We start from the raw sequence: 46,275 nt of genomic DNA, 5'->3' as shown, positions 1-46,275 counted from the left end.
CGCCGCGCGGCCCCGGGCGCCGCGGTCCCGCCCCCCGCGGCCGCGGTCCGCGCCCGCCGCGACGGCGCCGGCGCGGACGCGGCGTCCTCGTCGTCGTCCTGCTGCTGGTCGCGCTGCTCGTCGCCTACCCGGTCTCGCTCGGTCTCGTCGCGTGGCAGAACGTGCGCACCGTCGGTGAGGTGGGCACGGCCGCGGGCACGCCGGGCACCACGTGGCTGCTCGTCGGCAGCGACTCGCGGCTGGAGACCGAGGACGCGGACGGCACCACCGTCACCGACACCACGGGCAGCCGCACCGACACCATCCTGCTGCTGCACACCCCGCGCGGCGGCGGTCCCACCGTGCTGCTGAGCCTGCCCCGCGACTCCTACGTCGAGATCCCCGGCCGCGGCATGAACAAGCTCAACGCCTCCTACGCGTTCGGCGGCCCCGAGCTGCTCACGGAGACGGTCGAGGCCGCGACCGGGATCGGGGTCGACGGCTACGTCGAGACCGGCTTCGGCGGCTTCGCGAGCGTCGTCGACGCCCTGGGCGGGGTCACGGTGACCCTGCCGGAGCCGATCGAGGACTCCTTCGCCGACATCGACCTGCCGGCGGGCGAGCAGACCCTGCAGGGCCAGGACGCGCTCGGCCTCGTCAGGACCCGCAAGACCGACGCGCGCGGCGACCTCGCCCGCGTCGAGCGGCAGCGGCAGGTGCTCGCGGCCATCGTCGACGAGACCGCCTCGCCGGGGCTGCTGCTGGACCCGCCGCGCGCGTACGCGACGGCCAGGGCCGGCGGCCAGGCGCTCGCCGTCGACGACGGCACCGGCCCCGTCGACCTCACCCGGTTCCTGCTCGCGATGCGCTCCGCGGCCGGCGGCGACGGCGTCCAGCTGACGGTGCCGGTGTCGAACCCGTCCCTGTCGACCGACGTGGGCTCCGCCGTGGAGTGGGACGCCGAGCGCTCCGAGGAGCTGTTCGCCGCCCTGCGCGACAGCGACACCCGCGAGGTCGAGCGGCTCGTCGGGCAGTGGACGGAGGAGGCCGGCGGCTGAGGCCCTAGGCCTCGGTCGCGCCGCGGGCGAGGCGGTCCCGGAGCGCGGCGCCCTTGCGGACGGCGGTCTCTCGCAGGCCCGCGGCGTGCTCCTCGAGCCGGCGGCGGAGGTCCGCCGCGTGCTCGCCCTCGCCCGCGGCGAGGATGCGCGCGGCCAGCAGCCCGGCGTTCCGGGCGGCGCCGACGCCGACCGTCGCGACCGGCACCCCCGCCGGCATCTGCACGATCGACAGCAGCGAGTCCAGCCCGTCGAGGTGGCGCAGCGGCACCGGGACCCCCACCACGGGCAGCGGCGTGACGGAGGCGAGCATGCCCGGCAGGTGCGCGGCGCCGCCGGCGCCCGCGACCACGACCCGCAGGCCGCGCCCGGCCGCCTCCGCGCCCCACGCGACCATGTCGTGCGGCATGCGGTGGGCCGACACGACGTCGACCTCGTGCGGCACGTCGAGCTCGGTGAGCGCCTGCGACGCCGCCTCCATCACCGACCAGTCGGAGTCCGAGCCCATGACGACCCCGACGAGCGGGGGCCCGACCGGTCCCGGCCCGCTCACTCGGTCACCGTCCCCGTGATGTAGTCCGCCGCGTGCCGCGCGCGCTCGCGCAGCGCCTCCAGCCCGTCCGGGTCGTCCCCCGTCACCGTGACGTGCCCGATCTTGCGTCCGGGCCGCACCTCCTTGCCGTACAGGTGGACCTTGACCCCCGGGTCGCGCGCCATGACGTGCAGGTAGGAGCGGTACAGGTCGGGGTGCTCGCCACCGAGGACGTTCGCCATGACGGTCCAGCGGGCCCGCGTGCGCACGTCGCCCAGCGGGAGGTCGAGCACGGCGCGCAGGTGCTGCTCGAACTGGCTCGTCACGCTGCCGTCGATGGTCCAGTGCCCGCTGTTGTGGGGGCGCATCGCGAGCTCGTTGACGAGGAAGCGCGGCCCGCCCGGTCCCGGCACCTCGAAGCCCTCGACCGCGAGCACCCCGGTGACGCCGAGCGCGCCGGCGACCGCGAGCGCCGCCGAGGCCGCCTCGCCCGCGAGGTCGTCGTCCAGGCCGGGCGCGGGCGCGAGGACCTCCCGGCAGACGCCGTCGACCTGCACGGTCTCCACCACCGGCCACAGCGCCGCCTGCCCGGAGGGGCTGCGGGCGAGCAGGACCGCGAGCTCGCGCGAGAACGCGACGAGCTCCTCCGCGAGCAGCGGGGCGCCCGCGGCGCGCGAGAACCAGTCACCGGCCTGCTCCCACGCCGCCTCGTCCTCGGCGCGCACGACGAGCACGCCCTTGCCGTCGTAGCCGCCGCGGGGGGTCTTGAGCACCGCCGCACCGCCGTGGTCGGCGGCGAAGGCCCGCAGGTCGGCGACGTCGCCGACCTCGGCCCACGCCGGCACGGGGACACCGAGACCGGCCAGCGCCCGGCGCATGACGAGCTTGTCCTGCGCGTGCAGGAGCGCGTCCGGCCCGGGGTGGACGGGGACGCCGTCGGCCTGCAGCGCCGCCAGGACGTCCGGGGGCACGTGCTCGTGGTCGAAGGTGACGACGGCCGCGCCCCGGGCGGTACCGCGCACGGCCGCCGCGTCGTCGGCGCGGCCGAGCTCGTGCCCGGCCACCAGCGCCGCGCTGTCGTCGGGGCGCTCGGCGAGCACGCGCAGGTGCACCCCGAGCGCGACCGCCGGCGGCACCATCATGCGGGCGAGCTGACCGCCGCCGACGACGGCGACGGTCGGGAAGCCCGACGCGTCGGTCACCGGGTCGGTGCGGGGCTCGTACGTCCGGGTGGTGTCGGGGCTCGCCACGGCCCGAGCCTACGCAGCCGACCGCGTACCGTTGAGCGGTGCTCGCACCGCTGCAGCGTCTGTACGCCGTCGTCCACGGCGCGCTCCACCTCGTCGTGCGGGAGGGCATGAAGTTCGGCGTCGTCGGCGCGGTCGCCTACGTCGTCGACTTCGGCGTGTTCAACCTGCTCCTGCACGCGGGACCCGACCCCGTCCTCGACGGGCGCCCGCTGACGGCCAAGGTCGTGTCGGTGTGCCTCGCGACCCTCACCGCGTGGGTCGGCAACCGCTACTGGACGTTCCGGCGCCGGCGACGCTCGGCCGTGCGCCGCGAGCTCGTGCTCTTCGCCGTCGTCAACGTGGGAGGCCTGCTGCTCGCGCTCGTGCCGCTCGCGGTGAGCCGCTACGTGCTCGGCCTCACCTCGGCGGTGGCCGACAACATCGCCGCGAACGTCGTCGGCCTCGCGCTCGGCACGCTGTTCCGCTTCCTCATGTACCGCACGGTCGTGTTCAACGAGCTGCGCGACGGTGAGCCGGGGGCGCCGGGCGGTCCGACGGGCGGGGCGGCGGCCGGCACCGTCACCGAGGGCGCCGCGGTGGTGGAGCCCGGCGTGGCCCCTCAGCCCGCGTCCTCCCACGCCGGGTCGCGCTTCTCGACGAACGCCGCGATGCCCTCGACCCGGTCCGCCCCGCCCACGACCTGACGCCACGCGGCGTCCTCCACCTCGAGCGCCTCGGGCAGCGGCCGGTGCGCGCCGTCGCGCATGGCCTGCTTGGCGAGCCGGACCGCCCGCGGCGATCGGCTCGCCAGCAGGCGGGCGAGGTCGAGCGCCTCCTCGACCACCCGGCCGCGCTCGGCGAGGCGGTCCAGCAGCCCGAGCCGGTAGGCCTCCTCGCCGTCGCAGCGTCGGGCGGTGAGGACGAGGTCGGCGGCGCGCCCCCAGCCCAGACGGCGCACGGCCAGCTGCGTGCCGCCACCGCCCGGCAGCAGCCCGACACCGACCTCGGGCAGGCCGATGACGGTGCCCGCGTCCCCGACGAGCAGGTCGCACGACAGCGCGAGCTCGCAGCCCCCGCCGAGGGCGTAGCCGCGGACCGCGGCGACCACCGGCACGGGCAGGGCGAGCACCCCGCCGTACGCGGCGCGGTTGGTGTCGCGGGCGGCGAGCAGGTCCGCCGTGCTCGCGCGCGCCCGCTCCTTGAGGTCCGCGCCCACGCAGAACGCGTCCTCGCGGCTGGACCGCAGCACGACCGCCCGCAGCGCGGGCCGGGCCGCGAGGTCGCGGGCCGCCTCGGCCACCTGGCGGGCCATCTCCACGGAGATGGCGTTGCGCGCGGCCTCGCGCTGCAGCACCAGAGACACCACGTGCCCCTGCTCGTCCTCCTCGACCAGCCGGACCCACTGCTCCTGCGTCACGTCCTCGTCCTCCTGCTGCTCGTCCTGCTGCTCGTCCTGCTGCTCGTCCTGCTGCTCGTCCTGCTGCTCGTCCTGCTGCGGTCCTGGCGCCCGGGCGGCCCCGGTGCGGGCCTGGTACCGACCCTCAGCCGTGCTCGCCCGGGGCGTACCCGCGGCCCTGATCGCGTCGTGACGGGGGCTCCACCGAGACCAGCGGCACCCTGCCGACCCCGCGCACCTGCCGCTCGCCCAGCGGGCGCAGGCGCAGTCCCTGCGTGCCCGTCAGGCCGGCCGCGGTGGTGGAGTCGGTGAGGACCTCGCCGGCCCCGGCGAGGCGGCACACGCGTGAGGCGAGGTTGACGGTGCTGCCGAAGACGTCCCCGAGGCGGGCGACGACGGGGCCGTGGGCGAAGCCCACCCGCACCCCGGGCACGTGCGGCTCGTCGTCGAAGGCCTGCGCGAGGCCCAGCGAGGTCCGTGCGGCGTCGGCCACCCCGCGCGTGGTGAACATGACCTCGTCTCCGACGGTCTTGATGACGCGGCCGCCGTTGTCGGCGATGACGTCGCCCGCGACGTCGCCGAAGCGGCGGACCAGGCCGGCGAGCTCCGGCTCGTCGAGGCTCTGCACGACCTGCGTCCAGCCGACGACGTCGGCGAAGCCGACCGCACGCTCGAACGCCTCGCCGGCGGGCACGACGACCCGGTCGACCGCGTCCTCGAGCATGCGGTGCCACACGATGGCGAGCAGTGCCTCCAGCCGAGGCCCGAGCTGCTCCAGCAGCGCCGCCGTCGCCCGGGGGTCGCCGTCGACGCGCTCCGCGACGGACTCCACCTGCCACGTGGCGAGCCGGTCCAGCGAGCGCCCGACCGCCCGGCTGAGGTTGAGGACGGTCTGCTCGTCGAGCGTGCCGTCGCGGACCATGCCGGCCGCGAGCTCCAGCGCCCGCAGCTCGGTGGCGCCGAGGGCCGGCTCGTCGGTGACGTCGGCGTAGCCGAGCGCGCGGAACAGCTTGCGGGCGCTCAGCTGCGACACCCCGACCTCGCGCGCGGCCTCGCGCAACGTGTACGTGCGCGCGGGCCCGGTCACCGGACGTGCTCCACGTCGCCCGCGGACAGCCCGACGACCCGCCCGTCGTCCCCCCGCACCAGGAGCCGGCCCGCCGTGTCGACGTCGACAGCCGTGCCGCGCACCGCACCCCCCGGGGTCGTGACGCGCACCTCGCGGCCCAGCGTGGTGCACGCCTGACGGTAGGCCTCGCGCAGCCGCGCGTCGGGGCCGGCGACGTCGGCGGCGGCATCGGCATCGGCATCGGCGTGGGCGTCGGCGTCGGCGTCCCAGGCGGACAGCCGTGCCCCCACGCCGTCGAGCAGGGCGGCCAGCGCGGCGTCGAAGCCGGGGTCGCGCCCGGTGAGCAGCCGGACGGACGTCGCCGTCGGGACGGGCAGGTCGTCGGCGCCGAGGCCGACGTTGAGCCCGACGCCCGCGACCGCGCACGCGGTGCCGTCGGGGGTCACGGCGACCTCCACGAGCACGCCGGCGAGCTTGCGCAGGCCCGCCGTGGCCCCGGTCGCGGCGTCCCCGGGGACGACGCCCGCAGGCTGCGCGGCGACGTCCACCACCACGTCGTTCGGCCACTTGAGCCGGGCGGTGACGCCGAGGGCGGCGACCGCATCGACGACGCCGAGGCCGACCACGACGGGCAGCCACGGCCAGTCCGCCCGGGGCCGACGCGGCGCCCACAGCCACGACACCGCGACCGAGGCGCCGGCGGGGCTCGACCAGGCCCGGTCCAGCCGCCCGCGTCCGGCGTCCTGGCGACGGGCGGCGAGCACGCGCGGTCCGGTCTCGCCCCCGCGGGCGGCGTCGGCGAGGTCGGCGTTCGTGGAGCCGGTGGCCGTCACCACCTGCACCGGCCACCGCACCGCGGCACCGTACCGCCCGGGCCCCGGCCCGCCCGGTGGGCAGCGGCCCGGGACCGGCCCGTCCCGCCGGGGCTAGAGTCCGTCCTCGTGCAGCGCAGCGACACCGAGGACGCCCAGCCGGACATCCACACGACCGCCGGGAAGCTCGCGGACCTCAGGCAGCGCATCGACGAGGCCGTGCACGCCGGCTCCGCGCGCGCCGTGGAGAAGCAGCACGCGAAGGGCAAGAAGACCGCCCGCGAGCGCATCGAGGCGCTCCTGGACCCGGGCAGCTTCGTCGAGCTCGACGAGCTCGCGCGGCACCGCTCGACGAACTTCGGGATGGACGCCAACCGGCCCTACGGCGACGGCGTCGTCACCGGCTTCGGCACCGTCGACGGGCGCAACGTCTGCGTCTTCTCGCAGGACTTCACGGTGTTCGGGGGCAGCCTCGGCGAGGTCTTCGGCGAGAAGATCGTCAAGGTCATGGACCTGGCGGCGCGCATGGGCTGCCCGGTCGTCGGCATCAACGACTCCGGCGGCGCGCGCATCCAGGAGGGCGTCGTCGCGCTCGCGCTCTACGCGGAGATCTTCCGCCGCAACGTGCACTCCTCCGGCGTCGTGCCGCAGGTCAGCCTCATCATGGGCCCGTGCGCGGGCGGGGCCGTGTACTCCCCCGCCATCACCGACTTCACGGTCATGGTCGACCAGACCTCGCACATGTTCATCACCGGTCCCGACGTCATCCGGACGGTCACGGGCGAGGTCGTCACCATGGAGGACCTCGGGGGCGCGCGCAGCCACAACAGCCGCTCCGGCAACGCGCACTACATGGCCAGCGACGAGGACGACGCCATCGAGTACGTCCGCGACCTGCTGTCGTTCCTGCCGAGCAACAACCTCGAGCCGGCGCCCGTCAGCGAGCCGGCCGACGACCCCGCGTCGCTGCAGCCGCGCGAGGGCGACGCGGCGCTCGACACGCTCGTGCCGGACTCCGCGAACCAGCCCTACGACATGCACGCCGTCATCGAGGCGGTCGTCGACGACGGCCACTTCCTCGAGACGCAGCCGCTGTTCGCCCCGAACATCCTCTGCGGGTTCGCGCGGGTCGACGGGCACCCCGTCGGCATCGTGGCGAACCAGCCCATGCAGCTGGCCGGCACTCTCGACATCGACGCGAGCGAGAAGGCCGCGCGGTTCGTGCGCACGTGCGACGCCTTCAACGTGCCCGTGCTCACCTTCGTCGACGTGCCCGGCTTCCTGCCCGGCACCGACCAGGAGTGGAACGGCATCATCCGCCGCGGCGCGAAGCTGCTGTACGCCTACGCCGAGGCCACGGTGCCGATGGTCACCGTCATCACGCGCAAGGCGTACGGCGGTGCCTACTGCGTGATGGGCTCCAAGCACCTCGGCGCCGACCTCAACCTCGCGTGGCCCACCGCCCAGATCGCCGTCATGGGGGCGCAGGGCGCGGCCAACATCCTCTACCGCGGCGCGCTCGCCGCCGCCGGCGAGCAGGGCGAGGACGTCGAGGCCCTGCGCCAGCAGAAGATCACCGAGTACGAGGACACGTTCGCCAACCCGTACGTGGCGGCGGAGCGCGGCTACGTCGACGCCGTCATCGAGCCGAGCGAGACCCGCGTGGAGATCGTCAAGGCGATGCGGCTGCTGCGCACCAAGCGCGAGACGCTGCCCCCGAAGAAGCACGGCAACATCCCGCTCTGACCCCGCGCCCCGCCCCCACACCCGCCCCGGTCGTGGGACGCCGCGGCGGCCTCACGGCCTCCCGAGGGTGCGCGGGGTCCCACAACCGGAGGGCCCGCCCCGGTCGTGGGACGTCGCGGCGGCCCTCCGGCCTCCGGGGGGTGCGCGGGGTCCCACGACGCGGGGACGGTAGGGCTCGCGGGAACTGCGGCTGCCCCTACCGACGTCCTGAGGGTGTGCTGGCAGGATCGGAGCCGTGACGACGTCGCTCGCCGGTGTGCCCGCCGAACCGCCGTCCGCGCTGCGGGGCCAGGTGACCGACAGCGCCGGGGTGCTCGACACGGGGGCGGCGCAGGACGCCGTCGACCAGCTGTCGGACGCGACGGGCGTCGACCTGTACGTCGTCTTCGTCGACACCTTCGACGGGCTCGAGCCCGAGGAGTGGGTCCTGCAGACCGGCAGCGAGAGCGGCCTCGGCGCCGAGGACGCCATGCTCGCGGTCGCGGTCGACGCGCGGCAGTACCAGTTCGAGCCTCCTGCCGAGCTGAGCACCGCCGAGGTTGCCGACGTGCGCGCCGCGGTGGAGCCCGCACTGGCGGCGGACGACTGGGACGGCGCCGTCACCGCCGCGGCCACGACCCTCGAGGAGGTTGTCGTCGCCGAGGGCGGGGTGGGCGGCACCGTCGAGCAGCCGGCCCCCGAGGAGCCCGCCGGCGCCGGCGCCGGCGACGGCTTCGGCTTCGGGGCGCTCGGGCTCTTCCTCGTGATCGGCGCGGTCGGGGTCGGGATCGTCGTCATGAGCCTCGTCGCCGGGCGGCGCAAGCCGCGGCTGCCGGCGCACGAGGTCGCGCAGCGGCGCGGCGACACGGGCTGGACCACGGTGCCCACCCCGGAGCTCGAGCAGCGGGCCGGCTCCGCCCTGCTCGCGGCCGACGAGGCGCTGCGCGAGTCCGAGCAGGAGCTCATGTTCGCCCGCGCGCAGTTCGGCGACGAGGCGACCCACGACTTCGAGGCGGCCGTGGCCGGCGCCCGGGCCTCGCTGACGCAGGCGTTCCAGGCGCGCCGGCACCTCGACGAGCAGCAGACGCGCGGGGACGTGCCCGAGCAGGAACGTCGCCGGCTGCTCGTGGAGGTCCTCGAGCGGACCCGTGCCTCCGACGAGACGCTGCAGTCGCAGTCGGAGGCCATGTCGCGGCTGCGGGACTACGAGCGGTCCCTGCCGACCCTGCTCCCCCGCCTGCAGTCCCTGAGCGACGGGGTCGCCGAGCAGGTCGACCGGGCCGCCGCGACCCTCGAGCGGCTGCGGCGGACGTACTCGGCGGCGGCCGTGGAGCCCGTGCAGGACAACGTCGAGCTCGCTCGCGAGCTCGTCGACTTCTCCCGCGAGCGGCTCGCGTCGGCCCAGCAGCACGTGACGGGCGGCACGGCCGGTGAGGGTGCCGTCGCGGCGCACGAGGCGGAGGCGTCGCTCGCCCGCGCCGCCGAGCAGGCCGCGGCCGTGGAGGACCTCGACGGCCACCTGCGCGACGCCGTCGTCCAGCTCCCCGGCGCGACCGCCGACCTGCGGGCCGACCTCGCGCAGGCCGAGGCGGTCCTCGCCCAGGGCAGCCGCTCCGACCTGTCGGACCTCGCCGGGGCGGCCGGCCGCGCCCGCGCCGCGGTCGCGGAGGCCGAGCAGCAGCTCGTGGCCGCGGGCGCCGTGGGCGCTCTGGGGCAGGGCCCGTCCGGTGCGGGGGCGGCCGGGTCGGCTCAGGGACCCGGCACCGCCGTCGCGGCCCGGGGCGGTGACCCCCTCGGGGTCCTGCGCCGCGTCGAGGCGGCGGACGACGGGCTCGAGCGCGCGCTCGAGGCGACCTCGAGCGCCGGTCGGGAGCGGGCGCGGGCCGAGGCCGCGCTCGAGCACGCCCTCGTCGCGGCCCGCGCCGACGTCGAGGAGGTCGAGCGCTTCATCGCGACCCGCCGGGGGGCGGTCGGCGGCGGTCCCCGCACCCGCGCGTCGCACGCCCGCCACCTGCTCGACACCGCCTACCGGCAGGCGGGCGAGGACCCGGTCGCGGCGCTGCAGGACGCGCGCGCCGCCGAGGCCGAGGCCGACCTCGCGCTCGCCGAGGCGCGACGAGAGGTCGACCGCTTCCGCGACCCCGACGACGACTGGTCCGGCCCCTGGGGCGGCCACCGTCGGCAGCGCGGCATCGACCCCGGCACGATCGCCATGGGTGTCCTGCTCGGCAGCATCCTCGGCGGCGGCGGCGGCGGCGGTGGCGGCGGGGGCGGCGGCGGCTTCGGTGGCGGCGGCTTCGGCGGCGGCTTCGGCGGCGGCTTCGGTGGCGGCTTCGGTGGGGGCGGCGGCTTCGGCGGCGACTTCTGACGGGACCGGGCGCCGGTCAGGCCCCGGGAGCCCGACGGCACGGCAGGCGCGACCGGCACGAGACCAGCACACGAGACCAGCACACGAGACCAGCACACGAGACCAGCACACGACGAGACAGGAGCACCGATGTCCCAGCAGTCCATCTTCGGCCGCATCTCGCAGCTCGCGCGGGCCAACATCCACGCGATCATCGACGGGGCCGAGGACCCGGAGAAGATGCTCGACCAGATGATCCGCGACTACTCCGCGAACATCACCGAGGCCGAGCAGGCGGTGGCCCAGACGATCGGCAACCTCCGGCTCATGGAGGCGGACCGGGACGAGGACGCCACGGCCGCGCGGGACTGGGGCAGCAAGGCGCTCGCCGCCAGCGGCCGGGCCGACCAGCTGCGCTCGTCCGGCAACGCGGGCGAGGCGGACCGCCTCGACAACCTCGCCAAGGTGGCCCTCGAGCGGCAGATCAAGGCCGAGCAGGACGCCACCGCCCTCGACGCGCAGATCGCCGGGCAGCAGGAGGTCGTCACCAAGCTGCGCACGGGCCTGGACGGCATGAAGAACAAGCTGCAGGACCTCAAGCAGCGCCGCGACCAGCTCGTGTCGCGGCAGAAGGTCGCCCAGGCGCAGAACCAGATGCACGACGCCATCAAGAGCATCGACCTCGCGGACCCGACGAGCGAGCTCAGCCGCTTCGAGGAGAAGATCCGGCGCGAGGAGGCGCGGGCGCTGGGCTCCGCGGAGCTCGCCGCCTCCAGCCTCGACCGGCAGTTCGCCGAGCTCGAGGACGCGGGCACGGCCATCGAGGTCGAGTCCCGCCTCGCGGCGCTCAAGTCCTCGCAGAGCCCGCAGCAGTGAGCGGGCAGCCCGTCGGCGAGGAGCCCGGCGACGGCTCCGTCGCCGACGGGCGCGCCGCCGGCGGTGACGCGCAGGACGCTCCTGTCATGCGCGTCCTCGCCGGGCGGCCGACGCCTGCGGAGCTCGCCGCCCTCGTCGCGGTCCTCACCGCCCGTGCCGCCGCGGCCGCGCCCGGCCGGGCCCCGAGGGCCCGGCCGAGCCGGTGGGGCCACCCGACGACGCTGGTCCGGCAGGGCGCCGCCGTCCCGGGCTGGCGGGCGCTGCCCGGCTCCTGAGGGCGGCGGGACGGCGTGCGCGACGCGGGCCGTCTGCGGCGGGGCGGTGGCCGCCGGGTCAGGTGTTCTGCGCCTCCCAGACGAGGGACACCGCCGTCGTCTTGCCCTGTGCCGTGTTGTCGTCCTTGAGGCGGTAGCGCACGCGGTAGGTGGTCTGGGCGTCGCCGGTGGTCGTCCAGCCCGTGAGGCCGTTCGCGTAGCCCGTGTGCGTGGCGCTGAAGGTCGCGAGGGTCAGCGCCGGGTCGTAGGACGGCGCCGCGGGGCCGTACAGGGCCGAGGAGGGGGTGAAGCCCGTGCACGAGGCGTCGCCGCCGGTGCCGCGGTCGACCGTCAGCTCCAGGTACGGCGAGAGGTCCGTGGCCCCGGCGGCCTGCGCGTACAGCCTCACGTCGGCCGGGACACCGGTGTAGGTGACCGTGATGCAGCGCTGGCCGGTGCTGCCGGGCACGAGCCCGACCTCGTTGAACAGCGCCGTCGACGGGCTGCTCGTCGTCAGCTGCACCGACCCCGCGCTCCACGCGTTGTTCTCGTTGCGCGTGGTGGCCGTGAAGGCGGCGTAGGACGACTGCCACACGAGGGCGCCGCTCAGCACGATGCCGACGACGAGCGCGACCGCGAGACGCGTCGGGGTGACGGCCCGCTCGCGGGTGGAGGCGCGTCGGGGGCGCACGGCGGGCACGGGTGCAGCGGCGGCGGACGTCGTGGCGCTCGGCGCCGGGGGTGCGGGTGGGGCCAGGGGGGTCATGGGGGCTCCGGGGTCTCGGGAGCAGGGTCGGGGGTCGATGGGTGGCTCGGCAGGTCCGGTGCCACGCCTGAGGGCCGCGGCGGCTGCTCCCCCGAACGGAGCCGGGTCAGCAGGCTGCGACCGCGACGGACTGCACGGCGGAGCGCCACGTGCCGGCCGTGCTGCGGACGGAGAACACCGCGGAGGAGGCGGCGGGCAGGTCCTCGACCAGCAGCGACGTCGTCAGACGACCTGAGACCGTCGTGGTCGCGGACGACCCCGTCCGCGTCACCTCGTAGCCGGCTGCGTAGCCGTCCGGGGTCGGGGACCACGAGAGCGTGACGGCGGGCGCCACGACCGCCGATCGGAGCAGGACCGATAAGCCGCTCGCGTCCGCGCTCGCGGTGAGGGTGACCGACGACGTGCCCGTCGCCGAGAGCGTGCTGTGCTCGCGGTCGGAGACGACCAGCTGCGAGTACTGCGGCCCGGGCACGGTGAGTGCCGCCCTGACCGTGCCCGTGGGGGTCGAGACCGCACCGGTGTGGTCGTCGACGAGGAAGCCCGTCACCCACCGGGTGCGCGCGGTGGCCGGCTGCACCGACGGCGCGGTGACCGTGGCGGCGCGGACCGTCTGCACGTCTGTCGCCTCCCACGGCGTCGTCGGGCTCGCCCCCGTGTACGCGAGGACCGTCGCCGCCGTCGTGTCGGACGGGTCGAGGCCGGAGAACGCGTACGTCGCGGGCTCGGAGGCCGTCGCGACCCGACCGGCGAGCAGCGACTCGCCGGAGCCGGTGGGGTTGCGGTGCAGCACCGTCCACCCGGCCGGGGGCTGGGGCGGGCTGGTCGAGTCGTGGTGCTGGACGAAGGCGAGCAGGACGTCGCCCGCGGCCGTGCCGCTGGGCCGGGGCACGGACAGGGTGGACACCTGCCCGCCGACCGTCGAGGCCGAACGGAAGGTCGGCGACGGGGACAGGCACGGCCGGGAGGCGGTGAGCGCGGCAGGGGCGTCGAGCAGGTCGCTGGCGAGGCTGGCCGCGGGTGGCCGGGTCGTGGCGGTGAAGGCGGCCCCCGCGCTCGAGGACACGGTGAGCAGGCTGAGTGCGGCGACCGCGGCGAGCCAGAGCACCACCGACCGGCCGCCGGCGCGGCGCAGCCGCGCGCGCACCGTCGGCTCGAGGGGTCGACGACGTCCACGCCGGTGCCGGACGTCCTCGGCCATGCTCCTCCGCTCCTCGTCGCCTCCCCCGCCACAGGGATCGACCGACGGTCCCCCCGGTTGAGGCCGTGCCCCCGTACGGGCGTAAGGCACGCCCCGTCCCACCGCGAGGGTCAGGAGCGGGGCCCCTTGGGCCGATCGGTACGGGCGGGGTCCGGTTCGTCGGGGAGAGGTGGTCCAGGAGGTGGTGTGCGGGTGCGTGGACACCTGGGCGTCCGCCTGCGCCCGCGGCACCTGACCCGCGCCGTCCTCGCCGGGCCTGCCGCCCTCGTCCTCGTGGCGGGGCTCGTCGCCATCGCGTCGCAGGACCTGGCACCTGGTCCCCGGCCGCTCGCCACCGTGCCGCTCGCGTCGTCGACGGGCGGGCCGGCCCTGTTCCCCGGCGCCACGCTCGTCCCGGGACGTCGCGAGAGCGCGTGCCTGGTCGTGACCACGCCGCCCGGCGGCGACCACGGCGAGGTGGTCGTGCAGGCGGTCGACGTCGACGGGGCGCTGGCCGAGCACCTCCGGCTCGAGATCGGGGTGGGGGCCCCCGGGAGCTCCTGCGCGGACCCGCCGGCGGCGGTGGTGGCCGCCGACACGCTCAGCGGCCTCGCGACCACGACGACCTCCGCCGCGGCGGGCGGGGTGGGCACCGGCTGGGTGCCCCGGACGGGGGGCGACGCGCGCGCCTTCACCGTGAGGGCCGAGGTCGCCGACGTGCAGGAGGCCGCCGGCACCTCCGCGAGCGCGACCCTCGCGTGGTCCGTGACCGCCGTGCCCGGACCGTCGCCCCGGCCCACCCCCGGACCGACGGGTACCTCGCCCACGTCGAGCGGCCCGTCGAGCGCCCCTGCCCCCACCGCCGCCCTCGTCCCGGGGATCGACCCCCGCTCGGCCGGCGACGGCGCCGGAGCGGACGGCCCTCTCGACGGGCCCGCTGACCGGCAAGTTCCCGGGTCGGACGCCACGACGGGGACGGTCGGCACCGACGAGGTCACCGGCAGTGCGCCGACCGGCGACGACGCCGTCGGCGTGGGTCCGCCCGGCGGGGAGCCGACCGGCGGCGACGCCGTCGACGACGGTCCGGGCGACGTCACGTCCGACACCGACGCCCTGTCCGACGGGGACGGCGCTCCCCCGGACGCCGCGGTCGCCGGCGCCGACCCCCCCGGCGCGCCCGGTCCGCTGTCGTGGCTGTCGTCCGGTCTCGCCGCGACCGGCGACGCCCTCACCGCCGTGTGGCACGGGCTCGTCTCCGCCGGGGCGTGGCTCGCCGCACCGGCGCTCCGCGGGTGGCAGGCGGTGGTCGTCCCAACGGGCCTGCCCGACGCGGTCCTGACGCTGGCCGCACCGCTCGTGGCCCACCCGCAGCTGCCCCTCGGGATGGTCGCGCTCATGGTGCTCTTCCTGCTCGTGCAGGACCAGGTCGACCGTCGCGACCCCAAGCTCGCCCTCGCTCCGCTCCACCCGGAGACCGACCTGCCCTTCGACCCCGACCTCGACCTCGCCCTGGACGACACCGGGGCCCCCGCGACTGGAGCCGCGCCATGAGCGCCCCCTCGAACGCCGCACTGCTGCCGCTGTCCCAGCGCCTGCGCTGGAGCGCGGGCGTCCGCCTCGCGCTCGCCCTCGTGCCTCCGCTGCTGTGGTGGCTCGTGCCCCCGCTGCGCAGCGGGCACGTCGGCGAGCTGGCCGTGCCCGCCCTCGTCCTGGGGGCGCTGGGCCTGTGCACGGTCCCGCTCCTCCGGCTCGGGCGCGCCGTCGCGCTCGCCGGGCTCGCTCTCGGCCTGCTGCTGGACGGCGCCTACCTCGGCTGGGCCTTCCTGCTCCTCGGCGACCTCGAGGGTCCCGTCGGCTACGTCGTGCTCGTCCACGGCGTGGCGGTGACCCTGCTGCTGTCGTTCCGGACGGGACTCAAGCTGGTCCTGTGGCACTCGATGGTCCTCGTCCTCGCCGTCCAGGCCGCCGCCTCCGGGCTCGTCGTGGGCACGGGCACCCCGCCCGGCCCGTTCCCGCTCGGGGACGTCACGCTCCTGCTCGCCCTGCTGTGGGCGGGTGTCCTCGGCACGTCGACGTTCGCGGCCGTCAACGAGCGCGAGCTGCGACGGCGCCGTCACGACGTCGAGGTGCTGCTCCGCCTCGCCCGCCGGCTGGAGTCGCTCGTCGACGTCGTCGAGATCGCGACCCTTCTCACGCGCGTCACCCACGACGAGCTTCTCGCCGAGCGCACCCTGGTGGTGGCGTACCCGAACCTGCGGCAGCGCGGGCAGGGCGCGACCGTGGTGCCCCGCGCCGGGACCGCGGTGCGCCGGGTCGGTGCGGCCGAGGTGGAGACGCTGCTGGTGCCCGAGGCCTTCCCCGACCGCTCGGTGGCCCAGGACGCCGTCGTCCGCGGCGCACCGAGGCTCGTGCCCTCGCTGGACGCGCGGACCGACGGGTGGCTGGCCGAGGTGCTGCCGGACGCCGAGAACGTCCTCCTCGTGCCGTTCCACCTCGAGCACCAGGTGAGCGGCGCGCTGCTCATGGCCATGGGGGGCCGCCGCGGGTGGTTGGCGCGCCTGGCCGGTCGCGCGGTACGGATCGAGCGCCGTCGTGTCGCCACCGCCCGGCAGGCGACCGCGCACGCCGCCCAGGCGCTCGGCCGAGCGGCGCTGTTCGGACGGCTGCGGGAGGCCGCCGACACCGACGGCCTCACCGGCCTCGCGAACCGGCGCACCTTCGACCGCGCGCTGCAGCAGCAGGTCTCCTCGACCCTGCAGCAGCCGTTCTCGCTGCTGCTCGTCGACCTCGACCACTTCAAGCGGCTCAACGACACCCACGGGCACCAGGCCGGCGACGACGCGCTCCGGGTGGCCGCGGGACTGCTGCAGCTCGCCTGCCGGGACGGCGACCTCGCCGCGCGCTACGGCGGTGAGGAGTTCGCCGTCATCCTGCCCGGCGTCTGCTCCGACGACGCGCTGCCCGTGGCCGAGCGCATCCGCGCGGAGGTCGAGACCGCGGACGGCCCGGTCCCCGTCACGGCGAGCATCGGGGTCGCGTGCTGGCCGAAGGACGCCGAGGACCCGCAGGAGCTGCTGGCCGTCGCGGACGCGGCGCTGTACCGGGCCAAGAAGGACGGCCGCAACCGGGTCGTGAGCGCCTCGGGCTCGCTGCGCCCGCGGGTGCCCGGCCCGTGAGGGGCCGCCACGCCGCACCGGCGCCGCGAGGCGTGTCCGCTCGGGCCGTCGCGGTGGCCGCGGCGACCTGGTCGTCCGCGCTCGCCGCGGGGGCGCTCACCACCGTCGCGGGCCTCGTCGTGTGGTCACTGCTGCCGCTGCTGCTGGGCTGGGAGGCCTCGGTGGTGATGAGCGGCTCGATGCGTCCCGGCATCCGCGAGGGTGACGTCGTCCTCGTCCAGCCGGTCGACCCTGCGGTGCTCGTCCCTGGCCACGTCGTCCTGTTCGAGGACCGCGCGGTGCCGGGCCGGCAGGTGCTCCACCGGGTGGTCGACGTGGCGGCCGACGGGTCCCTCACCACCCGGGGGGACGCGAACCCGTCGCCCGACGCGGCGGGCGTCGCCCCGGCAGCGGTCTCCGGCATGGCCCGGCTGCGGGTGCCGTGGGTCGGCAGCCTCGTGCTCTGGGCGCGGACGCACCGTGTCGGGCACGTGGCGCTCGCCCTCGCCGCGCTGCTCGCGGCCGCGGTGCTCGCCACGGCGCCCGCCCCGGCGCACGAGCCGCCCCGCCGTGTCGTCGGCAGCGCGGGCCCCTCGCGGGCAGCGGCTACCGTGCCCGGGTGAGCGACACCTCCCCCGAGCCGGCCGTCCCCGCCGGCGACCCCGGCGGCCGGGTCATCGAGCCCCTCGTCACCGCCCAGACCGGCATCGCGCCGACCGTCCCGCTGGGTGCGCGCGAGCGGACGCCCGTCGACGAGCTCGCCGAGCGCTACCTCGACGAGTACGCGGCCCTCGACCCCGAGCAGGCCACGCAGATGGGCGTGGCCGGGCACGACACGCGCCTCACCGACCACTCGGTGGTCGGCATCGACGCGCGCGCCGCCCTGCGGCGCCGCGTGCTGCGCGAGGCGGCCGACCTGCAGCCGGCGGACGACGTGGACGTCGTCACCCTCGACGTGCTCACCGAGCGCCTCACCCGCGAGGTCGCGCTCGCCGAGTCCGGCGAGCGCGCGCGGGCGCTGGACGTGCTCGGCTCGCCGGTGCAGAGCATCCGCGAGTCCTTCGACCTGCTGGCGACCGACGGCGCGGACGACTGGGCCGTCGTCGCGCAGCGGCTGCGCGCGGTGCCGGACGCCGTCGCGTCGTACGAGCAGGCCCTGCAGCACTCCGCGGACGCCGGCCGCGTCGCCGCGCGCCGGCAGGTGCTCGCCTGCGCCGCGCAGTGCGACGACAACACCGGCGCCGACGGGTTCTTCGCCCGGCTCGCGGCGGCCTCGGAGCGCACCGACGGCGTGCCCGCCACCCTCGTGCAGGAGGTCCGTGCCGCCGCCGAGGGGGCGGCCGAGGCCTATGCGGGGCTCGCGACGTACCTGCGGGAGGACCTGCTGGGGCGTGCCCCGGAGGCCGACGCCGTCGGTGAGGAGCGCTACGCGCCCCGGCTCGCGTACTTCCTCGGCGAGGAGGTCGACCTGCAGGAGACCTACGAGTGGGGCGTCGCGGAGGTCGAGCGCCTGCGCGCCGAGGGCACCGAGCTGGCCCGGGCGCTGGGCGCCGACGGCATCGAGGCGGCCGCAGCGGCGCTCGAGCGCGACGAGCGGCGGCTGGTGCACGGGGCGGAGGCCTTCCGCGACTGGATGCAGCAGGTCTCCGACGAGGCCGTGGACGCGCTCGCGGGCACCCACTTCGACGTGCCGGAGGAGGTGCGGCGCCTCGAGTGCCGCATCGCGCCCTCGCACACCGGTGTCGTCTACTACACCGCCCCGAGCGAGGACCTCGTGCGCCCGGGCGCCATGTGGTGGTCGGTGCCGAAGGGCATGACGTCGTTCTCCACGTGGCAGCAGCGCACGACCGTCTACCACGAGGGCGTCCCGGGCCACCACCTGCAGATCGGCCAGACGGTCGTGCGCGCGGGCGTGCTCAACCGATACCGGCGCTCGGGGGCGTGGGTGTCCGGGCACGGGGAGGGCTGGGCCCTGTACGCCGAGCGGCTCATGGCCGAGCTCGGCTTCCTCGACGACCCGGGCGACCGGCTCGGTCTCGTCGCCTCGCAGCTGCTGCGGTCGGTCCGCGTCGTCCTCGACATCGGCGTGCACTGCGGCTTCGAGGCCCCGGCGTCGGCCGGCGGCGGCGCCTGGACGTACGAGAAGGCCTGGTCCTACCTGTCCGGCAACGTGCCCGAGCCCGAGGCGGTGCTGCGCTTCGAGCTCGACCGCTACCTCGGTCACCCGGGCCAGGCGCCGTCGTACAAGGTGGGCGAGCGGGTGTGGCTGGGGCTGCGCGAGGACGCCGCGGCACGAGCCGGCGGCGACTTCGACCTCGCCGCGTGGCACCGCCGTGCGCTCGACGTCGGCTCCGTGGGCCTCGGCACGCTGCGCCGGGCTCTGGCGCCCACGTCGTCGTGAGCGGCCCGCCCCGCCTCGTCCTCGCCTCCCGCTCGCCCGCCCGCCTCGCGACCCTCCGCTCGGCGGGCGTGGAGCCGGAGGTCCGGGTGAGCGAGGTCGACGAGGACGCGGTCGTCGCCCGCTACGGCGTGAGCGACCCGGCCGAGGTCGCGCTGCTGCTGGCGCGGGCCAAGGCGGAGGACGTCGCGACCGCGTTGGGCGCCGAGGGCGTCGAGGACGCGCTCGTCGTGGGCTGCGACTCCGTGCTCGACCTCGCGGGCGTCGCCTACGGCAAGCCGGGCACCGCCGACGTCGCCCGTGAGCGGTGGCGGGCGATGCGTGGGCGCGCGGGGGTATTGCGCACCGGGCACTGGCTCGTCGACCTGCGTCCCGTCGGTGACGGCGGCTCGGGCGCCTCGGTCGGCGACCTCGCGAGCACGACGGTCCGCTTCGGCGACCTGTCCGACGACGAGGTCGACGCCTACGTCGCGACGGGCGAGCCGCTGCAGGTGGCGGGGGCGTTCACCGTCGACGGCCTAGGCGGCGCGTTCGTCGACGGCGTCGACGGCGACCCGCACGCCGTCGTGGGCATCGGCCTGCCGACGCTGCGCGCCCTCACGGCCCAGGTCGGGGTGCCGTGGCACACGCTGTGGGCGCCGCGACCCGCCCCCTGACCTGTCCCGGTCGCACGACGGCGGGGCGGGGTCCCACGGACCCCGCCCCGCCGCGTGCACCGCTCAGCGGCCGCGTGTCAGCGGCCGCAGGTCAGCGCCTCGTGCTCGACCTCCCGCTCGACCTCGACGGCCTCGCCGTCACGCGTGCCCTCGACCACGACGGTCGACGAGCCCGCCGGCAGGTCCGCCACCCGGGTGGTGAAGGGGTGGAAGACGGACTTGCCGGGCCGGACGTTGCGGAACGTCTTGGACCCGAACTCCGTCGTGACGGTGGCGTCGACCGGGTCGGCCTCGTCGTTGGTCAGCCGCACGACGAGCACCGCCTTCTTCCCGGCGATGCAACGGACCTCCGCGGTGAGGCCCACGTCGAGCACCGAGAGCACCTCGAGGGTGGCGGTGTCGCTGGAGGCCTCGAGGTAGTCGACCCCGAGGTACTCCGCCGTGACCTCCTGCTCGCCGGCCGCGAGGTCGGCGGGCAGCTCGACGGTGGCCTCGCCACCCTCGAGGTAGGCCGTCTCCGAGAAGTCGCCGACGCTCACACGTACCTGGCCACCGGTCTCGAAGCCGTCCGCCGCCGTGACCGTGACGGTCGCGGTGGTGGTCTCGCCCTCGTCGACTGTGCCGGCCACGGACAGCGTGGTGGCGGTGGCCACGTCCGGGTTCTCGATGCCGCGGATCGCGTTCCACTCCCGCAGCGTGATGGGCAGGACGGTCCCGTGACGCGGCCGCGGGACGCCCGCGTTCGTCATGGTGATCGTCCTGGCGTCCCAGGTCTCCGCCTCGATGTCCTCGCTGCAGGCCGCCTGGTAGCCACCGCCGTTCGTGTAGCGGTCACCCCACAGGTAGAACTGCCCGGGGCACGCGGTGTCGCCGGGGTTCGCCTCGAAGATGATCGGGCCCTCGTACCCCTGGTTCGGGTCCCACGTCGTGCGCCCGAGCGCCGGGGCGAGCAGCTCCCAGTTCTCGAGGTCGGGGTCGAGGAAGTCCGTGTGCTTCTCCGAGAACAGGTCGGAGCCGGCGTTGCCGGCCTCGTTCTTCGTCACGCGGTAGTACTCGTCGCCCACCTTGATGGCGGTCGTGTCGATGCGCGACAGCGGGGCCGGGTCCTGCCAGACCTGCGGCTCGGAGAAGGTCTGGAAGTCGCGCGTGACGTTGTACCACATCTGCGCGTTTCCCTGACCGGTGCGGTTGACCGGGTCGTCCCACAGCGACTGCGCCCAGAAGACGGCGTAGGCACCGATCTCCTCGACCCACAGCGACTCCGGCGCGAACGCGTTGCCCGCGTCGTCCGGCGCCACCTTGACGTGGCGCTGGGGCGTCCAGCTCACGAGGTCGTTGGACTCGAAGACCTCGATGTACTGGGTGTCGTTGATGCGGTACCCGCCCTGGTCGTACCAGTTGAGGTCGGTAGCGATCATGTAGAAGGTGTCGCCGTCGGGCGAGCGCACGATGTGCGGGTCGCGCAGGCCCTGGTCGCCCTGCTGCGAGATGAGCGAGGGGCGCCCACCGGTGAGGCCGGTCCAGTCAAGGGCGGTGTTGCCGTTGGACGTCGCGAACATGATCTGCTCGCCGTCGGCGATGTTCTCGCCCTTGAAGTAGCCGAGGAAGTAGCGCTCCTTCTCCTCCTCGCGCGGCAGCGAGCGGATGGTGACGTCGAAGGACTTCGTCTCCACGGCGTCGCCGCGGCGGATGCTCGCCGTCAGCGTCGCCTCGACGTCGGGGCGGCCGAAGGCGGGCCGGGTGACCACGCCGGTCGGGCTCACCAGGTCGCTCGTGGACGTCCACGTGATCGTCGAACCGAAGTCGCCCTCGGCCGGCAGCTCGATGTTGCCGCGGACGTCGTCGGTCGCGTAGAGGTCGAGGTCGTAGGTGTCGCGCGCGACGGCCTGCGCGTCGTCGAACTCCGCCTTGACGACGACCTCGATCTCCCGCGTCACGACCTCGTCGACGCCCTTGCGCAGCGTGGCGGTGAGGGTGGCCGTGGCGTCGGGCTCACCGACCGCGGGCCGGGTGATGCGTCCGGTGACCGGCACCTTCGGGGCGCTGGCCGGCGGGGTGTACACCTCGACGACCGAGGGGTCGGAGCTCGTCCACGTGATCGCGGAGCCGGCGACCGGGCCGAGCTCGGGCAGCTCGATGTCCTCGACGATCGCCGAGGTGAGTCCGAGGTCGATCGCAGCTGCGTCGGCGCGCACCCCCGTCATGACGGTCTCGGACGCCCGGGCGACCGCCTCGTCGGCGGACAGCGCCCGGTCGTAGACCCGGAAGTCGGCGATCGTGCCGCGGAAGGAGTAGTCGCCCGGGTTCTGCGAGCGGGCCAGGTAGTTGCAGTCGGTCCCGGCCGCGGTCACCGACGGCGGGGTCGTGAGGTCCGTCGCCTGGGCGTACTGCACGCCGTCGACGTAGACGGTGCCCGTCCACGTGGTGCCGCCGGCGTTGAGGGCCTGCGTGTACGTGACGTGCTTCCAGGCGCCCTCGAGCAGGCGGCCGCCGTTCTGCATGAGGCTGCGGTTGCCGACGACGACGCGGAAGCGGGAGCCGGGGCGCGGGGCGGTGTTGGACGCCCAGATCGAGCCCTGCGAGCCCGTCGCGTCGTCGCACGAGCCGGCCTTGCTGCCGATGCTGAACATCTGGTGGTTGCCGACGTTGGCCGGGTCGACCCAGACCTCGTAGTCGATGCTCACCTCGTCCATGCCGGCCGTCAGGTCGTCCGGCAGGTCGACGTACCCGCCGCTGAGGGCGGACTCGTAGCTGTCGGGGTTGAAGCGGACGCCGTCACCGGTCAGCTCGGCCTTGTCGGGGTTGACGAGCGTGGCGTCCGGGGCGTCGCCCGGGCCGGAGTTCTCCAGGGTGGTGCCGGAGGTCTCGTCGAGGAGGAACTGGTGGACGAGCCCGTCGCGCACGTCGTCGGCGGGCTCGACGGTCGAGCCCGCCGCCGGGACGGACGCGGCGGTGAGGGCGCCCACGCCGAGCGCGAGGGCGGTGGCGCTGCCGAGGAGCCGGGCTGAGCCCGGTCCCCGTGTGCCGGGAGGTCGTGTCATGGGATCGCATACCCCTTCGTGGTGGTCCCTGAGCAGGCCGACGGACGAGGTGACGACACCGTCACCCCTCTGGCCCCGGGACCACCGGCATGCGCCGCGGCTCGTCGGCTGTGACGAGGCCGTGGGGCGATCCCGAGGTCACCTACTGTTCTCGCTCACACGACGCGCTGTCAACATTCGACGGGCGCCCCGCGCAATTGTCGATGACGCCTCCGGCCGAGGACCACCCTGTCGCTTCGACCGTGTTATCGGTAACGTGGCGCGTGGTGCCGGATGTCCCCGAGCACCACGACGTCCGACAGCGAAGGAGCTGGCGTGGCCCTTGTCCTCACACCCCGCGCACCCCGGGGGATGCGACCCCGTCCACGGCACGACGGTCGGCGGCGACGTGGCCCTCTCGTCGCCGGGCTGGGCGCCGTCGTGCTGGCGTGCAGCGGCCTGGTCGCTGCCACGACCGCCGCGGCGCAGGCCGCCGAGGTGGCCGCCCCGACCGACGGCCTGCTCGCCGAGTACGTCTTCGACGCGACGTCGGGGACCACGGTGGCCAACGACGCCGGCGGACCCGTCGGCGGCGCCCGCGTCGTCAACGGCACCGACGACCGCTGGACGGGTACCTCGTTGCGGTTCACCGGAGGCGCCAAGACCGGCACCGGGACGTGGGTGGAGCTGCCCGACGACATGCTCACCACCGCGACCTCCGCGACGGTGACGATCGAGACCCGCATCGACGCGTCGATGCGGAACAGCTGGAACTTCCTGTGGAACGTCGGCAGCGAGTCCACGAGCCAGTACTGGTTCGCCTCCGTGCGCGACAACCCGCGCACCGCCGTCACCACCAGCGGCAGCGGCGGTGAGGTCAACGCCCGTTCCGGCTCGCCGTTGAGCGCCGACCGCTGGTACAGCCTCACCTCGGTCATCGACGGCGACGCCGACCGGATCACCTTCTACGTCGACGGCGAGCAGGTCGCCTCCGCCCCGACCACGCTGACCCCGGCGTCGATCACGAACCAGACGCTCAACACGATCGGCCGGGCCCCCTACCCCGACCCGCTGTTCCGCGGCGAGGTCGCGACGTTCCGCGTCTACGACCGCGCGCTCGACGTCGACGAGGTCCGCGAGGTGTCGGACACCGACGCCGCGATCCACGCCGACACCTTCCAGACAGCGGCGCGCGCGGCGCTGGACCGGGTCGTCGACGTCACCCTCGACGACACCGTCACCAACCTGCCGGACTACGGCGGCACCGTCTCGTGGTCCTCGACGGACACGTCGCTGGAGGTGTCCGCGGACGGCACGTCCGTGACCACCGACCTCCCGACCGCCGGCGGCGAGCCCCGCAGCGGCACCCTCACGGCGACCGCGAGCGTCCGCGGCGTGAGCGCGTCGCGCGAGGTGACGGTCACCGCCGAGCCGGCCGCCGAGCCGGACGACGACTACGGCTACCTCATGGTCCACTTCATCGAGGACCCCGCCGGCTACGCCGAGAAGATCTACCTCGACGTGTCCCGGGGCGACAACCCCGAGCAGTGGGACCCCCTCAACGGCGGCGAGCCGATCCTCGCCTCCGACCTCGGCACGACCGGTGTCCGCGACCCGTACCTCACGTACAACCCGGAGACGGGCACGTACTACGTCATCGCCACGGACCTGCGCGTCTTCGGCGGCAACCAGGGTTCCGGCAGCTGCACGTCGTGGTGCTGGTGGAGCTCGCAGGGCAGCACGAAGCTGAACGTGTGGGAGTCGCAGGACCTCGTCACGTGGAGCGACCTGCGCCAGTTCGACGTCGCCGTCGACGACGGCATCGAGCAGGCCGAGCTCGGCATGGCCTGGGCGCCCGAGGCCACGTGGGTCGATGACTACTACGCCGACGGCCGCGGCGCGTTCGTCCTGTACTGGTCGTCGAACCTGTACGACGACGCGCAGCACACCGGCAGCACGTACTCCCGCGTGATGTGGGGCGCGACGCCCGACTTCACGCAGGAGACCTACGACTTCGGCGGGGTGTTCATCGACGAGGGCGGCAACACCATCGACACGACGATCACCCAGCACGAGGGCACCACGTACCGGGTCACCAAGGACAACACCTTCGGCACGGGGCTGTACTACGAGTCGACCACGGCCGAGCGCTGGTGGGAGCCGGCGGCGGAGTGGACGCAGATCCAGGACCGCATCGGGGCGGAGTACGCGAATGACAACCCCGGCGGCGTGGAGGGTCCTGCGATCTTCAAGGCGCACGACGAGGAGCGGTGGTACCTGTACGTCGACGTCATCCCGATCGTCGGCTACCGGCCGCTCACGACGACCGACCTCGACGCGGGCTGGGAGCTGCTGAGCTCCCCCGACTTCTCCATGGCCCCGAGCACCAAGCACGGCGGCATCGTCGGGCTCACCCGCGAGCAGTACGACGAGGTCCGGGAGGCCGACGCCACCGGTGCCGTCACCGAGGACCTGGGCAGCGTCGGGGTACCGGCGGACGCCGACGCCGCAGCCGTCCGGGCCGCCCTTCCGGCGACCGCCGAGGTGACGCTCGCCTACGGCCGCGGCACGGCCGAGCAGCCCGTCGAGTGGGACGTCGCGAGCGTCGACGCGTCCACACCCGGCAGCTACGAGGTGAGCGGCACCGTGCGCACCATCGGAGCCAACCTGAACGCGTGGGTGGGCGCCAACGGCTCGACGGCCTACGGTGCACCGGACCGTGAGCTGTACAGCACGACGGCCATCCCGGTGAGCGCACGGGTGGTCGTCGGCGCCGCCGAGGGTGTCGACGTCACCGCCACCGCGTCCACCCGCTGCGTGGCGGGGCGCGTCGCGCTCGTGGTCCGCGCCACCAACGAGCACGACGCCCCGGTGCGGGCGGTCGTCGAGACGCCGTACGGCACCCGGGACCTCGGCACCCTCGAGCCCGGTCGCGGGTCGTCGGTGGCGCTGTCCACCCGGCAGGCGTCGGTGCCGGCGGGCTCGGCGCAGGTCACGGCGACCGCGGGTGGGGCCGAGGGCAGCGCGACCGCGGACTACGCGCCTGCCACCTGCTGAGGTAGCGGCACGACCGATGAGTCGGACGTCATGGGCGGGTCTCCCCGCTCATGACGTTCTCTCATGTCCTCGCGGGCGCGGTCGTGTCGGACCTCGACGCCGCCGAGACCTGGTACACGACGCTGTTCGGCCGCGGCCCTGACGCCCGCCCCATGCCCGGCCTGCTCGAGTGGCACCTCGCGTCCGGGTCCGGGCTCCAGGTCTGGCGGGACGCCGACCGCTCCGGGGTGTCGCAGCTCGTCCTGGGCAGCGACGACCTCGACGCCGAGGCGAGCCGGCTGCGTGAGGCCGGCATCGCCCTCGACGGCCCGGAGCCGGGCGGCGGCGCCCGCATCCTCCGGCTGCGCGACGCCGACGGCAACCTCGTCGTCGTCACCGGGACCTGACCGGCGCCCGGGCGGGCAGCCCGTAACGGGGTCCGGCGCGCACGACGACGCCCCGCCGAGGCCTGGGCCTCGGCGGGGCGTCGTCGGTCCGGCGCGTCAGCCGCAGCTGGTGGTGGCGTACCCGACCCGCTGGGTGACCGTGCGCCCCGTCGCGTCGGTGGCCCGGACGTCGACGGAGCCGGCCGCCACGGAGGCCAGACGTGTCGTGATCGCAACCGAGGTGCTCTGCCCGTCCACGAGGCGGACCGGCCCCCGGCGCCCGTAGGCCGAGCCCACGCTGACGGTGACGGACCCGCTGCCCGTGTTGGCGACCGTCACCGCCAGGACGACCTGACCGGCGACGCACCGGGTCTGCACCCGGGCGCCGACCGACGGCGAGTCCTCGGCGACGGCGACGGTCGTGGTCGTCGACGTCGACGCGGCCACCGGCGCGAGCCCCGCGTACGAGGCGCTGACCGGCACGGCCGTGCCCGCGGTGAGGTCGTCGGGCACGACCACCTCCCCGACGTGGCGTCCGTCCCGGTCGGTGAGCACCGCGTCGAGCGTCCGCCCGCCGATGCTCACCTGCACCGCCCCCGCGACCGGACCGCCGTCGTCGGCGGTCACGACCACGCGGAGGGTGTCCCCGCCCTCGAGGACGGCACCGTCGGAGAGACCCTCCAGCGTCGTGGTCGTCGCCACCTCGGTGACCTCCTCGCCGCGCGCGGACTGCCACTGCTCGAGCGTGACGGGCATGACGCTGCCGTGCCGCGACGTCGGCAGGGACCCCGCGACCGTGCGCCAGTCCGGGTCCGCGAGCGACTCGCTGAACAGCGGCAGGTAGCCGGCGCCGGTGAAGTCGTCGACGAAGAGGTAGAAGCCCTCGTCGACCCCCTCCGGCAGCGACGTGTCGCCGGCGTTGGCGCGGAAGATCGTCGGGCCCTCCGTGGTCCGGGTGGTGTTCCGCGCCCGCTTGGAGATGCAGCTGGCCTGCGTGGTCCAGTCGTACTCCCCGGGCACGGTCAGTGCCCGGATCGACGGCGACGACTCCTGCGTGATGTCGACGCAGCCGGTCACCTCCTTGGTGAACCGGTAGAACGTGCCGTCGTCCTCGATCATCGTCGTGTCGATGCGGTCACCGGCCTCCTGCCACACCACCGCGTCGGAGAAGTGGACGAAGTCGCGCGTCGTCGCGTACATCACCTTGGAGTACGTCGAGTTGGGCGTGCGCGCCTTGTCGTATGGACGCGTGGCGTCGGGGTAGACGCGCGAGGACCAGTACACGACGTACTCCTGCGCCGCCTCGTCCCAGTACGCCTCCGGTGCCCACGTCATCGACGCGAAGGGCCCGGAGACGCTGACGTGGCGCTGCTCGGACCAGGTGCGCAGGTCCGTGGACTCCCAGATCTCCAGGTGCGTGCTGCCCTCGTCGAGCGCCTGCGTCCACGACGTGCCGCTGCCGATCGACAGGTCCGTGGCGATCATGAAGAACCGGTCGCCCTCGGCCGAGCGCATGACGAACGGGTCACGGAGCCCACCCGTGCCCTCGGTGGAGGACAGCACCGGCTGACCGCCGTTCAGCACGTCCCACGTCATCGCGCTGTTGCCCCGCGACGCCGCGAGCGAGATCCGCTCCCCCGCCAGCGTGTCGCCGGTGAAGTAGGCGAACAGGTAGCGGCTGTCGACCGCGGGTCGTGGGGCCGCCGCGACGGTCACCTCGAAGGTGCGGGTGACGGCAGAGGTGCCCTCGCCGACCGTGGCGGTCAGGGTGACCGTCTCGTCCGGCCCGCCCCACGCCGGTCGCGTGACGACGCCCGGCGCCGCGGCGCCCTCGACCTCGTCGGTGATGACCGTGTCGTCGGAGGACTGCCACCGCACCGGGGCACCGGCCTCGCCCTGGCCGGGCAGGTAGAGGTTGCCGAGGGCCCGGTCCGGCACCTGCAGCGCCGCCCCGTCCGCGGCGACGTCGGCCTCGGTCAGCGCCGGGACGCCGACCGTGAAGCTGCGCGCCGCGGTGGCAGGCACCCCGCGGGCGGCGGCGGTCGCGGTGAGGGTGACCGTGGCGTCGGGCTCCCCGACCGCGGGCCGGCTGAGGTCGCCGTCGCCGGCGAGCACCGACGGGTCCGACGACGCCCACGAGATCCCACGGAGCTCGAAGAGGTCGATGTCGTCCGTCAGGGTCGACGTGTCGCCGAGGTCGACGGCGGCCAGTGTGCGGTCCGCCACCGCGCGCAGGCTGTCGGCGTGCGCGACCGCGTCGTGCTCGGACAGCTCGACGACCTCGTCGTCGGCCAGGGCACGGTCGTAGACCCGGAAGGCCCCGACCGCCCCCGCGAACAGCGGGTCGTTGTACGGCGCCCGCCCGATGGTGCTGAGCGTCTGCGCGATGTCCGACGGCGTCGCCGTCGTCGTGCCCACGCCGGAACGCTGCCCGTCGGTGTAGAGCGTGATCGTGCCCGCCTCACCGTCCACGACCGCCGTCAGGCTGTGCCACTGCGCGGCGGTCATCGCGTAGCCCGTACCGCTGCTCTCCCCGCCCGAGCCGCCGGTGGTGATGGCCGAGCGCGGACCACGGGTGGTGGCGAACCAGTACTGCTGCGTCGACTCGCTGCCGATGTTCCACAGGAAGTGGTTGCTGTTGAGCATGGTGGCGTCGGCGCGGACGTCGACCGACACCGTGGCCGACTGCGCGTCGGCCAGCAGGTCGTCCGGCAGCTCCACCCAGTTACCGGTCGACGACTTCGCGCCGCCGGTGAACCGCAGCGTGCCCGGCTCCGACCGCTGTGCGGCGGCGTAGTTGCGCACGACCGCGTCCAGCGGGTCGGCGGCGGTCACGTCGCCGTCGGCGCTGTTGCGCACCGCCTCACCGTCGGCCTCCTCGAAGAGGTACTCCGCGACGAGACCGTCGCGCAGCGCCCCCTCGGCGGGGGCGCCCGCGGCGGTGGTGACGGGCACCACCACCGCGAGCGACCCGACGAGCGTCACGGCGGCGACCGTCGCGACCGTGCGGCCGGCGCCCCGACCTCCGGCCCCCGTCACGAGCACGAGAAGGCGTCGAAGGACACGGTGCTCGAGACCTCGACGGTCTCGCCGTCCACGACCGCCCCGACGTCGAGGGTTGCCGTACCGGCCTCGAACGCCGTCCGCCGCGTCGAGAACGCGTAGGACACGCTGCGACCGGCATCCAGCGACGCGGTCGCGCGGCTGCCGTAGGGCGAGGTGACCTCGGCGGACACCGAGACGTCCTCGCCGTTGGAGAGGGTGACGACCTGCACGGCGCGACCGGCCACGCACCGGGCGGTCATGACCGCCGAGACGTCGAGCTGCTGGGTCTCGCGCGGCTCGACCACGACGGTCACCGACACCGTGCGGTTCTCCGGCGCCACCTCCTCGTCACGCTCCATGTCGAGGATCGGGAGGCCGTCGGCGGCGAAGTGCACCCGGCGCACGAAGGTGTCGCGGCCGGTGAGCCCGAGGTTGCTCGTGCGGGCGTGGTAGACGTACAGCAGGTTGTCGTCCTCGTCGTAGGACCACATGCCGTGGCCCGGGCCGAGCTGCCACTCCCCCTCGAACATCTCCGACTTCTGGATCGGGTAGTTGAGGGGCTCCCACGCCGCCGGGTCGGTCAGGTCGGCCCCGACCTCGGCGGTCAGCAGGCCCGTGGTGTACGTGTCCCCGACGAGCGAGCCGGAGTACAGCATGTAGACGACGCCGTCACGGATGTGGACGTTCGGGCCCTCCGCGATGGTGTTGTCCCAGGCGTAGACCGGGGCGTAGATGCGGACCGGCGGCGAGGTGAGCCGCGTCGGCTCCGACGGGTCCACCCGCGCGATGAAGACCGCGCCGACCTGCTGCCAGGCGTAGTACGACTGGTCGCCGTCGACGAAGTACGTCATGTCGAGCGAGATGTTCTGGATCGGGTTGAGGATCGAGCCGTCGGCGCGCACGACGTACTCCGGCTCGCTCCAGCTGGCGGGGTCGGTGGGCTCGAGGTCGTTGCCCTCGGCGTCCTTCTGCAGCTGGATGATGCTCGCGCGGCCGGTGAAGATGTCGGGCTGGCCGTTGGAGCCGTCGTAGCACGGCATGAACAGGATCGACAGGTAGCCGTCGATGACGTGGATCTCCGGCGCCCAGAAGCAGCCGGTGATCACGTTGCCGTAGGCGTCGGTGTCGCCCTCCTCCAGCAGGTTGACCTCGGTGCTGCGACCGTCCGCCAGGCCCTCGTCGGACAGGTCGTCGATGGTGTCGGCGGCGCGGAAGGGCATGAAGACGCCGTTGGTCGGGTTGACCGGGTTGAGGTTCAGGTCGTTGGTGGCGATGAAGTAGTAGCGGGTCCGACCGTTCCAGTCGTGCGTGAAGATGGTCGGGTCGGCGCGCTCGTCCGAGAAGGGCTCGGGGTACTCGGGGGTCCGGACCTCACCGGTCACCTCGTACGTGCCGGGGGTGTCGGTGTCGACCGCGGCCAGTGCCGCCTCGTCCCACGTCACGGCGCGGCTCGCGGTGGAGCCGTCGTTGTACGTGAGGCTGACCCGCTCGGGCAGGTCCGCCGTGGTGAGCTCGGCGCCCTCCTCGACGGTGACGTCGTCGGAGGACTCGACCCCGGTGTTGTAGATGGCCTCGAAGCGCACGCGCAGCGCGTCGGCCACGTCGACCGTCACGGGGAGGGAGTTGCCGGTGGCGTAGTTCGCCACGCCGGTGTCCGCGACCCCGGCCGTGGCGGTCACGACACCCCGACGGACCTCGCCCCGGGTGGCGGGGTCGGTGAGGTCACCGAAGGTCGTGTACTGGGCGGCGCCGGCGTCGGAGGTCCACGAGACCACGTAGAGGTCCGAGGCGCTGTCGAACACGACGGCGGGGTCGTTGACGCCGCTCGTGACCCCGAGGTCCACGAGCCCGACCTCGGTGTAGGAGCGCAGGTCGTCGCTCGTGGCGAGCAGCATGCTCGAGGCCTGCGAGGGGTCGACGCCCCCGTTGCGCAGGGTGCGGGTGGCCACCACGCCGAAGCGGCCGTCGGCCAGGTAGAAGGCGTGGGGGTCGCGCAGGCTGCGGATGATGCCGCTGCTCGTGCCGCCCGGGGCCGGCGTCGAGGCCGTGCGCGCGAACCAGATCCCGTAGTTGCCGTTGAGCGGCGACCACGTGCCGTCCTCGGCCAGCGCGAGGTGCATGCTCAGCGCCACGTCGGCGTTGTTGGCCTGCGCGGCGCTGGTGGGGGTGCGGGAGTACGCCAGCAGCTGCTCCGCGGTCGCCGGGAGCACCCGCACCGCGAAGGTGCGCGTGGTGGTGGCGCCCGTGGCGGAGTCGGTGACCTCGACGGTCACGGTGCCCTCGACGGGCTCGTCGGAGCCGGAGACGACCGCGCCGTCGACGACGTCGACGCCCTCGGTCGCGGTGACCTCGGCGGTGGTGCCGGCCGGGGCGGGCGGGAGCGCCGTGCCCGAGGCGACGACGGGCGGCACGACCATCTGCTGGGCGAGCCGCTCGACGCGCTCGTCCGGGGTCTCGTCGGACGGCTGGACCGTGACGGTGATGGTGCGGGTGGCGCTGATGCCGCGGATCGACACGGTCGCGGTGAGCTCCACCTCGACCGCCGGCTCGCCGGTCAGCGGGGGCTCGACCGAGCCGTCCGCGGCCACGACGTCGGGGTCGCTGGAGGTCCACGTCACCCGGCCCGCGGCCGTGGGCAGGTCGATGTCGCCGCTGGTCTCGAGGTCGGTGAGGTCGAGCCCGGTCAGGACGGCGTCCGCCTGTGCCCGGATCTCCTCGGCGTGCGCCTGCACGTCGGTCGCGGAGACCTCGGCCACCTCGGCGTCGCTGAGGGCACGGTCGTACACGCGGAACGCCGAGATGGCACCGGCGAAGAGGGGGTCGGGCCACGGCGCGCGGCCGATGGTGTTGAGGGACTGGTCGACGACGTCGGCGGGGGTGCGGGCGACGTCGCCGCGCGCCACCCGGGTGCCGTCGAGGTACAGCGAGGCGGTGGCCTGGGAGCCGCTGCCGTCCACGACGGCGGTGACGTTGAACCACTGGTTCGCCGTCACGCCGCAGGAGCCGGACTGCACGAGCTGCTCGGTGCCGCCGGACTTGATGCCCACGAGCGGGGTGCGGCTGTTGCCGCAGTTGAGGGACGTGAAGAAGTACTCGGTGGCCGACGACTCGTTGCCGACGTTCCACAGGAAGTGGAAGGTGTTGAGCATCGCGGCCGACGCACGGACCTCCGCGGTGACGGTGGCCGAGCGCTCGCCCAGCAGGATGTCGTCGGGCAGCTCGACCCAGTTGCCGGTGGACGTCTTGGCCCCGCCCCGCAGCGTGAGGGCCGAGCCCGTCCAGTCCGTGGCCTGGACGTTCCGGACGGTGGCGGGCCCGAGGTCCGAGCCCTCGGCGGTGTTGGGGACGGTGGCACCGGACGTCTCGTCGAAGAGGTACTCGGCGACGAGGCCGTCGTCCGGTACGGCGGCCTGTGCGACCGCTGTCCCCGCCGAGGCGAGGACGAGGGCACCGACCACCGCGGCGACGACCGCGGACCGACGGGGACGGGAGGTTCTCATCACACACTCCGTTGCGTGCACACGCGGACACCGACGTCCGCTGTTATCGCTCACGTTAGCGGTCACATTTTGTCGTTCCAACCCACCGAACCGCCCGCGACCAGGCGGCGTCGACGGCAGGAGGGGCGGTCCGGTCGACCCGGTCCGCCCCTCCTCGTCCGCCCGCGGCACGGGCTGCGCGCCAGACCTAGGCGCAGGACCTCGCCGCGTAGGACGCCGTCACGGTGCGGCTGTCCCCGCCCACCGTGACGTCGGCCGTCACGTCGCCGGCGGGCACGGAGGCCTGCCGCGTGCTGAGGGCCACGGTCGTGCCCCGTCCCTCGTCGAGGCTCACGGTGCGCGTCCCGGCCGTCGTGGCGACCCGCACGCCGACGGCGCCGTCGTGCTCGTTGTCGAGCCGGACGGTCTGCACGACGCGCCCGGCGACGCACCGGGTGCCGGCCTCGACGGCGACCGCGCCCGCGAGGGCGTCGCCGTACGCGCGCTGCAGCGCGCGCCACTCAGCGCCGGTCACGGGCAGCACGGTGCCGTGGCGCAGGCGCGAGGGGAAGGAGTACTCCCCCGGCGCGAGCATCGTCCACTCGCCGCTCGCGAGGTCGGTCGTGGTGAACGGCACGTAGCCGCGCCCGCCGTACTCGTCGATGAACAGGTACCAGCGCTCCTCGGTGTTCGACTTGAACACCGTCGCGCCCTCGCCCTGGCTGATCGACCCGGCCCCGATCGCCTCCCGCACGAGCGTGAAGTCGTCGGCGAGCGGCCCGGAGCCGACCTCCTCGAACACGTACTTGCCACCCGGGTTGGTCGAGGACCGGTTCGCCTCGTTCTTCGTGAAGCGGTACACGTCGCCGTCGTGCTCGATCATCGTCGTGTCGATGGTCGAGTAGCCGTAGTCGATGAGGACCTCGGCCTCGCTGAAGTTCCGGAAGTCCCGGGTCGTCGCGTACAGCATCCGGTTGTACGTGCTGCCGGTGTGCTGCGGGTCGTCGTCGGCGTACAGCTTGGACGCCCAGAACACGACGTACTCACCGCGCTCGTCGTCGTAGAAGATCTCCGGGGCCCAGGCGTTGCCGGCGTTCTCCGGCGCGACCTCCGCGACCCAGCTCTCCGACCAGCTGACGAGGTCGGTCGACTCCCACACCACGATGTTGCGGCTGCCGAAGCGCTGCACCTTGTCCCAGCTGCCGGACGACTGGTTCCACATCCGCAGGTCGGTGGCGATCTGGTAGAACTTGTCGCCCTCCGGCGAGCGGATGATGAACGGGTCGCGCAGGCCCATCTCGCCGCTCGTCGACACCATGACGGGGTCCCCGTCGTTGAGGTTCATGTACTCGAGCGGGTCGTTGCCCTCGCTGAGGGCGAAGTAGACCTGCTCGCCGTCCTGCAGCCCCTCGCCGAGGAAGTGCGAGAACAGGTAGCCCTCGAACGCCGCGGGCGCCGGGAGCGGCCGCACGCGGGCGGTGAGGGTGCGCGTCGCCGTCGCCGAGCCGACCTGCACCGTGGCGGTGAGCTCGACGTCGACGCCGTCCTCGCCGGGCGCCGGGCGGGTCACCTCACCGGTCGCGGTGACGACCTCGGGTGCGGCGGACGACCACGTGACGCTCGAGCCGTCCGGGCCCTCCGTCGGCAGGAACAGGTTGCCGCGGACGTCGTCGACGTCGTGGACCACGAGCGCGGCGGCCGCCGCCTCGGCCCGCTGGGCGTCGGAGCCGAGCGGCACCACGGTGACCTCGAAGGTCCGCTGGGCCGTCGCGCCGCGCTGGCGGAGCGTGGCGGTCAGCGTCGCCGTGGCGGGCCCCTCCCCCGCCGCCGGTCGCGTGACGGCCCCCGTGGCCGAGACGACCGCGGCGTCGGAGGTGGCCCACGTGACGGCCGAGCCGCCCGGGGCCGAGGTCGGCAGCACGAGGTCGTCCTGCACGGCGCTCGTGTCACCGAGGTCGAGCGCCTGCGCGTCCGCGTCGACCGCGGGCTGCGCGTTGCCGGAGCTGACCGCCTCGACCTCGGCGGCGGACAGCGCGCGGTCGTAGACGCGGAAGTCGCGGACGCTGCCGCGCAGGTAGGGGTCAGCGGTGTAGGCGGAGCGGCCGATGTAGTTGGCCGTGGTGGTGCCGCCACCGATCGAGCCCGGGGTGATGGTGACCGCGGTGTTGCGGGCGACCTCGACCCCGTCCTCGTACAGCACGCCCGTGGTGCCGGTCTGGGTGTACGTGACGTGCTTCCACACGTCGCGGACGAGGTTCCGGCTCACCTGGGTGTTCTGCTCGGTGGACCAGTTGCCGGAGGCGATGGCCGTCCGCAGCGGGTTGCCCTCAGCGAACAGGTACCCGTTGCCGACGCCGGCCGCGGTCGTGTTGCCGATGCTGTAGATGAAGTACGCGGTGCCCATGCTGGGGTCGATGCGCACGTCGAAGGCGACCGTGATGCTGTCGAGCCCGCGGACCAGGTCGTCGGGCAGGTCGACGTAGTCGTTGCTGCCGTCGAGCACCAGCCCGGTCGGCGAGAGCTGCGCCCCGCCGAGGATCGGCGCGTCGAGGCCGTTGCCGGACGCGTCGGTGGCGGTCGTGCCGCCGTCGCCGGTGAGCGGGTAGTGCACCACCAGGCCCTCGGTCGGGTCCTCGGCGGCCTGGGCGGCGCTCGGCAGCGCCGCGGCCACCCCCAGGCTCACGGTCGCGGCGAGCGCCGCGGCCAGTGCGCGTCGGGTTCTCATGGTCGGTCCTTCCGTCGTCGGGGTCAGCCGCAGGAGCGGGCGTCGTACGTGGTCGTGGTCGTGCGGTCCGCGTCCCCGTCGGTCGCGGTGACCGTCACCTCGCCCGCGGCCACGGACCGCTGGCGGGTGGCGAGCGCGAGCGTCGTGCCGCCGGCGGCGTCGACGGTCGCGCTGCGCTCGCCGTGGGCGGTGGACACCGTGACGTCCACGGGCTCGGCCTCGGTGTTGTCCAGCCGTACGGTGAGCACCACCCGTCCCGCGACGCAGCGGGTGCCGGCGGTCGCGGTGACCTCCGGGCCGTCGGCCGGGAGCTCGATGCGCTGGGGTCCGACGCTGGTGAGCGTCGGCGTGACCGGCTGGATGAGCCCGTCGGGACCGAAGGTGAGCCGGTCGATCGTGGTCTCGCGGTTGGTGCCGTTGCCGCCGGGGATCGCGAAGCGGTGGTAGGCGATGTACCAGTCGTCCGTGCCCGGCACGTTGAGGATCGAGCTGTGCCCGGGCCCCTTGATGCCGAGCGACAGGTCCTTGCTGAGGATGACGCCGCGGTAGGTCCACGGCCCCGCCATGCTCGTGGCCGTGGCGTAGCCGACGCGGTAGTTCTCCGAGCCGGTGTCGTCGATGGCGTACGTCAGGTGGTACAGGCCCTGCCGGTAGTTGAGGAACACGCCCTCGCGGAAGTCGCGCAGGCCCTCGATCCGCCGGTAGGTCCCCGGCACGATCGACACCATGTCGTCGGCGAGCTCGGCGATGACGGGCGAGCCGTTGCCCCACGCCAGGTACCACGTGCCGGTGACGGGGTCGTGGAACGCGGCCGGGTCGATCGCCTGCCCGCTCGTGACGGCCTCGTTGTTGAGGATCATCGCGGTCGGCTGGGCCGTGAACGGCCCCTCGGGGCTGTCCGCGACGGCGACCCCGATCGTCTTGCGGTTGTACGTCGGGTTGTGGCCGGAGAAGTAGAAGTAGTACTTCCCGTCCCGCTCGATGATGGTCGGCGCCCACGCGTTGCCGGTCGCCCACGGCACGTCGCCGTCCGCCCCGTCGAGGGTGAGGAAGGGCTCCTCCGAGCGGGTCCAGTCGACGAGGTCCTTCGACGACCAGACGTAGAACTCCTGACCACCCCAGCCGGGGTAGCCGTCCGACGTCGCGTAGATGTAGTACGTGTCGCCGAAGGCGGCGATGTTGGGGTCCGCGTACAGGCCCGGCAGCACCGGGCTGCGCATCTCCAGCGCCGACATCGTCCACGCGGCCGTCGCGCCGTCGCCGGAGGTGAGGGTGTACGTGGCCGGCTCGGTGAGGTCGACGACCGTGCCGGAGGCCGGCGAGACCGTCACCCCCTCCGCGGCGGTGAACGTGGGGGCCAGCGTCGTGAGGTCCGTGCCCGGCACGACGGGGAACGTCACCGTGCGCTCCGCACCGGAGACGATCGGGTCGACCTTGAGCACGCCGGGGTCGGCGAGGCCGACGTCGACGAGCTGGTCGTCGCCGAGCAGCTCCGCCTGCGTGAGCGCCCGGTCGTGGACCCGGATGTCGTCGAAGGAGCCCTGGAAGTAGCGGTCCGGACCGTAGAAGGACCGGCCGAGCCAGCCGAGCAGGTCCTCGCCGAGGTCGTCGACGCCCGCGGACAGCTCGTCGTTGCGCCCGAGCAGGACGCCGTCGACGTAGACGGCCATGCTGCGGCCGTCCACGACGACGTCGAAGCGGTGCCACTCCCCCGCCGCCACCGTCCCGGTGACCGCCGACTCGCTCTGCCACGAGGCCTGGGTGATGGCGCTGCGCACCTCTCCGCCGCGCACGCGGAGGAAGTAGTAGTCGGTGGTGTCGCGGCCGAGGGCGAAGGTGAAGAAGTTGCCGCTCGTCAGCTCCGAGCGCACGTCCATCGAGACCGTGAGCTCGGACCGGCCGTCGAAGAAGCCGGTCGGGAAGGCCGCGTAGCCGCCCGCGCTGCCGTCCAGGCGCAGCACCTGGCCGCGCTCGGCGTCGTCGACGACCGCCGCGGAGCCGAAGGCGGTGAGGTCGGCGTCGCCGACGGAGTCCGCCAGCGTGCCGTCGTCGAAGGTGTACTCCGCGACCGGGCCCGCCGTCGGGTCCGTCGGGTCCGTCGGGTCCGTCGGGTCCGTCGGGTCCGTCGGGTCCGTCGGGTCCGTCGGGTCCGTCGGGTCCGTCGGGTCCGTCGGGTCGGTGGGCTCGTCACCGTAGGCGGCGAGCAGCCGCTCCTCCTCCGCGGCGGACAGCTGGATGACGGAGCCGTGCCGGAACCGCTGGGAGAACGAGTACTGGTCGGGCCCGCTGCCGACGCCGAGCTCGGTGAACTGCAGGCTCACGAGGCTGTCGGTGACGTGGCCGTAGTAGCCGCCGTCGTCCCCGAACAGCGCCCAGCGCCCGTCGGGCAGCTCGAAGACGGTCAGCCCCTCCATGCGCTCGCGCAGCCCGTGCGCGCCGGCCTCGCCCGCGGCCACGACCGTGGTCCACGGTCCGTCGAGGCTCGGAGCGGTGTCGATGACGGTGCGCCAGTCGGAGGTGGAGAAGCGGTAGTAGACGCCGTCCTCGACCGCGATGCTCGAGTCGATGATGTTGGGCCCGCCCGCACCGTCGCCCTGCTCGTTGAGCGAGGCCCAGACGCGCGGCTCGGAGAAGGTGACGAAGTCGCGGGTCGTCGTGACGTAGACCCGGAGCGCCCAGTCCTCGGTCCCGTTGTCGCGGCGGTCGCGCGCCGACCAGTAGACGTAGTACTGACCGGACTCCTCGTCCCACACCGCCTCGGGCGCCCACACGTTGCCGGCGTCGGGGAAGCCGGCGAAGACGATGCGCTGGTCGCTCCACGTGACGAGGTCCTCGGACTGCCACACGACGAGGTCCTGGCTCGCGTTCAGCTGGTCCCAGCCGGACCCGCCGGGTCCCCCGCCCTCGGCGTGCAGGTCCGTGCCGATGATCCAGTAGCGGTCGCCGTCCGGGGAGCGCACGAGGTGCGGGTCGCGGACGCCGAGGTCGCCGGCGAGGTTGGCGAGGACCGGCCGGTTGTCGTTGAGCTTCTCCCAGTGCAGGCCGTCGTCGCTGTGGCCGAGGAAGATCTTCTCGTAGCCGCCCTCGGTGGCGAAGTGGGTCCACAGGTAGCCGGCCGTGTAGTCCGTGTCGAGGTCGGCGGGTGCGGCGGTGACGGTCACCTCGATCGTCCGGGTGGCCTCGGTGCCCGGCACGCGGGCGGTGAGGGTGACAGGCGTGTCCTGCTCCCCGCGGGTGACGGCACCGGCCGCCACGCCGTCGACCGCCTCGGTCGTGACGACGCCCTCCGGCGTCGCGCTCCACTCGATCGGGCTGCCGTTGACCTCGCCCGTGGTGGGCAGCGTGATGTTGCCCCGCACGTCGTCGGCGTCCGGCACCGACAGCGCGTCGAGGTCCTCGGCCGCGAGCTGCTCCGCACCGGCGGCCGGGACGACGGTCACGACGAACTCACGCGTACCCGTCGCGCCTCCCCGGGTCAGCGTCGCGGTGAGGGTCACCTCGGCGGCGGGCTCGCCCGCCGCGGGACGCGTCACGGTGCCGTCGGGGGCGACGACGTCGGCGGCGCTGGAGGACCACTGCACGCTCGACCCGTTCGCGGCGGTGGTGGGCAGGCGGAGGTCGTCGGTCACGGCGCCGAGGTCGCCCAGGTCGAGGGACGCGAGGTCGCGCTCGAGCGCGACCTCGGCCGAGGGGGGCAGCGCCGCGACCTCGGCCGCGGACAGGGCCCGGTCGTACAGCCGGACCTCGCGCAGGCTGCCGGCGAGGTAGCGGTCGGCGGTGTAGACGGACCGCCCGAGGTAGTTGGCCGTCGTGGCCCCGCCCCCGATGCTGCCCGGCGTGAGGGTCACGGACGTGCTGCTCGCGACCTGCTCACCGTCCAGGTACAGCCGCGCGGTGTCGCTGGCGTCGTCGAGGATGTAGGTGAGCGTCCGCCACGCGTCGCGCGTGAGGTCCGCTCCGCTGTTCACGGTCTGCTCCGTCGTCCAGTTGCCGGAGGCGATGGAGGCCCGGTACGGCGTGCCGGAGGTGAACAGGTAGCCGTCGCCCACGCCGGAGGTGGTGTTGCCGAAGCCGTACACGAAGTACGGCGAGGCCTGGCCGGCGCGGATGAGCACCTCGGCGCTCACGGTCACCGAGCCCAGGCCCGCGAGCAGGTCGTCGGGCAGGTCGACGTGGTCGTCGACGCCGTCGAGCCGGACGCCCTCGCCCCCGGTCAGGGTGGGGCCGCCGACGTACGTGCCGTCCCGGCCGGAGCCGGACACGTCGGCCGCGACGGTGCCGCCGGTCTCGGTGAGCGGCCAGTGCGCGACGAGGCCGTCGTCGGTCGTGGCCCCCGCGGCAGGGCCGGTGGCGACGGCCGCGCCGGACAGTCCGAGGACGGCGGCGGTGACGCCGGCGAGCACGCGGCGGGAGGGGGTCCTGGGCACAGCGGGTCCTACTTCCTCGTGGGACGGGTGGCGCGGCGAGACACGGGTCGGGGTGCGAGGGGTGGGGCGGGCGGGCCGCGGGGCCGGTCGGGACCGGCCCCGCGGCTCCTACCTCAGCCGCAGCTGCGGGCGCCGTACGCCGCGGTCGTGACCGTCTCGGCCCCGCCCGCGGCCGCGGTGACGGTCACCTCGCCGGCGGGCGCCTGGGCGAGCCGGGTGGAGAAGGCGACGCTCGAGCCGCCGTCGGCCGCGAGCGACACCGAGCGGCTGCCCCAGTCGGAGCGGACGACGACCTGCACGGCACCGTCGGAGTCGTTGCCGAGGCGGACGGTCTGCACGACCCGGCCCGCGACGCAGCGGGTGTCCGCCGTCACCGACACCTGCGGTCCCGCGGCCCCGACGACCGTGACGGTCGTCGTGACAGGGCGCCGCGAGTCGTCCTGCGCGGTCCCCCGCACGGTGAACGTGCCCGGTGCCGCGTAGTCGGCGGGGTCGACGTCGTCCCACACGACCGTCGCGGTGCGGGTGGACCCGGCCGCGGTCGTGAGGGTGGCCGTCGTCGGCAGGACCGGTGCGGTCCCCGCCTCGGTGCTGACCTGCTCGACGGCGGCGTCGGTGACGGCGATCTCAGGGGCGTAGGCCCGCAGGATGCGCTCGTACTCCTCCCGCGTCACGGGGATGACCGTGCCGTGGCGCGGCTCGCCGCCGTCGGCGTTCTGCGGCAGGTTCTCGCGCAGCTTGCTCCCCAGCGGCGTCCACGACCGGGAGTCGAGGTCGTCGGTGCCGAACGGGATGTAGTGGTTCGGGCCGCCGTGGTAGTCCGGCTGGTCGATGAAGAGGAACCAGTCGAGCCCGTTCACGTCGCCCTCGTTGGCGCGGAAGATGTTGGCCCCCTCACCGCTGGAGAACGTCCCGCCGGGCTCGCCGTTGGGCAGTCCGGAGGCGACGCGCTCCTGCACGAGGGTCCACTCGTCCGCCGGTCCGGTGGTGCCGGGAAGGGTGCCCTCCACGGTGTCGAGCAGGTCCGTCGACCTCTCGTGACGGATCGTCATCGACGCCTCGTCCTTGGTGAAGCGGTGGTAGACGCCGTCCTCGAGGGCCACCGTGGAGTCGATCATGCCCCGGCCGGCGCCGCGGCGGACGTCGATCCACTCCGTCGGCTCCGAGAAGGTCCGGAAGTCGTCGGTGAGCGCGTACATCATGCGGTTGTAGGTGACGGCGGTCCGCGCGCTCGCGTCGGTCGTGTCGTAGAGGTTGGACGCCCAGAACACGACGAAGGTGTCGAGCTCCTCGCTCCAGAACGCCTCGGGCGCCCACGTGTTGCCGGCGTAGTCCGACGACACCTTGACGTGGCGCTGCTCGGACCAGTTCACGAGGTCGTCGGACTCCCAGACCTCGATGTAGCGAGAGCCGCGCAGCTGCGCGGTGGCGAAGCCGCCCGGCAGGCCCGCGACCTTGAGGTCGGTGGCGATCATGTAGAACGTGTCGCCCTCGGGCGAGCGGATGATGAACGGGTCGCGCAGTCCCTCGGTCCCGAGGTCGGAGGAGAAGACCGGCTGACCGTCGTTGAGGGTGTTCCAGTCCAGCGCGTCGTTGCCCTTCGACGCCGCCAGGCTGACGCGCTCGGCGCCGTCGCCCTCGCCGGTGAAGAAGGCCCAGAAGTACGCCTCGGTGTCGTCGGTGCCCGCCGGCAGCGCCGGGAGCGTGAGGCGCCACTCGCGGGTCCGGGTGGCCGAGCCGGAGCGGACGGTCGCCACGAGGACGGCCTCGGCCGCCTCCTCGTCGGGGGCGGGGCGCTCGACCACGACGGTGCGCGAGGTGTCGGTGACCCCGTCGCGCAGCGACACGCGGTCGGCGCCCTCGCCCACCGACCACTCGACCGTGGAGCCGTTGGCGCCGGTCGTCGGCACGGCGAAGTTGCCGCGGACGTCGCCCGGCTCGTCGACCTCCAGCGCGGCGGCGTCGAGGTCGGCGCGCACGTCGTCCGACAGCTCCTGCGGCACGACCACGGTGTACGTCGCGGTCCGCGAGGCGTCGCCGACGGTGAAGGTGGCCGTGAGCGTGACGGTGGCGTCGCCGGAGCCGGCGGCGGGTCGCGTGACGGTGGCCTCGCCACCGGACACGGCGATCGCCGGGTCGTCGGAGACCCAGGCGACCTGGGTCCCGTAGCTCGTGGTCGGCAGGGTGAAGGACGCGGTCGCGCCGGCCGGCACGTCCGTCCCGGCCACGGCGCGCTCCAGCGCCTGCTCGCCGAACAGCGCCTGCACCTCGGCGGCGGCGAGGGCCTCGCCGTACACGGCGAAGTCGTCGACGTCGCCTGCCCAGCCCGGGTCGTTGTAGGTGGAGCGGCCGAGGTAGGCGACGAGCTGGGTGCCGAAGTCGGCCACGTCGCGCGCGATGGCGGTGTCGGAGACCTGCTGGCCGTCGACGTAGACCCGCAGGCGGCCGGCGGCGCCGTCGACGACCGTCGTGTACAGCGCGGCACCGCTCGGGGTGCGCACGCCCGCGGTGGGGGTCGCGGTCGACCCCGGCCCGACCTCCGTGGTCCACGGGGAGCCGGCGCTCACGCTGTTCGTCACGACGGACTTCACGTAGCCGCTCGGGTTGGCGGGGTTGAGCAGCCAGTAGCCGGAGGAGAAGGACGCGCCGGCGGCCACGGGCGCCCCGACGAAGGCCGCGGCGACGTTGCCGGGCGCGGAGCGCGGGGACAGCCACGTCGAGAACGTGAGGCTCTCCTGCCCGACGAGGCCCGCGGTCGGGACCTCGACGTAGCCGGCGGACGCGGCCCCGCCGCCCGGCAGGCTGAGGACGCCGTCGGCGGCCTGCGCGCCGGACTGGCGGACGGTGGCGTCGTAGCCGTTGCCGCTGACGTCCGGCACCGTCGTGCCGGCGGCGGCCGACGTGAGCCCGTCGAAGGTGTAGTGCAGGAGGGGGGCCGGTCCGTCGTCGACGGTGGTCGACGCGCTGGCGACGGGCACCGACACCGCGGCGAGCGCGAGGGCGCCCGCGGCGGCGAGCGCGCAGGCGCGACGGCGGAGCGGGGGGGACGAGGGGGACGGCATACGACGGGCCTCTATTCCTGTGAGGAGCCCGTGGCACGAGGGGCGGGCTCCGTTGCACGACCGGTCGCGGCCTCACGTCGGCGTGGGCCACGCGTTGTTAGCGGGAACAACACAGTCAGCCTATAGCCGTGACGGGCTGTGTCAAGAAGCATCCGGCGCGGCGTCGCGCCGGCCCTGCTCCCGCGCCGCCTCGAGCATGCTGTCGAGCCGGCGGCGCGAACGGCGCCGGCCGGCCAGGAGGCTGACGAGGACCAGCACGACACCCGCCAGCAGCAGCAGCTGCGGCCACGGGACGGCCCACAGCACGGTGCTCGCGGCCACCGTGCCGACGGGTGGGCTCGCGCCGTCCATGGTGGCGGCCTCGGGGTCGACCACGACCTCCAGCGGCACGTACAGCAGCGGCCACACGCCACGCACCTCGACCTGCAGGCGACGCTCGTCGCCGGGCAGGAGCTCCTGCCGCGTCTCACCGGCCGGCGGGAAGGCACCGCGACCGCCCGCACCGCTGGCCGCGCCCTGCACGAGCAGCCGGGTGTTGCCGTCGTTGACGACGTCGAAGGCCACGACCGCGGCACCCGGCCGGAAGGGGTTCCACGAGGTGTCGTAGGCGGCAGCCACCACGTCGACGGACGCCGCGGGCGCGATCTCGCCGGTCACCCGGGTGAGCACCCGGAAGCCGACGCGGCTCTCGACGCCGACGCTCGCGCCGTCGTCGGCGGTCTGCGTGCTCAGCACCGACGCGGTGATGCCCGCGGCGTGGTCGCCGGGCTCCGCCCGCTCGGGCACCGTGACGGTGAAGGGGACGACCTCGGTGCCCCCGGCCTCGACCGTGACCTCGCCGGGCAGGTCCACCCACGTCCCCGCGGCGACGGACTCCTGCCCCGACGCGAGGACGTCGAAGCGGCCGTTGCGGGTGTAGAAGCCGTCGGCCGCGGCCAGCCGGAAGGTGATCTCCCGGTCGCTGAGGTTCTCCACCTCGAACCGGTCCTCGGCCCGCTCCCCCGGGTCGAGCGTGAGCTCGACGGACGTGCGCTCGTCCCGTCCGTCGGCGTCCGCCGGCCCGACCGACCAGCGGAGCTCGTCGGCCGGCGCCTGAGGCGGGGCGGCCTCGGACCCTGCGGCCGGGGCGTCCGGCGCGGGCGCCGTGGCGCGCGCCGGCAGCGCCCCGAGGACGGCGGCGAGCGCCACGACGGCGACGACGACCAGGCGCGCGCTCGCGCGCGGGCGGCGGACGGACATGCCCGACACCGTAGGCAGGGACGCCGGGACGCCGTCGGGCGGGACCGCGGCGTGCGCCGCGGTCCCGGCCGACGGGGTCGAGCGGTCCTGGGGACGGCTCAGTACGAGTCCTCCCACAGCGTGAGGGTGAGGGTCGCGGAGTAGTCGCCCGCGGGGACGTCCTCGGGGGTCTTGAGGAAGAGGTCCGCGTTGGCCTGCCACGTGCCCGTCGCCGCCGCCTCGGTCGAGTCGAGCGCGAGCGCGAGGAGCTCCTCGCCGACGAGGCCGACCGCGTCGGGGCCCTCGTCGAGGATGGTGAGCACCTGGTCGCCGGCGGCGACCTCTCCGTCGTTGTCGGTGAGGACCTCCGGGGTCCAGCCGAGGTGGCCGGCCGGCAGGGTGGCGTCACCCTCTGCGGCGGTGAAGTCGGACGACTGGCCGGTGACGTACCAGTAGGCGCTCTCGGGGGCCACGTCCCGGTCGTCGGTGACGGTCACGGTCGGCAGCGTGCCGTCGAAGCGGCGGATGCCCTCCTCGTCGGTGTCGACCTCGGCGAGCTCCGTGCTGCTCGAGGCGACGCTCATGGTGAGGGCGCCCGCGGGCTCCAGGCCGTCGATGGTGACGCCGATCTCGACGTTCTCGGCCTCGCCGTCGACGGGGTCGGCGAACGCGGCGCCGGCCACACCGGTGAGGAGGACGGCGCCGGTGACGCCCGCGACGGTGCGGGCGAGCAGGCCTCGTGTGCTCATGTCTGTGTACTCCACTTCCCGGCCGTCGTCGGCCGGTCGTCGTGCGGGCACCCGGTACCTCCGGGCGCCACGTCGAGCGGTGACGTCAGGCGCGACAGCCGTCCGCGGTCGCGGCAGCTGGTACGCGGTAGCGCTCACCTGGCCACGACACGGGCACCTGTCCTCCACCTCTCTGTGGATCCGTCGTCGGATCGACGCGCTCACCAGGCAGGTTAGCCACACCCTGTTAGCGAGAACAAGCCCCTGCGCGGAAACGGCTCGACCCGTCCGGGCGCACGGGGTCACCCGTCGTGGCCGACGCCCCGCTCAGGCGGGCGCGGCCGTGGACGCCCGCACGACGAGGTCCGGCCCGATGACCTCGTGCTGCGCGACGTCGGCGTCCTCGATCGCGGCGATCACGCGGCGCAGCGCGAGCGCACCGAGCGCCGCGAAGTCCTGCCGCACCGTGGTGAGGGGCGGCAGGAAGTGCCCGGAGTCGGGCAGGTCGTCGAACCCGACGACGCTGACGTCCTCGGGCACCCGCACCCCGCGCTCGACGAGGCCGTGCACGACGCCGAGCGCCATCTGGTCGTTGCTGGCGAAGACCGCGGTGGCGCCGTCCAGCTCGCCGCCGACCGCGACCTCGTACCCGCGGTCGGAGGTCCAGTCCCCCGCGACGGGGTCGGGCGGCGCGACCCCGGCGTCGGTGAGGGCCTCCTGCCAGCCCTGCACGCGGCCGCGGGCGTCGTACCAGTCCTGCGGCCCGGCGAGGTGGTGCACGGTGCGGTGCCCGAGCGAGAGCAGGTGGTCGACGGCCAGGCGCGCACCGAGCCGCTGGTCGACGGCGAGCGTGTGCATGCCGGGCTCGGGCTCGGCCTTGATGAGCAGCGTCGGCAGCCCCGTGCTGCGGCGGCGGAGCAGGTCCAGGGACGACTCCCGCGGCGCGATGACGCACAGCGCCTCGCAGCCCTGCGTGACGAGCTCCACGACACCCGTGTCGACCTTCGACGTGTCGTCGTCGATCGAGAACGAGCTCACGGAGTACCCGACGTCGCGGGCGGCGCTCTCCAGCGCCCGCAGCGTGCTGTTCGGCCCGTGCTGCACCGGGCTGTCGACGAGCACGCCGATCCGCATGGCGCGCCTCGTCGCGAGCGCGCGCGCGATGGAGTTGCGCGTGTAGTTGGTCTCCTCGATGGCCTTGAGGACCCGCTCGCGCGTGGACTCGCGGATGTTGCTGTGCCCGTTGAGCACGCGGGACACCGTCATGTGGGAGACGCCGGCCGCCTTCGCGACGTCGTAGATGCTCGGGCGCTGCCAGCCGGACCGCGTCACCTGCTCCGGCACCGGCCTCACCTCGCTCCACCCCGGCTGCTCGTCGTCGACGCGCGTCGACGTCAGCAGCATATGGCCACGCGCACGCCCGCCCGTGGGAACGCGTCCACGAACGCCCGTCCGGGTGCCTCGTCGCGGTCGTCAGACCGGCCAGACCGGGTGGCGGCGCTCGGAGAACTCCCGGTGGGTGCGGGCGGCGTACGCGAGGCGCCGCACGAGGTCGGCGCGGAGGTCCTCCGGCTGCACGACCGCGTCGACGACGAGGTCGCTCGCGAGCCGGCGGAGGTCGACGTCCTCGAGGTACTCCTCGCGGCGCGCGCGCACGAACGCGTCGCGCTCGGCCGGGTCCTCGATCGCCGCGATCCGGTTGGCGTACACGGCGTTGACCGCC

Annotated in this window: 30 protein-coding genes (1 of these 30 cut by a window edge); 13 read left to right on the top strand and 17 right to left on the bottom strand. The window is 74.5% G+C overall.

The genetic code is table 11. From position 1 onward, the window contains the following. On the top strand, positions 1-1,037 hold a 1,037-nt coding region (locus WAA21_RS01245), incomplete at its 5' end, for an LCP family protein (protein ID WP_336920904.1). A 4-nt stretch (positions 1,038-1,041) separates the two neighbouring features. On the opposite strand, the gene purE is transcribed toward WAA21_RS01245, so the two are convergent. Both purE and WAA21_RS01235 read right to left on the bottom strand, forming a co-directional pair. Further along, positions 1,042-1,542 (bottom strand): 5-(carboxyamino)imidazole ribonucleotide mutase, encoded by a 501-nt coding sequence (gene purE, locus WAA21_RS01240; protein WP_336920917.1) that lies wholly within the window; start codon positions 1,540-1,542, stop codon positions 1,042-1,044. Between the two features lie 41 nt (positions 1,543-1,583). Continuing rightward, positions 1,584-2,816 carry a 5-(carboxyamino)imidazole ribonucleotide synthase gene (locus tag WAA21_RS01235; RefSeq protein ID WP_442893203.1) on the bottom strand — a complete coding sequence of 411 codons (1,233 nt, stop codon included), beginning with the start codon at positions 2,814-2,816 and terminating at the stop codon, positions 1,584-1,586. 38 nt (positions 2,817-2,854) lie between these two features. Between WAA21_RS01235 and WAA21_RS01230 the strand changes: the two genes are divergently transcribed. Further along, on the top strand, positions 2,855-3,499 hold the full coding sequence (locus WAA21_RS01230) for a GtrA family protein (RefSeq protein ID WP_336920903.1): 645 nt from the start codon (positions 2,855-2,857) through the stop codon (positions 3,497-3,499). Here the strand turns inward: WAA21_RS01230 and WAA21_RS01225 are convergent. The 3 genes from WAA21_RS01225 to WAA21_RS01215 form a co-directional block, all read right to left on the bottom strand. Next, positions 3,415-4,212: an enoyl-CoA hydratase/isomerase family protein gene (locus WAA21_RS01225; protein WP_336920902.1), complete on the bottom strand. Its 798-nt coding sequence runs from the start codon at positions 4,210-4,212 to the stop codon at positions 3,415-3,417. The two genes, WAA21_RS01230 and WAA21_RS01225, sit on opposite strands and share 85 nt — an antisense overlap. A 124-nt stretch (positions 4,213-4,336) precedes the next feature. Continuing rightward, positions 4,337-5,278, bottom strand: coding sequence for an adenylate/guanylate cyclase domain-containing protein (locus tag WAA21_RS01220; protein WP_336920901.1), 942 nt, complete (start codon positions 5,276-5,278; stop codon positions 4,337-4,339). Beyond that, positions 5,275-6,114, bottom strand: a complete 840-nt coding sequence (locus tag WAA21_RS01215; RefSeq protein ID WP_336920900.1) for a biotin--[acetyl-CoA-carboxylase] ligase — start codon at positions 6,112-6,114, stop codon at positions 5,275-5,277. Before WAA21_RS01215 ends, WAA21_RS01220 begins: the two co-directional genes overlap by 4 nt. Before the next feature lie 87 nt (positions 6,115-6,201). Here WAA21_RS01215 and WAA21_RS01210 point away from each other — a divergent pair, with 87 nt between their 5' ends. The 4 genes from WAA21_RS01210 (at position 6,202) to WAA21_RS01195 (ending at position 11,295) form a co-directional block, all read left to right on the top strand. Then, positions 6,202-7,818 (top strand): acyl-CoA carboxylase subunit beta, encoded by a 1,617-nt coding sequence (locus tag WAA21_RS01210; RefSeq protein ID WP_336920899.1) that lies wholly within the window; start codon positions 6,202-6,204, stop codon positions 7,816-7,818. Between the two features lie 235 nt (positions 7,819-8,053). Next, complete coding sequence (locus WAA21_RS01205; RefSeq protein WP_336920898.1) at positions 8,054-10,165, top strand: TPM domain-containing protein; 2,112 nt, start codon at positions 8,054-8,056, stop codon at positions 10,163-10,165. Positions 10,166-10,294: 129 nt separating this feature from the next. Further along, entirely contained in the window at positions 10,295-11,020 is a 726-nt protein-coding gene (locus WAA21_RS01200) for a PspA/IM30 family protein (RefSeq protein ID WP_336920897.1), read from the top strand. Next, complete coding sequence (locus tag WAA21_RS01195; protein WP_336920896.1) at positions 11,017-11,295, top strand: acyl-CoA carboxylase subunit epsilon; 279 nt, start codon at positions 11,017-11,019, stop codon at positions 11,293-11,295. The genes WAA21_RS01200 and WAA21_RS01195 overlap by 4 nt, the downstream gene beginning before the upstream one ends. 58 nt (positions 11,296-11,353) lie before the next feature. On the opposite strand, the gene WAA21_RS01190 is transcribed toward WAA21_RS01195, so the two are convergent. Further along, positions 11,354-11,974 carry a hypothetical protein gene (locus WAA21_RS01190; protein WP_336920895.1) on the bottom strand — a complete coding sequence of 207 codons (621 nt, stop codon included), beginning with the start codon at positions 11,972-11,974 and terminating at the stop codon, positions 11,354-11,356. A 172-nt stretch (positions 11,975-12,146) separates the two neighbouring features. Continuing rightward, the gene (locus WAA21_RS01185; RefSeq protein ID WP_336920894.1) at positions 12,147-13,238 is read right to left on the bottom strand and encodes a hypothetical protein; all 1,092 of its coding nucleotides are present in this window, start codon (positions 13,236-13,238) and stop codon (positions 12,147-12,149) included. Positions 13,239-13,430: 192 nt separating this feature from the next. Between WAA21_RS01185 and WAA21_RS01180 the strand changes: the two genes are divergently transcribed. The 5 genes from WAA21_RS01180 to WAA21_RS01160 are packed head-to-tail and all read left to right on the top strand — an operon-like array spanning position 13,431 to position 19,426. Continuing rightward, positions 13,431-14,768, top strand: a complete 1,338-nt coding sequence (locus WAA21_RS01180; protein WP_336920893.1) for a hypothetical protein — start codon at positions 13,431-13,433, stop codon at positions 14,766-14,768. Then, the gene (locus WAA21_RS01175) at positions 14,765-16,393 is read left to right on the top strand and encodes a GGDEF domain-containing protein (RefSeq protein WP_336920892.1); all 1,629 of its coding nucleotides are present in this window, start codon (positions 14,765-14,767) and stop codon (positions 16,391-16,393) included. The genes WAA21_RS01180 and WAA21_RS01175 overlap by 4 nt, the downstream gene beginning before the upstream one ends. A 32-nt stretch (positions 16,394-16,425) precedes the next feature. Then, entirely contained in the window at positions 16,426-16,995 is a 570-nt protein-coding gene (locus tag WAA21_RS01170; RefSeq protein ID WP_336920891.1) for a signal peptidase I, read from the top strand. Continuing rightward, entirely contained in the window at positions 16,992-18,773 is a 1,782-nt protein-coding gene (locus WAA21_RS01165) for a DUF885 domain-containing protein (protein WP_336920890.1), read from the top strand. Before WAA21_RS01170 ends, WAA21_RS01165 begins: the two co-directional genes overlap by 4 nt. Further along, positions 18,770-19,426, top strand: coding sequence for a Maf family protein (locus WAA21_RS01160; protein WP_336920889.1), 657 nt, complete (start codon positions 18,770-18,772; stop codon positions 19,424-19,426). Before WAA21_RS01165 ends, WAA21_RS01160 begins: the two co-directional genes overlap by 4 nt. A 77-nt stretch (positions 19,427-19,503) precedes the next feature. Here the strand turns inward: WAA21_RS01160 and WAA21_RS01155 are convergent, their stop codons facing one another. Then, positions 19,504-22,467: an immunoglobulin-like domain-containing protein gene (locus WAA21_RS01155; protein ID WP_336920888.1), complete on the bottom strand. Its 2,964-nt coding sequence runs from the start codon at positions 22,465-22,467 to the stop codon at positions 19,504-19,506. A 420-nt stretch (positions 22,468-22,887) separates the two neighbouring features. Here WAA21_RS01155 and WAA21_RS01150 point away from each other — a divergent pair, with 420 nt between their 5' ends. Both WAA21_RS01150 and WAA21_RS01145 read left to right on the top strand, forming a co-directional pair. Beyond that, positions 22,888-25,503 (top strand): LamG-like jellyroll fold domain-containing protein, encoded by a 2,616-nt coding sequence (locus WAA21_RS01150; RefSeq protein WP_336920887.1) that lies wholly within the window; start codon positions 22,888-22,890, stop codon positions 25,501-25,503. A 50-nt stretch (positions 25,504-25,553) separates the two neighbouring features. Further along, on the top strand, positions 25,554-25,889 hold the full coding sequence (locus WAA21_RS01145) for a VOC family protein (protein ID WP_336920886.1): 336 nt from the start codon (positions 25,554-25,556) through the stop codon (positions 25,887-25,889). A gap of 96 nt (positions 25,890-25,985) precedes the next feature. Here WAA21_RS01145 and WAA21_RS01140 read toward each other — a convergent pair whose 3' ends face one another. From WAA21_RS01140 to WAA21_RS01100, 9 genes are all read right to left on the bottom strand, one after another. Then, positions 25,986-28,853: an immunoglobulin-like domain-containing protein gene (locus WAA21_RS01140; RefSeq protein WP_336920885.1), complete on the bottom strand. Its 2,868-nt coding sequence runs from the start codon at positions 28,851-28,853 to the stop codon at positions 25,986-25,988. A 50-nt stretch (positions 28,854-28,903) separates the two neighbouring features. Continuing rightward, positions 28,904-32,413, bottom strand: a complete 3,510-nt coding sequence (locus tag WAA21_RS01135; protein WP_336920884.1) for a family 43 glycosylhydrolase — start codon at positions 32,411-32,413, stop codon at positions 28,904-28,906. 187 nt (positions 32,414-32,600) lie between these two features. After that, positions 32,601-35,117, bottom strand: a complete 2,517-nt coding sequence (locus tag WAA21_RS01130) for an immunoglobulin-like domain-containing protein (RefSeq protein WP_336920883.1) — start codon at positions 35,115-35,117, stop codon at positions 32,601-32,603. Positions 35,118-35,140: 23 nt separating this feature from the next. Continuing rightward, positions 35,141-39,544, bottom strand: coding sequence for a family 43 glycosylhydrolase (locus WAA21_RS01125; protein WP_336920882.1), 4,404 nt, complete (start codon positions 39,542-39,544; stop codon positions 35,141-35,143). 113 nt (positions 39,545-39,657) lie between these two features. Then, the gene (locus WAA21_RS01120; protein ID WP_336920881.1) at positions 39,658-42,606 is read right to left on the bottom strand and encodes an immunoglobulin-like domain-containing protein; all 2,949 of its coding nucleotides are present in this window, start codon (positions 42,604-42,606) and stop codon (positions 39,658-39,660) included. A gap of 141 nt (positions 42,607-42,747) precedes the next feature. Continuing rightward, positions 42,748-43,845, bottom strand: coding sequence for a WxL protein peptidoglycan domain-containing protein (locus WAA21_RS01115; RefSeq protein WP_336920880.1), 1,098 nt, complete (start codon positions 43,843-43,845; stop codon positions 42,748-42,750). A gap of 98 nt (positions 43,846-43,943) precedes the next feature. Next, entirely contained in the window at positions 43,944-44,573 is a 630-nt protein-coding gene (locus WAA21_RS01110; protein ID WP_336920879.1) for a hypothetical protein, read from the bottom strand. A 306-nt stretch (positions 44,574-44,879) separates the two neighbouring features. After that, positions 44,880-45,956, bottom strand: coding sequence for a LacI family DNA-binding transcriptional regulator (locus WAA21_RS01105; protein ID WP_336920878.1), 1,077 nt, complete (start codon positions 45,954-45,956; stop codon positions 44,880-44,882). Positions 45,957-46,025: 69 nt separating this feature from the next. Next, a protein-coding gene (locus tag WAA21_RS01100) for an acyl-CoA carboxylase subunit beta (protein WP_336920877.1) crosses the window boundary here: on the bottom strand, positions 46,026-46,275 show its end. 1,310 nt of this gene lie beyond the right edge of the window; the window shows 250 of its 1,560 coding nt (coding positions 1,311-1,560); its start codon lies beyond the right edge, outside the window; its stop codon occupies positions 46,026-46,028.

It is taken from the genome of Aquipuribacter sp. SD81, assembly GCF_037153975.1.
Classification (GTDB): Bacteria; Actinomycetota; Actinomycetes; order Actinomycetales; family JBBAYJ01; genus Aquipuribacter.
This window is presented reverse-complemented; position numbering and strand designations above follow the sequence as displayed.

Bases quoted from the DNA above. Each gene is read 5' to 3' on its own strand.
- purE (WP_336920917.1), bottom strand. From the start codon at position 1,542: ATGGGCTCGGACTCCGACTGGTCGGTGATGGAGGCGGCGTCGCAGGCG.
- WAA21_RS01200 (WP_336920897.1), top strand. From the start codon at position 10,295: ATGTCCCAGCAGTCCATCTTCGGCCGCATCTCGCAGCTCGCGCGGGCC.
- WAA21_RS01185 (WP_336920894.1), bottom strand. From the start codon at position 13,238: ATGGCCGAGGACGTCCGGCACCGGCGTGGACGTCGTCGACCCCTCGAG.
- WAA21_RS01175 (WP_336920892.1), top strand. From the start codon at position 14,765: ATGAGCGCCCCCTCGAACGCCGCACTGCTGCCGCTGTCCCAGCGCCTG.
- WAA21_RS01155 (WP_336920888.1), bottom strand. From the start codon at position 22,467: ATGACACGACCTCCCGGCACACGGGGACCGGGCTCAGCCCGGCTCCTC.
- WAA21_RS01145 (WP_336920886.1), top strand. From the start codon at position 25,554: ATGACGTTCTCTCATGTCCTCGCGGGCGCGGTCGTGTCGGACCTCGAC.
- WAA21_RS01135 (WP_336920884.1), bottom strand. From the start codon at position 32,413: ATGAGAACCTCCCGTCCCCGTCGGTCCGCGGTCGTCGCCGCGGTGGTC.
- WAA21_RS01130 (WP_336920883.1), bottom strand. From the start codon at position 35,117: ATGAGAACCCGACGCGCACTGGCCGCGGCGCTCGCCGCGACCGTGAGC.
- WAA21_RS01120 (WP_336920881.1), bottom strand. From the start codon at position 42,606: ATGCCGTCCCCCTCGTCCCCCCCGCTCCGCCGTCGCGCCTGCGCGCTC.
- WAA21_RS01115 (WP_336920880.1), bottom strand. From the start codon at position 43,845: ATGTCCGTCCGCCGCCCGCGCGCGAGCGCGCGCCTGGTCGTCGTCGCC.
- WAA21_RS01110 (WP_336920879.1), bottom strand. From the start codon at position 44,573: ATGAGCACACGAGGCCTGCTCGCCCGCACCGTCGCGGGCGTCACCGGC.
- WAA21_RS01105 (WP_336920878.1), bottom strand. From the start codon at position 45,956: ATGCTGCTGACGTCGACGCGCGTCGACGACGAGCAGCCGGGGTGGAGC.